Source organism: Paenibacillus haidiansis (genome assembly GCF_036553665.1).
In the GTDB taxonomy this organism is placed as follows: Bacteria; Bacillota; Bacilli; order Paenibacillales; family Paenibacillaceae; genus Fontibacillus; species Fontibacillus haidiansis.
Map to the genome: position 1 here is coordinate 57,672 of NZ_JAZHPZ010000010.1, position 57,671 is coordinate 115,342.

Genomic DNA, 57,671 nt, shown 5'->3' on the forward strand with positions numbered 1-57,671 from the left:
GACCTTCTTATCCTTATTATCTTTCTTCTTTGCAAAGATAAACGTAATCACCGAACTCAGGATAGTCTTCCCAATTTGAATCTACACTTCCGTAAGTTTCAACTTCTTTACTTTCTTCAGTTATAAAGTTGTCGTCTGCAAGCAAACTATACCCGTTTTCTTCAAATCTAAATATCTTTCGAGCAATTTCTTTATCACTCGTTCCTTCGTATTCCCAGAAGTACCCCCCTCTTAAAAAGAGTTTTGCAGTCTTAACTTCTTTGAAATCATAGCGCAGATACGGTCGGAGTACCTCATCCAAAAAAATCACCGATACCCATTCATTAGCTATATCAATAATATACAGTGGTTGTTCATCCTTACTTAGTACGGCGCTATAAGGTTCACGGTTAATATGGCACTTACGAGCAGTTTCTTCGTCTATCTCTTTCCAAGGACGCTTCTTGTTAAGCGACCATTTGGTACAATACGATAACGATAAATTCATCTAGTTATACTCCTTTCCTGTAACATCACGTATAGTAATTCCTTTTTCAGTAGCAGCGTCAAGAACTGACTGAGGGATAGGCTTATTCTGTACAGGCACTTCTAGTATTAACTCACCGTCAAGACGTTTACCTTTTAGCTTAGTAGGATTAAAGGGGCTATCTGATATTTCAGTGCCAGCCGAATACTTCTTCTTAAATTCATTAAGGTAACCTATACCTGTTTTTTCATTTATCTCGGATAATTGAGTATATTTACGGGAAACAATCTCTTTGCCAGGATTATACGAATCAACCCTATATTTTTTACCATCAATAATTACCTCTACTTCATTAGACTCATACCTTGGACGATTCGCCTTATTAAACTCTTCTCCTTCTTGAAATCTCTTTTTTAGCCATTCAGGAAGAGATTTCTTTTCTATTGGAGCTTGACCCGTCCCCTTATCAACTTCACTTACTCCCGCAGCCTCTTTCTGCTCCATAAGGGTCGTGCTTATTGTCGATACAAGTTCACTCGTTTGTTGAAGCTGAGATTGCGCTTTATTGGAATCGGGCGAAGCCTCGAGTACTTTCAACTGCTGCTTTAACTCTACAATTTTACGCGCTATCGATTCTTTTTGGGCCTTATCTTCTAATGTTCGCGATTGTTCTTCAAATTCCTTTATTTTCCTGGATAACTCTTCCGGCGTGCTTGCCATCATAACTACATTGCGGCTGCCCTGCTTCTCGATCCACAGCTTATGACTCTCACCCTTGATGTTGAACCGCACCATGAGCCCGGTGATAAAGTCCTTGGCCTTGTCCGCTCCGGCGAGGACAAGCTTCTTGCCCGATTGAAGCAGCTGTTTACCGATGGAGAGCAGGCGGACGTGGATGCCGCTCTTGACGGTGCCGAGGAAATCTCCACCTTCACCCTCGGCGGATTCTTTAGCGCCGCCTTTGCCGCCTTGGCCTGGGCCTTGGGCTTTGGCGCCTTCCTGGCCGGGACCCGCCGGGCTGCCACCGGACAGTTCCGTCAGCAGCTTGCTGCCGCTTCCCAGGAAGGAGCCGGTCTTCTGCTCGGCATCGTCAACCATACCGGTGGCACCGTCGGTCACCTGGTCGATCATGCCGCCGACCTGCTGCACCGGCTGCTCCAGCGGCTTCATGAGGCCTTGGACCGGGCCGGACGCGGCGATCTTGTCGAACAGCTTATCCGCAAAGGGGATATACTGGCGTACCAGCTCCACGATGGATTTGCCCGCGACCGCCTCGATGCCCTTGAACACGGCCTTGATGAGAGCTGACGGCGGGTGGGTGATGATGAAGTTCAGCACCATGTCCACCGCCTTGTTGGCAATGGTCTTCATGAGCAGGGCCGGCTGGCCGAGGATGGCCACCTTCTCTTTGATACTGCCGGCGGTTTCGGTCACCTTGGTCTTGATGCCCTTGAAGAAGCTGCCTGCGGCTTCCTTCAGCTTAGCCGTACCCTCGTTTAGGGCTTGGCCCGGGTTTTGGATGGCCTCCAGGGCCGTCATCACGCCCGCATAGATCATGCTGAACGGGTTGAACCACGGCTTCACGGAGATGTTCATGGCAGGCAGCACCTTATTGATGGCTCCCGCCACTTTGCCGAAGGCGCCTTGCAGTGTCTTAAACACGCCCATGAGGAGCTGGAACACCTTCATGAGACCTTTCTCTTCCCTGCCTCCCGCGTCTTCTTTCTTGCCGTCGTCGTCCTTGACTTCGGCTACGGGCAGCGGCTTCAACTCGCCGAAGAGGCCCTTCACCAGATAGCCGCCTACACCCGACGCGCTCAGGAACTGCTTCAGATCCTGGATCTTCAGGTTCCGCAGGGTATTGACGAAGCCCATGACGGCGGTCGCCTTGCGGAACAACTGGGGCAGGGTGGTGGCCAGCCACTTGACGATTTGCAGCAGCACGCTGCCGCCTCCCGTAGCAAAGGCCAGGGCGATTTCAGCAGCGATTTCTGCGGCTTCCAGGAGTTTGCCGAACATGGCCTTGAAGTCGCTGTTCAGGAAGGTCTTAATGCCGTTCAGCACTTTGTTATATAAAGTCTGTACGCCTGCCAGCAGCGTGTCGAAGGTCTTCGCCATGGCATTGAGTGCAACGGTGACGCCTTTCTTCAGCAGGTCCGCCGCTTTGTTGACGGCTTGGATGGCCTTGTTTACGGCCCGGTCGATCAGGCCGCAGATGCGCTTGGCGATCCCCGGAAACTTCGCGAACACTTTGTTCACCAGGCCCTTCAGCACTTTGCCGAGTCCCTGAATCGCCTTCACAATGAGCTGACGACCCTTTTCGATGAGGGAGACGACGACGGCCTTTGCTTTCTCGAAAATGGTTTTGACGGCTTTACGCAACTGGGTGAAGATGAAGTTGACGGCTTTCTTGAGGCCCTCGATGGCCTGGTTGGCTTTGTCCTTGATCCAACCCCAAGCCTTCTGCAAGCCGTTCCGTTCGTCCTTTTCGCCTTCCTTCTTCTTCTCATCCGCGTCTTTCTTCGCGGATTTGACTTCCTTCGCGGCGTCCTTTTCCGCTTCGGACAGGGTCTTCTTGACTTCGCCTTCCTTCTCTTTCTTAATGTTGTCGATGTCCCGGCGCTTCTCGGCCGAGGCGGCGCCAGCCTCCCGGTCGTACTCTGCCGTGGCGTCGTTGATCTCGCTCTTCCACTGGTCGCGGTACCCCTGCACTTCCGCTTTGGCTGCCGCCTGCTCATGCCGCTGCTTTTCCTTGGCTTCCGACTTCAGGCCCTCGATATGGGCCTGGGTCTCGCTCTTGGCGCTGGTCATGCCGGTATCGAAATGGGCCTTGCCCTTGTTATACTCGTCCTTCCGGCTTTCCATGAAGCCGTGCAGCATAGACTGCATGTCGGGGTTGATGCGGGAGGCGATCTCCGGAGCATAGCCCGGCGTCTTCTTCACCGAAATCGCCGGATGGGCCGCAGCCCGCAGGGCATGGGTCGCCTTCAAGACGGCGGAGTCGCGCTTCGGCGCGATGCGGTTCTCGCCGAAGTCCTGCTGGGTCTGGGCCAGTTCGGCCTTCTTGGCCCCTTGAACATGCCGGCCCGCTTCGCTTTGGAAGCCGGACAGCTGGGACGGGTCCGCTTCCCCGGTCAGGCTGATGCCAGGCGCATGGGAGGCGAATTCCCGCGCCTGGTCCATAATCTCATCCGGATCGTCTTCCTTCTCCGATCCGGAGGGGAAGCTGCCGGGCAAGCCGTGATTGGCGGCGCCGCCTTGTTTTTCGCTGTTGAAACGGGAGAGCTCTCCATGCTTCGGCTGGCGGTTCGCCACGGCCGCAGCGGCGGCGCTATGCTCCCCGTTTCCATGCCCGGCGGGAAGCCCGGTGGGCGCGGGGATGCGGGGCAGGACCGCCTCCGCCTGACGGCGCTGCTTCTCCAGCGCGCCCCCGGACACGGATACGGCGCTGGAGAAAGCATTGACCATCTCTGTTGGGCGGATGCTGCCAAGCTGCTCGAGTATAGCGCCGGGGTTCTCGCCCTTGATATGGATGGCCGGAGCCTTGACGGCTTCCTTCGGCGCAGCCGCGGCGGCAACGGCTGCGGCTTCAGGCGCAGCGGTATCGTGGCCGCCAGCCTCCTTCGCGGCGGATGCCCCCGCCTTGGCTTCGCCAGCCGCGTCGGCGCCGGGCGCAGCTTCCGCTTGGCGCGGTGCCTTCGCGCTCGCGGAAGGCGCCGCCTCCGTTGCGGCTGCAGCTTGCTCCGCATCGGCGTGCTGCGCCATGACTTTGCCGCCCGACGCCGGCTTCGGCGCAAGCGCTGCTTCCGCAGCTTTGCCTTCAACCGCGGCGTAGGACACCGGCGGCTCAACAGGCTGCGGCTCCTTGTCCGCCTGCGGTTTCGCACCAGCCCCCGTATGGGCACCAGCCGCCGCAGCTTGAGCCGCTTGATCCTGGCCGCGCTGCTCACTCGTCGCGCCTTTCACGTCACTAGCCTTATTGTCGCTGTCACGCTGATCCGCCTGCTTTTGCGGTTCTTCCTGCTGTATTAGTTCCTGCTCTTCAGTGTATTTCTGTCTCTCCTGTTCCTGTTTCACCGCCTGCCCCGCCAGCTCCGTCTTCCCCTGTTGTCCCTGTTCCCGAACAGGCTTTTCTTCTTTCTGCTGCGGATTTTCCTTATCCACGGCTTCCGCTTGAACGGTTCGTTCCACTTCCTTTAGTTGCAGTAGTTTCTCTTGGTTTTGGCGTTGCTTTCCTTCAACCAGCAGCTTCTGAACGCTGCGGTAACCCATGGTTTTCACCAACATGGCGTACTCGGCCCGGGTTACGGAATCCGGGTTAGCCAGTACGCGGTCTATGAGTCTCTTTAGCTCGGCGGCAGTCATGGCGGCAGGCTTTTTCTCGGCCTTGGCGGCCGAGGTTTGAGCAGCACGCTTACTGGCCGGAGCAGAGGTTACGGATGGTTTTTGCTCTGCGATCCTCGTTTGCATATGAAATTCACTTCCCTTTGATATGTCGTTACATAAATAAAGGTATTTTCAAAGGGGATTTCACAGCCGGATTGCCGGAAAAGAACAAAAAAAGGCCCATCATGATGAAAAAACATCACAATGAACCTGTCTCCCGCTATCCTCGAATTCTTCCGAAGATCCCGATCCGTTACATAGGCTACTCTAGTTTTCTTCAACCTGTCCCGATGCCTTCCGAAGCTCATTGGCCAATCGGTGGAGTTCTTCCCGGGCCTCCCGCTGCTCTACCGCTTCATAGGCCGCCTTCAAAAAGCCGATCACTTTATTCGCATCTTCCTTATTCAACATTCTCTCTTTCACCTCCTGTGTTTCTCCGGGCTTTAAAGGGTTTTGGACCTCAGGCCGGGATAGCGTGTCCCACCATCCTACATTCCCGCTCGCTATATCCAGGTCGACATTGACGTTATTCAGCAATTTGCCCAAACCCTTCGGCCCGTTATCATATTGATAAATATGGATCCCTTCCACCTTGCGTCCCCGGCTCCAGGCATAGGTCTGCCAAAACCCGGTACACGCCTGCGCCTTCATGGCCGCTTCCACGACCGCTGCACTTCCATATACGCCCGCCGTATATCCTTGAGCCGTTGCCGTTTCCCTGGCTGCCTTAATATATTCCAATACCTTGTCCATCTGGGATGCAGTCGCATCGAAATCCACGGCAAAATAAATCCGGCTTCCTTTCGGTTGTCCAACAACCGCAGCGGTTTCTATGGCGATTCGCCCGTCGTTCAATCCCGCGGTCCGCCCCCCTAAGGCACGGCTGGCCGTTGTTTCGAATACGGAGACTATCTTCAGACCTGCGGCACTGATATCCCCGGCCTCCTTTTTCGTAAGGCGTTTCCATCCCGACGGCACCAAATAGCGGCATACAAACTCAAAACCGTCCGCCCGAAACTGTTTTGCAGATATATGGGTCAATGGGGTCGCGCAATCAAATCCTTTCGCCATCCTGTCTTCCCTCTTTTCACGTAATATAATAAATCTCTGTTCGGTCCGTTACTTACCCATCATCTTTAGCAGCAGCCCCCCCGCGGCAATAAACAGACCGGCGCTGCTGATCATTGTTCCGATTAACCATCTCTGGCTTTCCACCAGCTTGGCCTTGAGTGCGGATATTTCATCCCGCTGTTCGTCCAGCCGTTGATGTGCCGCCTTGCTGCCTTGCATTGCCTCCTGGGCAATATCCCGCGCGGAATTCATCATGTCGAGCTTCGTTTCGACCCTGGTCAGCCGCTGCAAAATTTCGTTCATTTCATCAGGCATAAAGCACCCCCGGTGTGTTTTGTCCTCAGGCAGATGATTCATATGGTCCTATCAACTCCAAGATTAAAAAAGAGACTACAACCCGCCTGTAATCTCTTTTTTTATAGTGCATTCTTGCATGTTTTTCTTAGTAGGACCGGGCTGCAATCCGCGAAAGAGACCGCAGCCCGGACCACTCTTCATTCAGCTTTGTACACTTTTACAAAAGATTGATTTACGGCTCTGTTCCCGCAATCAGCGTTCCGCCGGAGTAAACCGTGATTTTGGAGTTGTTCGCATAATCCGTTGCCGATCCGTTGAAGGAATAGTCATTAGTCTGCTGGTAATAAGACAAGAGGCCCTTCCAGAACTTCAGTTGAACCTGTACCGATCCGCCGGGCTTCAGGGTTCCCGCCGTGCCGGAGAAGCTGAGTTCCACGTAATAATCACTGTTTGTATTGCCGGTTATCTTATGGAAGCTGGCCGAGATGCTGTTCTTGATATTCCTGTTGCCGGCGGAATCACTCACATTTCCATAGTCAATGCTATAAGATTGGTTTTTTTCTCCATCGATCGTGTAGTAATATCTGATCTTCAGATCGGATAAATTGATCGGTTTGGTACTGATGTTTTCAATTAAGATCCTTGGCTCAATCGTATTGGTATACGCGGTTCGAACGCCGTTATAAGCCTGCACCTTCACCCACTGGATCACCGTCACATTTTGAACCGCTGTGGAAATGTTGCCGTTCGCATCCGCAGCCGTCCAGGTTACGACCGTTTTACCCAATGGGAATCCGTCTGCCGGAGCATCATGGGTCACGGTTGTTCCGAAGATATCCGTAACCGTCGCTTGGCCAAGATCGACTTGGGTTTTCGTCCCCGTTCCCACTACGGTGATATCCGCAGGTGCTTTCAGAACAGGCGGCGTCGTATCCACTACCGTCACGGTTTGCACGCCGGTGCTGACATTTCCGCTCTCATCCGTCGCCTTCCAGGTGACCTGGGTCGTTCCCAACGGATAGTCTGCCGGTCCGTCATTGGTTACGATCACTGGGAAAATATCCGTGGCCGTGGCCTTACCGATGTCCACCACGGTTCTTACGGCTGTGGCTTCCACGGTTTTGTTGGCCGGCAGGGACAGGACAGGCTTCGTCGTATCCTCCACCGTCACCGTTTGTACTCCGGTGCTGACATTACCATGGGCATCCGTGGCCGTCCAAGTCACTTCGGTGGTTCCTACCGGATAATCGGCAGGCGCGTCACTGGTGATGGTCACCGGGAAAATATCCATAACCGTGGCTTCGCCGATCTCAACGATCGATTGAACCGCCGTTGCCTCTACCGTTACGTCCTTTGGAAGCGTAAGGATCGGCTTCGTCGTATCCTCCACCGTCACGGTTTGCACACCGGTGCTGACATTACCGTGGGTATCCGTGGCCGTCCAAGTCACCTCGGTGGTTCCTACCGGATAATCGGCTGGCGCGTCACTGGTGATTGTCACCGGGAAAATATCCGTCGCCGTGGCCTGTCCGATCTCGACGACCGATTGAACTGCCGTCGCCTCTACCGTTACGTCCTTTGGAAGCGTAAGGATCGGCTTCGTCGTGTCCTCCACCGTTACGGTTTGCACACCGGTGCTGACATTACCATGGGTATCCGTTGCCGTCCAAGTCACTTCGGTGGTTCCTACCGGATAATCGGCAGGTGCGTCACTGGTGATGGTCACCGGGAAAATATCCGTGGCCGTGGCTTGTCCGATCTCGACGATCGATTGGACCGCCGTTGCCTCTACTTTCACGTCTTTTGGAAGTGTAAGGATCGGCTTCGTCGTATCCTCTACGGTCACGGTCTGCACACCGGTGCTGATATTACCGTGGGTATCCGTTGCCGTCCAAGTCACTTCGGTGGTTCCCACCGGATAATCGGCTGGCGCGTCACTGATCACAGTCACCGGGAAAATATCCGTGGCCGTAGCTTGGCCGATCTCGACAATCGATTGGACCGCCGTTGCCTCTACCGTTACGTCCTTTGGAAGCGTAAGGATCGGCTTCGTCGTATCCACGACGGTGATCTTCTGTACTCCTGTACGCACATTGCCATTGGCATCCGTGGCCGTCCAGGTCACTACCGTCGTTCCCGCCGGATAGTCTTCCGGGGCATCGCTGGTTACAGTCACGGGATAAATATCCGTGGCCGTAGCTTGGCCGATCTCTACGGGGGTTCTTACCGCCGTTGCTTCCAATGTGATATCCGCCGGTACCTTCAGCTCCGGTTTCGTCGTGTCGATGATGGTTACCGTGACAATGCCAATCGTCGTATTCCCGCTGATATCCTGCGCGGTCCACTTGATTTTTGTCGTTCCTAACGGAAGATGGGTTGTGATATGTCCCTGTTCCGTAACAGGACCTTCAACGCCGGGTGCATCGCTGGAAAGGATGACCGGGAAAATATCCGTCACTCCAGGAATCTCCAGTTCCACAGGCGTATTCAAAGCTGTTGCTTCAATCATCAAATTCAAGGAACCTGTAAAATGCATCGCAGGCTTCGTCGTGTCGATGACCGTAATCCGCTGAATCTTGGTAATTTCGTTTCCGTTTTCGTCCTTCGCCTTCCATATCACTTCCGTCGTACCCAATGGATAATCCTCCGGGGCGTTGTTGGTAACAGTGATTGGGAAGATATCCGTAGCCGTCGCTGTGCCGATGGCAACCGGCGTTCTTACCGCCGTCGCTTCCACGGTCAGATCCGACGGAACCGTCAGCTCCGGTTTGGTCGTGTCCACAACGGTAATGTTTTGCGTTCCGGTGCTGACATTACCGTTCTCATCGGTCGCCGTCCAAGTGATTTGGGTCGTACCGATCGGATAATCCTCCGGGGCATCATGGATAATGTCGACTTGGAAAATATCACTCGCCGTCGCCTGTCCGATCTCTACCGGAGTTCTTACGGCCGTAGCCTCTACCGTCACATCGTCCGAAACCGCAAGAACCGGCTTCGTCGTATCTGCAACGGTAATGCTCTGTACCTTCGTCGTCACATTTCCGTTCGCATCCGTCGCTATCCAGGTTACCTTCGTCGTGCCGACCGGATAGGCCGCCGGGGCATCATTCGTTACGGTAACCGGGAAAATATCACTTGCCTCGGCAAGGCCAATGGTTACCGGCGTCGTTACCGCCGTGGCTTCCACGGACAGATCCCATGGAACCGTCAACTCCGGCCCAGTGGTATCCACTACCGTAACAGTCTGGACTTTGACCACTTCATTGCCGTTATTGTCCTTTGCCTTCCAGATTACTTTGGTTACGCCGATCGGATAATCCTCCGGAGCATCATTGGTAACCGTGGTCGGGAAAATATCCGTGGCCACCGCATCACCGATATTTACGATAGATCTGACTGCCGTCGCTTCCACCGTCATATCGGCGGGAATCGTCAGCTCCGGCTTCGTCGTATCCACTACGGTGATGTTTTGCACTTTAACGGACTCGTTGCCGTTCGCATCCGTAGCCTTCCAGGCCACCTTGGTGGTGCCGATGGGATAAGCTTCGGGAGCATCATTGGATACCGTCACGTCAAACAGATCCGTGGCCGTAGCGGTACCGATGGATACCGGCGACAACACCTCCGTCGCCTCCACCGTCATATCGCCGGGAATCGTAAGGACCGGCTGGGTCGTATCGACAATGGTTACCTTCTGAGATGCCGTCGATGTATTTCCGTTCTCATCGGTGAACGTCCAGGTGACAACGGTCGTACCGATAGGATAATCCTCAGGCGCATCATTGCTGATCTTGATGATTTTGTAAATATCTGTAACCGCAGGCTGCGTCAAAGTTACAGCGGTTCTATTCCCGGTGGCTTCCACCGTCACTTCCGCCGGCTCTTCATAGCCCGGTGCCGTCGTATCCACTACCGTGATGGTTTGCGCGCCGGTGCTGATATTTCCGTTAGCATCCGTCGCTTTCCAAGTAACCGTCGTCTTGCCCAAAGGATAAGCTTCCGGGGCGTTATTGGTAATGGTCACCGGGAAAATATCCGTGGCCGTACCTTGCCCGATATCATCGATTACCGTCGACACCGACGTGGCCTCTACCCGGATATCCTCCGGAACCGTAAGTACCGGTGCCGTCGTATCGGTTACGGTCACGTTTTGGGTACCGGACAGTTTATTTCCGTTCTCATCCGCAGCGGTCCACGTGACTTTCGTAGTGCCTACCGGATAATCCTCAGGCGCGTCGTTGGTGATGGTCACCTTGAACAGGTCCGTGGCCGTTGCCTGGCCGATGTTCACGGGCGTTCTTACGGCCGTAGCCTCCACGGTTACATCCGGCGGAAGGTGCAGGGCCGGCTGGGTGGTATCCACCACGGTTACCTTCTGTACCACAATGACTGTATTGCCGCTGGGATCCCAGATTTTCCAGGTTACCTTAGTAATGCCTATCGGAAAATCCTCAGGGGCATCGTTCGTCACCATTACCGGGAAAATATCCGTGAACCATGGTTCCCCGATATTCACCGGCGTCCGAATTCCCGTTGCCTCCACCTGAATATCCGCCGGAACCTTCACCACCGGCTTCGTCGTATCCACCACGGTGATGTTCTGGGTTCCCGTTACCCTATTGCCGTTCTCGTCGATGGCCGTCCAAGTGACTACCGTCGTTCCCAGCGGAAAGTCCGCAGGGGCATCGTTCGTCACCGTCACAGGGAAAATGTCGGATACCGCAGGTTGTCCGATATTCACCGGCGTTCTCACCGCCGTCGCCTCTACCGTCTTGTCTCCCGGTACTGTCAACAGCGGCTTCGTCGTGTCTGCAATCGTTATATTCTGATATTGCTTCACCACATTGCCGTTCTCATCCGTGGCCGTCCAAGTGACTACCGTTTTACCGATAGAAAAACTGTCCGGCGCGTTATGGGTTACCGTCACGGGGAAAATATCCGTGGCCGTCGGTTGCCCCAAATCTACAGCCGTTTTTATGCCCGTTGCTTCCATGACGATGTCCTTGGGTGCGATCAGTACCGGAAGGGTCTTGTCCGTTACGGTAATCTTCTGCTCCAGTGTCGTAACGTTGCCATTTTCGTCCTTCGCTGTCCACAGCACCTTCGTGATACCTACCGGATAATCCTCTGGCGCATTGTTCGTAATGATTACATCGAATAAATCCGTTGCCTTTGCTTGTCCGATGTCCAGCGCCGTTCTTATTGCCGTAGCCTCAACGGTAATATCCTCCGGGATCTCCAATACGGGCTTGGTGGTGTCCGCAATGGTAACCAACTGCTCGGCCAAGGCAACATTGCCGTTCTCATCCGTTGCCTTCCACACTACCTTGGTCGTTCCTACAGGATAATCCTGTGGCGCGTTATTCGTTACGGTAACTCCGAAGATATCCGACGCCGTCGCCGTTCCGATCTCAACCGGCGTTCTTCTGCCCGTGGCTTCCACAGTGATATCGGCAGGCGCTACCAGCAGCGGCTTCTTGGAGTCAACAACGGTCACATTCTGGTATGCCACAACTTCATTTCCGTTCGGATCCGTAGCCGTCCATTTTACCTTGGTTGTTCCCACCGGGAAATCCTCCGGCGCGTCATAGAACACGGTGACCGGGAAGATATCCGTAGCGACCGCTCCGCCCAGCGCAATAGGCGTTCTCAAGGCGGTAGCTTCCACCACGATGTCGCCCGGCACGGTAAGTACCGGCTTCGTCGTATCCTTTACCGTGATTTTTTGAACCTGTGTCGAAATATTCCCTACAGGGTCCTTAGCCGTCCATTTCACGGTCGTCGTCCCGATGGGAAAAGCGCCAGGCGCGTCGTTCGTCAATTGGACATCCTGGACACTTACGTCCTGCACCGTTGCCGTGCCGATATCCACGGGGGTGAGCACGGCCGTTGCTTCAACGGTTTTATCCGCCGGCGGCGTAATGACCGGATTCGTCTTATCGATCTTCACCTCGGTTGTCCGAACCGGGGATGTATTCCCCGCCGCATCAACGGCCCAGTAGGAAACGGGCATGATTCCCTCGGCGGCAGCGGAAAAGGTGGCAGTCGCACCGTTTACGACCTGCTCCGTGCCGTGCTCCCCGATCTTATAATGGATTTCCTTCACGCCCGAGCTGGCGTCGGCGGCCGTCAGCGTAACGGCAACATCCGAGTTGTTCCATCCATTGGCATTCTTATCGGGAACAAACTGGCTTGTCAGCGTCGGGACGGTTGTATCGATTTTCACCGCCAGCGTTTTGGCCGCTTCCGCATTTCCCGTTTTGTCAACGGCCCAATAGCTGACATTGGTGATTCCTTCCGTACCGATCTCAACGGCAGCCGAGCTTCCCGTCGTAATTACCGGTGCATCGTCCCCTAGCTTATAGTCGATGGACTGGACTCCGGACAATGTATCCGTCGCCTGAAACTGAAGGCTTACCGGGCTGCGGCTCCAAGCGCCTTGGGCCGGTGCTCCGGTGACCGTCGTTACCGGCGCCGATTTGTCGATGTTAATCGGACCGAAGGTAACGGTCGAATAATGGTTTTTGTCATCATCGCTGGTAGCTGCGCTGTCAATGGCTTTGCCCGTAGCAGTTTGTCCCGCTCCTTCCGTGGCAAACACCTGGTCCGGCGTACAGTACTTGATGGCAGACAGCGTATCCGTCGCCGTATAATGTACCGTCACCGAACGGTTCGTCCATGTGCCGGCGGTGTAGCCGGCCCCCGTGTCATCCTTCGCGCTTGCGGTTATCGTCGGAGGCGTCTTATCCGTCAGGTTAGAACCGAAGGTTCCGATTTCAACCTTGAAGGTGACGGGAGTCAAGCCCTGTACCGTTGCCTTCAAATCCAAGGTCTTAACGAGTGTAGGGGTCTGTGAATACACCTGATATCCTTCACCTAAATAGGCCGCGTTCGTATTGGCTGCCGAGGCATATCCGTTGGCGTCCGTCAGCACCGTAATCACGTTGCTGTTCAAGCCTCTCATGACAACGGTTATGGAATTGTCAAGGACGGCCTCGAAGGTGACGGGAACACCCGCCAAAGGGTTCCCGGCCAAATCTTTGACCACTACGACCTGCGGGGTCATATAGCCCCGTCCGCCCGGTATGACCGAGGTGGCTTGGGATAATTTCATTTGCTGCAGCAGCGGGGACACCGCACTAAGCGTCCCCGTTACGGGATCGCTTAACATCTCGTCATTCGGCGTTACTCCCGATGGGGTACGAATAATCGTGCCCAGAACTTCGTCGGTACCGATGGCGGCTTCCGTTGCCGCCGCAGGCTGGCTCGCCGAAGCATCGACCGACGTATCGGCGCCGATGGCGGAATCGTGAAGAATTTCACCCTTCCCGTTGGCAGGGCTCGCCGCATTTGCCTGACTCGATTCGGCAAGCCATCCGACCGGAAAGATCAGTTGTGCCAGCAAAACAAGACATACAAGTATGGCAACTCTTGGTTTGATCCGTTTCATTCTACACTCTCCTATCTTTTTTTGTGTTGACCTGATCGTAACTGTTTGCACTGCTTCTTCTCATGCAAAGACCTCCTTTCACTATCAAAGGTAAGTGAGGCATCCTTTTTACAACTCGTACCGCTTTACGATCTTTTCGTCCGGTTGACGTAATATTCGATTTTGCTATCCAACCATGCTTCCGAATCCGCAAATACCTCTGCGATGATTTCCATGGATGCTTGTCCGATCAAAGCCGCAGCTTTTTCCTTAGCCATCCGGAAGGACTCCGCTACTGCCGCCTCATTGAAGGTTCCTTTCTTTTTCATCGTATCGACAAAGGTTTGATTGACCGAAACCACGGCCGTTTCGATAGCGTTCTCCGCCATTCCCAATACCTTCTGCACCGATTTATGCTTTATTTTCTGCTCCATTTCTCGAATTTTGCTTTTGCATAAGGAGATTAGCAGCTTGGTAAGCACGCCTAAAATCGGAATCAGCATGAATTCGATGAACGTATGGATGATTTCACTCGATACGTACTCCTTCATAGAAACACCTCCCATAAGAAACACTCACCAATGACCAAATAATGGAAAACTCAACTCTAAAACACTAATTGCTAGATCTCATGTTCAATTGCGAGAAATAGATTTTGATTACAGATTCGATTCTATGCTTGCACCTTCACTCTGAAAAATATGGTAAATCAAAGCCTGTTTTCACAACTTCCAATAACAAAACTCGTTCCAAATACCCTGAAATTATCTTTTCAAGGGACTTGCTCCTTTTCTTGGTTGTGTAATCTATGGTTTTTTTTACTATCTATATATAGAGAGAAAATCTAGGTTGTGCAACAAGAAGTGATAGATGCTGATGCTTCGGTTATCACAATTGCCTAAGCAGCATGTGCAGTAGAAGGAGTACGTGGCGCGCTGCGGCTCAACCTGACGGGCGCCCCGCAAGAAAAACTAAACCCAGGGGAAGGAGTAATCGAATGAAATCAGCCAGGTGTATTGAGCGGTAACCTTGGTTCCCGCTTCATGTTCACTCCATCTCGGCATAAGTTTTCCTAGTGCAATAGATTCGATTCGTAGAAATTGCTTTGCCTTCATTCTCACAGTTCGTTGCCTTTAATCATTTAGAACTATTCACTTAATATGGAGGATTTCGATATGGAGAATCGGGATGAAACGGTAGAAACGTGCAGAAAGCTTTTGAAAAGGGCAGCATGGAGAATTCAATATAAGACTCGAATGCAGCAGGTCAGGGAATGCAATCCTTTTCTCGATTATCAGGTGTATGACAACAGCTTCGAAGCCCACGTGCTTTCCAAAATTTATGTCGACCAACTTCTTGAAGTCATTCCTTGGGAGAAGAGCAAGTACATCATTCAAAGAACCGTCATAGATGGAATTTCTGAGCAGGAGGTAGCAGACGAATTGAAAATAACACAACAGGGGGTCAGTAAATGGAAACGGAAGGGGTTAGAATTGTTGAAGCAAAGCCTCACTATTTCAGCCAAACCGTAAGTAGAGCCCAGAGCGGCGATAAAGAATCGATGGAGGAGATTTTAAACTTATTCGCGGGGGATATCGAGTATTTGTCCAAATTCATCATGCTGCCCAAAGAAGAAGCCATTCAGACTTTACGAATCGAGTTAATCAATATCGTCCATGAGAATTTATAAGTCCTTATTCTTACGTCATCTTAATTAAAAAACAATCCCCTCCAGTGGGCGGATTCGCTTCGCTGGAGGGGACTTCATATGCCGGCTGGGTCACACTTCCGGGATCTACGGTCCCTTTGCCGACGATCTATTGCCCATCTCTAATCATTCTCGGGTATCACACATCACAATGTATTACGCCGCAATTCATAAAAATACTGCACAATCGGATGCTTTAACTTTATCTTCTCGGACAGGTTTAAGATCCGCTTTTTCCCAACCCTTCTGTCAACCAAAGCTAGAACATTCAATAAGATATCATTACTCTCTATGCTTTCCTCAATTGAAGTAGATAAATACTTATTAGCTAGAGCGATAAAATTTGATTTACTTAATGAAGCCTGTGCTGACAAAAGCTCTTTTGCATGTTCTGTAATTTTTCTGCTTCTGGCTATTACTATTAAACGATCCTCCGGCACCGGTCCCTTTGTATCTTTTCTGACAGCTTCAATGTCGTCATTGGTGATGGGAATTTGAATATCCGGATCATTCTTGATTTCAAGCTCCGTTTGATACCATCGGATCGGGTTCGTTTTATCACTCATATTGAGTACGTTCTTTTTATCTATCGAAATATAACAAATCCCTGATTTATCAGGCAGATAACGGTACCCTGGCGCGCGGTATTCTACTCTTCCAATTAACGCAGGACTGAGAAAGCCATCCAGTTGTTGCTTCAATTTACTCCAAGACATGGTATCCCCCTCCATATAAAAAACAGAGGAAAGGCTTGCTGGCTCCGGGTTTGTCCCATCTCCATTCATCCGATCCTCCGTCTTTTCATGTCTTTTTCTATTTTAACTTGACGGCTTAATCCCCGTGTTCCTCTGCCCCATCCTGCTGCTTGCTTGCAAATTCATCCAGCAGCGCACGCACTTCATTTGTTGACTTTGCGTTCATTAAGGTATTTCTTAACTCACTGGCTCCTCGAAATCCGCGGACATAAATTTTAAAGAATCGGGGTAGAGGGCTGAACGAACGCGGCGGCCCCAGTGCTGAATAGTGGTCATGAAGATCCAGATGCAGCCGCAGCAAATCAAGCAATTCCTCGCTGCTATGCTCTTTCGGCTCCTTCTCAAAAGCAAACGGATTATGAAAAATACCGCGCCCGATCATAATCCCATCCACACCGTATTGCTCAGCGAGCTTTAGGCCGGTCTGACGGTCGGGAATATCCCCGTTAATCGTCAAAAGGGTATCCGGCGCCACCTCATCACGAAGCTTCTTGATCTCCGGAATCAGTTCCCAGTGAGCATCCACCTTGCTCATTTCCTCTCTTGTGCGCAAATGAATAGACAAATTAACAATGTCTTGCTTCAAAATATGGGTTAACCAGCCGCGCCATTCATCTACGTCACTAAAACCGAGTCTTGTTTTAACACTGACGGGCAGTCCCCCGGCTTTGGCAGCCTGGATGAGATCCGCTGCGATTTCAGGACGACAGATCAGGCCGCTCCCCTTCCCATTCTCCGCTACATTCGCTACAGGACACCCCATATTAATATCGATGCCTTTGAATCCTTCTTTCGCTAAACCGATGCTCATTTGACGGAAGTATTCCGGCTTGTCCCCCCAGATATGCGCTACCATGGGCTGTTCATCCTCTGTAAAAGTCAACCGCCCGCGCACACTATGGTTGCCCTCCGGGTGGCAATAGCTCTCTGTATTCGTAAACTCCGTAAAAAACACATCCGGTCTGGCCGCTTCACTTACAACATGGCGAAAAACAACATCCGTCACATCTTCCATGGGCGCCAGTATAAAAAAGGGCCGTGGTAAATCACGCCAAAAATTATCTGTCATATCAAAAACCTCTCTATAAATACCAGGACAGTTCTTTATCCCGAAGTAGTAAAATCAACCTGTCTATGCCTTATTAAGGGTAGACATCTAAACGAGTATATCATAGCTCCAGGAGAAGTACACCTACCCAATAACTTCAAAAAAAGGGACGCCCTTTTTTTAAGCATAAAACAGAAGACACGCAGGAGTTTCCCGCTGTCTTCTGTTCCATTATAAACTTCTTAACGTTTCAGCAGATAATTCATGATATTAACAAGTTCTTATGAGGTAGAAATCCGGAACCAATATAACGTCTTAGTTCTTACCGCCATAGCCCTTATATGTGGCATAAACTTCATTTGCATATTGATCTGCCAAAATAGGACGGCCATAAGAATCCGTAGCTCCCGGATACCAGTAATCTCCTCCGTTATAGTGCAATAAGCCGTTATATATATTGCCGAATTTGATAATCTTTTCATTTAAAATCAGTGCGCCCAAGTATACCTGATCTTGTTCACTGCCGTGATTATAAGCATAGCCAAACGTTGAGCTGAATTGTGATAAATAGGCATTACGCGTGTTCGGCTCTACCTGCATCAATCCGTCGCCGGCCGATGGACTGCCTGGCAAGCCTGCTCCAAAGCTGCTTTCCTTTTTGATAACAGCACATAGCAATAAAGCAAAATCCCCGCCTTTCCCGAATTTATTGTCCGCATTTACGGTATATGTCCATATGTTGCTTGGAACTTCGGAAGGCTTTGTTACTGAAGGCGTCGGCGAACCAATATAAATCTTAACCGACGACATTTTATCATTGACCGTGTTGCCAACCCAGGAAGAACTCGAAGTATAGGTCCATTTGGTTCCTCCAAAATTATCATTCTCATATACCTCAACAGTCCAACCGCTGGGAACCTTGAGCGAGGACATCCAGTCATTCGGAATTCCTTTGGCGTTCAACTGAGAAAGAGTATAATTGCCTACTCCAAGGGTTATGGCTGTTCCACCATAGTTTATATCTGCATAGAATGTCACTCCGTCTGTTATCGGCGGTGTAGTTCCGCCGCCGCCTTTCTCCCATAAAGCAGGAACATTGGATGGCTCCCAACCTACGAGGGAAGTATGCGCCTGACGACAAGTATAAGTACTTCCATTATATGTTACCGTATCATTTACTGCATATGCCGTATTCGGAGCCCATGCTCCTCTATCGGCTGCACTCACCGGTAAGACTACACTGAATATGGATAGGAATACTGCCAAAACTACCAAAAGTGATAGGGCTTTAAAAGAAGACTTTTTATTCGTCATTTCAAACCTCCTTTTATTTTTTTATCTGTGGTTCGCCTATGAGGCGAGCCACAGGTTTAACCGTACTATTTCAATGCATCAAAGTAAGCAATAGCCTGAAGCATGTTTTAACAATTCTTTAAGTTAGTTCCATAATTATGAGCCATCAAGAAAATTATTACAATTCTGACAAGCAGCCACATGAAAATAATTACGATGGGATACATTGATTGGTTTAAACCTTGAAGTGCACAGAAATCCCGACTTCAACTCGATATATAACAAATCAATCGTAAAATTAAAGAGGCTAAGTCTACAGGTCAATAAAGTCAACCTGAAAAACTTAGTCTCTCGATTTTGTATCGTTTATATCAACAAATGATGACCGTACTCATTTAGAAACGTATGATTAGCTTTTACGGAATGTCATCTATATTCCCACCTCAAAATCATTTGAAATTGCTAGAGCTAAGAAAACAGGATCAATTTGCCCGTTAGGTTTAATAACATTTAGGTCTCCACCTAGTATTATTCCTAGTTTCCCAACCGCTAAAGCTCTTGAGATGCTTCCGCAGATTCACCAGAAGATGGTACTATTACCTCACCTACGAAGCTAATTACGGAGTTCTTCTTCCTATCTACAAAAGGATTTACATTTCTATCAAAATTTCGTAATCAGTATATAGGCGCCCGTACAAAATAATAGGCGAGCCAACTTCCCTTAAGTCGTGTTTTGTATATCCGCTTCCTTTAGTATTTGGCGAGCACACTTAACTCATGCTGTTCCCACGCGAAAGCCTAAAAAAAGAGTCAAGGAATAATATCCTTGACCCTTAATCGTCAGCTCTTACACATTTATACCCAAGATTTTCAATTGTTCATTGATTTTAACCTCAAGATCAGCGATTTCTTGTTTGTCCTGCTCTAATAGCTTAATCACTTCATCCAGGTCGATGGTTTGCTCTTCTTCAGACGTATCCACGTAGCGAGGGATATTTAAGTTAAACTCGTTTTCTTTGATTTCTTCTAGTGATGCCACATGAGCGTATTTATCTACATCTACACGATTTCGGTACGTTTCAATAATCTTGTTGATGTTGTTATCCGTAAGTTTGTTTTGATTCTTGCCTTTTTCAAATTCTTTACTTGCATCGATAAACAAAATGTCTTTTGTTTTACGATTTTTCTTGAATACTAGAATCGTAGTCGGGATGCTTACGCCGTAAAACAAGTTAGCAGGTAGCCCTATAACTGTATCGAGGTAGTTCTTCTCAATGATGGTTTGGCGAATTGCGCCTTCTGCTGCACCACGGAACAAGACACCATGCGGTAATACAATCGCCATGGTTCCCGTATCATTTAGATGATACAAGCTGTGTAAAATGAAGGCATAATCTGCCTTGGTTTTAGGAGCGAGTTTACCGTATTCACTAAAACGCGGGTCTTTCAATTTAGTTTCGCTATTGTCCCAATGAGCAGAATAAGGAGGATTGGCAACCACAGCGTCAAAAGAGCGCGGGTGGTCGATTCCTTTTTCATCCGGTCCGTCAGGCCAATCGCTTTCAAGCGTGTCCGCATTAGACAGCGTCATGTTGTTAAATGAAACGCCATGCATCATCAGATTCATGCGAGCCAAGTTGTAGGTTGTCGTATTCTTTTCTTGACCAAAGAATTTAATCGCCCCTGGCTTATCTCCACCAGGCAGCTCCCCTTGAACGGTTAACAGCAAGGATCCAGATCCACAAGTCGGGTCATACACTGCAAAAGTCTTGTCCGATTCTTCCACACCATCCGTGACTATTTTAGCCAGAATTTTAGAAACCTCATGAGGTGTGTAAAACTCTCCACCTTTTTTACCTGCGCTTGCTGCAAATTGACCAATTAGATATTCATAGATCGCGCCAAGAATATCTTGGCCATCTTCACCTTTGTAATCAATACCATCAACCAGCTTTACGATCCGGTTCAGTGATTTCGCACGTTCATTTGTCGAAGAACCAAGACGAGAGTCTCCAAGGTTGATATCGTTAAACACGCCACGAAAATCATTTACGGCTTCTTTGTTTAATTCAGCGTTCTTATTGAAGTTGTCAAACATCGTTTGATAATCACTTGGGATCACCATACTGTTATCAATTTTGTCAACTAAGGATGCCCATGTATCAAGCGGCGCAATGGCATAACCTAAACTTGAGGATATATCCTCCAAGTAGTCCTTCAAATCGTCACCCTTCGCTTGATCTAAATAGGCCTGATTGATCGACTCGCCTTCGGCAACATCAAGAATATTATTTTCAACTAAATATCGTTCCTGATGCTCGGAAAGATAACGATAGAACATAAAGGCTAAAATGTAGTTCTTGTATTCTGCAGCATCCATGCTTCCACGAAGCTCGTTTGCCATCGCCCACAGTTTTGTTGTAATGGTTTGTAGTTTATTGCTCATAATGTTTGTTATCCCCCTAGATATACAATCGTCACATTTACTGCTCGTTTTTGAGGTTTTCCGTTTTATATAAGTTGTACCCCTCATAATGAAAGCTTGCGTCGATGCCTTTCATATAAAGTTCACGGTCATTGATCTTATCTGTAAGCGCTGCTTGCTTCAAAGAATCGGTAATCCCTAACTTGTTTTTTAAAGCCATAACTTAATCCTCCCGTCAAACAAACATTTGTTGTAACAGTGCTTTCTTCTGTTCTTGCAAGTGTTCCAGCTTACGCTGATGAAGGGTGATGAGTTGATCAATATCGGCGAACACCTTTCCGATTTGCGACTGTTCCTGCGCCGAAGTCGGATAGCATATGATTGTTTTGGCAAGATTCGTCCGGCTTATCGAGAGAACTTTGATTCCCTGCATGAGCGGTAGTAATTGTTGATGATATGATGGTGAGTTCATATAATATCCAAGATAATTGGGCTGCATTTTTACCTTCGGTCTGCAAGCTATAGTGTGTAATCCTGATACCACAGGAATGCCTGTAATTCCTGCTATTTCAGTAGCTTTGCCAACCGTTTCATCCTCGGCGGCATCGGCAATCAGCACATCACCGTCTTGGAGAAGTTGGCCCTGATAATCGGAAACCTCGGCTCCTGTTATGAACGGAATCACATCTTTGCCGCAATCAGTAACGGCACCATATTTAATGAGAATATCACCGTAATGGACACTCTTTATTTTGCCGTCGTCATAGTTCAAATCTGCTCTTGAAAGAGTGTTGTTCGGTATCGGGTCGAACACCGAATTAAACTTACGCTGTTCCCAAGCGTCAGTAAATCCAGGGAAACGAACTTCAGGAAAATCTTCGCCATCTTTTGGAAACATTTTTCGGAGCAAGCCAGCCTTCATGTTTTTCACGTTATTTAGCTTACGCTGATGAAGGGTGATGAGGCTGTCAAGATTTCTAAAACAACTACCTATCTTAGCTTGTTCGTCTTTATTTGATGGAAAATGTAATGTTAGATCTCCAAACTCAGAAAAACTAATTGATTTTCCATCCCTGATACCAAATGTAACAGTCTTAAGCGATTCAATAAATTTGAATGTTTTAAAAAGAGTTTTCCAAAATAAATTATCATGTTCGTTAGTTTCTTTAGGCTTGAAAATAGTATAAGCAGGACTAGTAATGCCTAACTTATCAGATAGTTCAAATCCTCCTTGAAACGAACGTAAACTAATTACGAAATCACCAGGGTGTATAACCTTATAATCTCTTAATGTAGAAGCATCATATTTAATATCAATTCCAACTTCATCTCTATAAACTACACCAAACTCTTGGGTCACGGATAAAACCGGTAGTTTTTCATGTCCTTTTTCAACTATCGGAGTAAATAAATCTTTAGCCTTACGTTGTTCCCAAGGAACAGTGAACCCAGGAAATCTTATTTTAGGTACATTTTCTTTCATATCGCTCATTTCTGCTCTCCTTGTATGCCCTTAATTTACTTTTTTTATGTTTTCCTTGTGTTAAATGCATTTTCTGCACTAACTACTTATCAATGGTTAGATTGGTAGTTTCCTAATTGAAATAACCCCATCCCGGCCTTGACCGTTACCTCTCCGCCAATTCATCCGCCAGTTTGTAAATTGCATCGCGCAAACCGTTTCGATACTTCATTTTAGGCAAGGATTGCACTCCTTCGTCAAGCGCAAGTGTCATGTAGTTAGAACTGGCTTGAGCGATGATGTCACGGATTTGACCGGTATCATCCAAATCTTGCATGCCATAGCGATGGCGGCTGAACAACTCACGCATCCCGGCACTTGTAATAATTTCCGTGATCCCCCACTTCACGCGGAAGTCAAGGAACATGCGATCCAAGCTAATATTGTTCGCTTGCTGGATGATCTGTTCACTGTCGTTTAGCCTTGCAGGATACTTGAAGTCAGAGCCTGCAGGTGGAAAATGACCTTTGATAATTGCGTCCGCTGCATTCATAATCTTGGCCGCATAGTTGCGGTCATCCAATCCATTCGCAAATTGGTTGATTTTCTCCTGCGTTTCTTTGGCTTCTTCCTTCTTACCTTCATGAACCTGGTTCAATAATTGTTCTACGAGTTCCGTAAGATAATCATAGTCCACTTTAACATCCTTCACGTGGGTCATCCGCAGTTCGATTTGGTAAAGAGGAATCTTCTTCTCTTTAGCAATATGTGACTTTAGTTCATTGGTTAAGACGGTGGTCAACATCACTTCTTGCTCGGAAGTCATCCCTAACTTCTCTAGCAACTCATCTGGATTGTCATAGTTAAATCCAACTTTTTCGCCATCCACTTCTTCAGGATCATATTGCTTTAATTTGGCCATGCCCCTGTTGTATTCACGAAGCAGATCAAGCATATCCTCCTTCTGTTTCTCAGAAGGCGGTAACTGTTGGAACTCCACCGTCATGCTGCTTAATTTTTCAACAATTTGTTTCACTTCGTTAAACACATCTTCAAACGGTTTGGCAATGATCCCGTCTTTTTCATTAGAATCACGTTGTTCATCACTAGACAAAACGGCAGAATCTTTATTGGCATACACAGCAAGCGCTTTATTCATCAATTTCTCGTTGTGCGCCGGCCAGCGGTAATTGACTATACGTCCCCAAGGTTTTTCTTGCATATCCGCAATTCGGTTCGTTCGTGAATAAGCCTGGATTAACAAGGCACCCTTCAAGGTTCGATCCACATAAAGTGTGTTCAGCTCAGGCGCATCAAATCCTGTTAATAATTGATCCACCACGATCACTAAATCGAGGAACTTACCATCGGAAGCAGATTTATTCAAGCGTGAAGTCACATCTTGCGTATAGCCAGAAACATCATCCATCCCGAAAGCTTTACCAAATTCAGCATTATAAGCTTGGATGGCCTCATACAAACCTTGATTTGTAGCAAGCATGCTATCATTATTCGATGAATTTTGACTGAATGTCACGGCCACTTTTAGAGTCTGTCCGCCGTTCTTCTTATTTTCTTCGTTGACACGTTGAAACTCATTAAAATACATCATCGCCATTGGCGTACTTGCTTTACCGCCGCCCACGTGCGTCGTAAACAAAGCATTATATTTACCTTCATTAGAACGGTTGCGCCAATGTTTGAAAATATCCTCCACGACCAGTTTGACATGATCCGGATTCTCATCGTAGAAGCTGGGTTCAACCGCATCATCCATATCTTCCTGGGAGAGATTTCCTATTTTCTGTTGAATTTGTTCATCCGTCCATTTAGGATAACGTTCACGATAGAACGCAGGAAGATAAACTTCCTTCATCTGTTGTTCGTCAATCGTTGTCTCAAAATCAACTTTGAAGCCTAACACATTCCGGTCCGCAATCGCCTCACGAATGGTATATGCATGTAATAACGGGCCAAAAATATCTTCCGTTCGAAGTCCGGTCGTTGTCTCATCAAACATTGGCGTCCCGGTATAACCAACCCAGGCCGATCTCTTAAAGGCTTTCTGAATATTTTTGAAAGAGTCGCCGCCCGTGGAACGATGTGCTTCATCCACGATAAACACGATATTCTTGTCTGGAGCTTGAAAAGATTTGCGTTTCACTAACGTATCCAGTTTTTGAACGGAAGTCACAATGATGCTGTTGTCTTTACTTTTTAGCTTACGACTCAAATCGCTTGTGTTATTGGTGTCTTGAACACTGCCAAATGTGTCTTCTGTCGCATCCGGGTCATAGGCTTGATAATTTTCATTGGTTTGTTTGGTCAAGGCAATTCGATCCACAACAAAGACAACCTTATCCACTTTAGGCATACGGCTTGCAAGCCAGGCCGTCTTGAAACTTGTAATCGTCTTACCTGATCCGGTTGTGTGCCATATGTAGCCGATTTTATTTATGCCGAATTCAAAATCGACACGTTTCAATCTCTCGATCACGTTTTGTGTCGCATACACCTGATAAGGACGCATTACTTTCAACGTGTTTTTATTTCTTGTTCCGTCCAAAATCATATAGTTGGTAGCCATTTGATGCGCCATGGGGATGGAAAGCATGGAATCCGCAAATTCCTTCCAGTTGCGCACAATGGTATTGTCACTTTTGCGCTGCCAGTTGAACGCGAAATCCTTATTAAATTTATCGGAAGTCGTATTTGCCATATACTTCACATTGTTTGGTGTGATAGCCACTAAAATCTGTAAGGTAGAGAAAATATCACGGTACTGATGTTCGTCCGCATATTGACGCATCTGATTGAGGGCTTCATCAACATTACGGGTATCACGTTTTTCTTCAATTTGAATAATTGGCAGACCGTTAATCAAAAGAGTTGTGTCAAACCGACAATCTTTTTTCCCGGTGATCACTGCTGGCCGTTTAATTTGATTGACCACTTGATAAACGGTATCTCCAGCACCAATTTGTTTTTGATCAAAAACAGTAAGGAATACATGTCGGCCATCGTCTAAGTCAATCTCAATTTGTGACACGCCATTTAAACCATACAAGAATTGCCCCGCTTCGTAAGGGGTTTTTAGGTCAGAGATAATCTTCTTAACCTGGTTGAATTCCACAACACTTAAAGGATGTTCAAGTGTGTTCTGATTGTGTTGTTCCAGAATTGCCTTGAAGTTATCCCAGAGCTGTTCCGTAGTCTTAATATGCGGTTCATATTTCCAGAGCTTGGTTTTCACTACATAATCCAAATTCGATTCTTTGACAACAAGACCTTCAAGCTGTTCTTGTTTTGTGATAGTGCCACTCGTAAGGTATTGAATTAATTCTGTTTCGAATTGATTCTCGGTCATTTTGTGCTTACCCTCCTTAGCTTCTCCAGAACTATAATCGTTTCTGAACTTGCCACTCTATTTCTTAATGCCTCCAACCGTAATTGGTTAAAATAAAGCTCCCCGAGCATCCGTTGTTTGTCTATAGTTGGCAAATCGGGCAACTCTAGTTCTTTCACTTGTTTTAGCGTGTACTTTAGAACTTGTGAACCCTGCAATCCCGTTTGAAACTGCTTCTTGATCAATGGATCCTCATTAAGCAAGAAAACAAGATATTTTGAATCAACTTTGATTCCAGCCACTAACTTGACGTAGTTTTGCGTGTATAGATACCCCTGATGTTTCACATTAACGATCGCAGATTTCCCCGATATCAAACTGAAAATAACATCACCTTGAGATAGCGTATTAACCTTATCAAAGGTTCGCACTTGTTTGCCGTCATTGTCCTTAGAATCCATACCAGCCAAGTCCGCTTCAAGATCGGGCTGTCCGTAATAGGAGTAAACCGGCGCTGTATCCTCAAATGCTTCTTTAATCCTGAATTGCGGCGAACCACTCACAAACTCAACCAAATCCTCTAATCGTTTCATATGAATTTGTGCCTTTCTAAAATTAATTTATTTCTTGATGTTTCCATTCTATATTTTTGAAACCGAAAAGGCAAGTGTGTTTTTTTAATTTTTTAAAATTACGTTTTATTTAATGGAGATACTCAATTCTATATATAAAAAAGTTGCCTACCCCGTAAGGAGCAAACAACTTTTTCCTGGCTACATATGACCTTCGAGGGAGCTGATTTCCCTTTCCCTACCCTTGCTTAACCTGAATCTAAATGCCCCATGTTTCAAATGCTTGATTCGTTAGGTAAGTTGCTCTATTCTAAATTGCATTTTTATCCCCCGCATCTGCTTCAAGATAAGTGGTGAAGGTTTAGATTCCTTCTGTATATTTTCTTAGTCCGCCTTTATCACCTTTTTTGAGAATACACGATTCAGTATTTCGCGGTCAGAGAATAGCTGGTTATAATTTTTCGTAGTCTCCCTCGTTACTAGGCGTCGCATTATATATGATTCTAGGTAATTATACAGATCGTTCCGTCACTGATATATTAGGCACGTTACATTCAAAAATCTGTTGCTCATCTTCATCAGAAGCAAGATCAATGCTGACAAACAAAATAGCATGGCATACTATATCGAAATCTATCTTTCTCGGATCTAGGTTGTCCACAAAGTATTGATACTCGAGGGAGATGCTGTCTTTACAGTTAATTGTCTGAATACTATTCAAATCCATAATCGTGTTATACGCCTCAATATCGTTGTGGTTATGCTTTAAGACATTGCTTTCAACTAGTCACGCAATGAATAACAACAATAGGGGACGAGAGTAACTAAACTCTCGTCCCCAATTCGTCCTCCAATAACTTCAACCATCATTCAAAATCCCTTACAAATCAAGGACGCTACACACTCCACATGTACCGTATGCGGGCAACGATCCCTTTATAATACATTCTGTTATAGTATCAAAAAAACCCGCCATTAAAGGTTTTCCCTAGAGCATTTATCGTCCACTACTGTTAAATCTAATCGATCCATTAACATCGAGTTTCACATCAATTTCACATCAAATATTTTTCAGTAGTATCCTCCATATCTATATAGGATTCCATCTATCCACTTTCCATGCCTTTTGCCAAGTAATTCATCCTCCTTTCGGATCAAAGGATCTAACCAGTCTGCCTTATGACTTGCCCACTGTATATAGTTTTTTAAATTTAAGGATTTCTCATCATCATAGGCTATGTTAGATTGCAGTGATAGGTCATTTACAAACTCTCTTATGACTTTAGCCTTTTTGTAATCTTGTGCCGCTTTTATTAACTCCTCAACTTTTGAAAGCTCTTTTTCTTTTAGAAGCTGAGCTTTATATTTTTCTTCTCTCTCTATCTCTCTCTTAATTTTTTCAGCTTCTCGCTGCTCCCTCAATCTCGCCTTCTCTTCAGCTTTAGCAAATATAGCCTTTATAATCTCACCTATATAATCTTCCACATTCTTCGACGGTGAATCACTCCATATTTTTTGGGTATAATATCCTTCTCTCAAAGTAAGTGCTAACTTTCCGGTAAATCTCCGTATGGCAAGGGATTTTTTGATTTATTTTTTGTCCTTATTTCTTTGATTCTAATACCTATTTGTTCTCTCCCAAAACGTAATAGGATATCCCTTTCCTTCGTAACAATCAGTGGAACGTTCCACTTTTCTACGGCTTTCAAAACAGTGTCTAACAACGTTATTGCTCTTTTAAATTGTTCGTGGGATACCTTCAAATACCAACTATCAAACGGCTTTCCCTTAGTTTTTATATCTAACAGTTTTTTTTACAAAAGCATAAGGTTTATTAAGCGTTTCAGGCACTAATAACTTTGAACAATAATCTTCAAACTCGGCTTTCCTCATATTAGAATAAATCTGTATATGTTCTTTATAGCTTTGACCAGATCGGTGTTCCATAACAATCCCTCCTTTTGAGTATATTCCATAACTTACCTTCGAAACCTTTATGGATATGATATATTATTTTCAGAAGGAGGATGAAAATTGAGAAATAACATCAGAACCCGACACAGACATAAAAACAAGGTAGCAAGTAATAAACACAATATGAACTCTCAGATTCGAAAGGTTAGGAATTTATCGAAATTTAATAGACAACCACAACTACCAACTATTGACGAAGGTGAGTATTTGGCCGCAAAGATTCTTGCACCAAAGATCGGCCCTTACTTACATGGATTATCGCTAGCAATAAATGTTGCAGGTCATGCTCTTGAGCTTCCACCTGCCCTGGATCATGCTACACTTAGGGATTCATTTTTGGTTTCTAATTCATTTTTGATTAAAATGATGAATGACTTACGGGTATTACAAATCATAGCTTCAAAAGGATATGCAATTCAGTCGGCTACAATTGCATCATCATTATATGAATCTTCTTTTATCCTTGGGTATTTAGGAGATGATGATCAAAAATCAAGAAAGTGGATCAATCACACAGATAGAGAATCGATTAATTCCATTATTCATGGGATAAAATCACTAACAAAAAATGCTATTAGAAAGCAAACCAGAATCAGTGGCATAGACATTGACTATAAAGAACTTGGAAATACAGAGTATAAGAAGTATCAAATATTATGTATGGCAAAACACAGTAACCCATTAATCCAAAAAGAACATGGTTTCGTTTATGAGCACGGAACTATATATGGAGAACCTGGCCCAGAAGCATCTGATGCCGCTGTGAAATTAATATGTTTTTCCTTAGAGAACTCGATTAGTTTTGTAATGACTGGCTTAGTTACATATGTTAATGAACATCTAACAGATTATGATACTAGGCATTTTGTAAGGTTATTTAATTATACTAAAGACTATTATAACAAGCTTAAAGAAGAGTCTATCAACAGATGGGGCTCTGAAAATATATAGTTTACCTATCCTCGCAAAATACAAACAAAGCCCACCAACCATATGAACTTTTAGCAAGAGTTCTTATAGGTTAGTGGGCTGAACTTAATGTTTCAATAAAGATTAAATTCAAACCATTATTTAACTTTTGTCAAATTCAAGTTCGAATTTAATGTCCTCTATTTCCAAACGTAGCAACCTGTTGTTACTTGAAAAAACAATGAACCCGCTTAATTCTACATTCTTATCAAGATAATCTTCTAATTCATTTTCTTCTAAAGGATTAACAAAGTAACATCTTATTTCATCATGTTTAATATCATCATATTCTAATGGTCTTACAATAAGGCTCTTATCATCAAGATCAATCCCTCTAACTTTCCCCTTACCAGTAATGAACTCCTTATTTGGGATAAGTCTTCTGGCTTGTTTGGTTAGTAATTTCCTGGTTTCTTTAGTAGTATCAATCCTTCTTTGTTTAACATTTAGATTTTCTATTTCAAAAGATATAGTGTCAATATTGGATTGCGCACTGGGAACGACCTGTTTTGCATAATGAATTATTTTCAATACCTCTTTTTCATTGTATTCTTTAGTCAACTCTTCGAATATTTCTTCATTTTCCGCTGAAGCAATGGCCGAAAGAAGTAAATTCATTGACTCAACTACAATTTCATTTTGCACTCCTGAAGCTTTTAATTCATCCCAAGGATCCTTATCGAAAGTGAACAAATCAATTTGTTGACTTTCTTCTCTCACAATAATATCGGGCTTTTTTAATCCAAGCTTGAGGCTTCCTTGAGCAGTGGATGCCAAGTCGAAGCTCCCCGAAAAATCCATAAAATCAGATTTCAAATCAATTTGTTTTGACTTTGCAATTAATTCCACTGCATGTTTGCTGGCATTATTCAATTTATTTAAGAAACTCCCTACTAAGCCAATCGGGCCTTTGCCATTATGAAATTGTTCCCCGTCAATACGAATCCAAAGATCGGCACTTTTGTCAGATGGAATGAAATTACAAGCAACTTCCTTGTGCAATAAAGCAGCGATTTGTGACTCTAACGACTCGACAAGATACTTTGCAGACGGCTCATAAAAGTTTAAAAGGTCAGCATTATTACCATATGTCGTCCTAATTCTTTCTAAATTAGCCTTCGCAAACTTCAAATCCTCCATAATTTCTGATAAGGAACTTGCGGTCATTTAAAATCACCTCCATCCAGATGTACCTTTAGGATACCCTTGCTACGGGGAATTATTACCCATTCAGGATCTCTTTCGGGGTCTCGATCTCTGAGTCTCCCATGATTACCGCCTTTTTGAAAAAAATTAGCCCATGCATTTAAATACTCTTCGTTCTCAGCAATTAAAAAATGAGATCCAAATAACGAACGAATAGCGTCGGCGTTATTGGGATTTGCAAAAAGATAAATCCCTTGTTTATCGTGATCATCTTTAATATCTGCCAAGGCTGTAATTACAGTTTCTGGAGGAATTAAGGCTGCAAAATCAACATCTCCAGGTTCTTCCCTTGCTGTTACAAAGCTTCCATCAATTAAAATCGTTTTAGGCTTTAACCCTAAACTAATGAGTCTGTCTAGAAGCTTTTTAAATAGCCCCCAAACATAAACTCTTTTTTTCGAAAATAAGAACCTATGTTCTATTTCCTCTATTGTACACTCATAAACTCCATCTGGTAAATGATAATTATCGAAAAACTCAGGAATATTTCTCAAATATAACAAGCCCTTCTTTAATTTATTGTCGTTATAAATAGGAATATTCTCCTATTCAGAATTTTCCAATAGTTCAAGAAGGATGTCAACACAAATAAAAAACCCCGTTGCCCACAATATGAAGTGCACCCCTTAGAATAGACGTATGAAAACAACCTTATCTATCAAAGCAAGTCTAATTAATTCGTCATTTGATTCGGATTTATTTCGTAACAACACAAACACTGAAAAGCCTTGATATATAAGGACTTTAATTGGAATTTCGTAAATTTGTTAGTTTCGTATACATATATCAAAGTAAAGAAGTGAATGAAATGGCGAATATCCAAAAGCGTGGTGAAAATTCATGGTTCTTTACTGTGTACACGGTAGAGGGCCGAACGGAAAGTATGGACGTAAAACTAAGACGATCACGGTCACTGATGAAGCATTGTTAAACAATTACAATGAACCTGCAAAACTATTTAGATGATGAATATTCCAAATTCCGTTAAGAAGTTGAAGCCGGTGAGTACATTACACCACAACGAATGACATTCAGCGCCTTTATTGAGGAATGGCGTACTAAGTACGCATCAAAGCACCTTGAACATAAAACACGCTACACCTATGAATCGCATTTAAAAAAGCGGATCATCCCAACTTTTGGACATATGAAGTTTGAGGATATAAAACCGATCCATATTGTGGACTTCCTTGAATCCCTCGCCCAGGACGGAAGTCGTGGAGACAACAAAAGCGGTAGTCTATCCTCTGGAACTGTTCAAATGAATCACAGAGTACTAAAGAATATTTTTTCACGTGCTGTTGAATTGAAGATTATTAAAAGCAATCCTGTCGCTTCTGTTCATAAACCCAAAGTAATAAGCAAAGAAATAATTCCATATGATGAAAATGAAGTCTCCCAACTTCTCCAGGCACTTGAAAGGGAACCGTTTCACTGGTGTATGATGATCACATTAGCTCTGACAACTGGAATGAGACGTGGTGAATTGTTAGGCCTTGAATGGAAGCATGTCAACTGGAAAGCCGGAGTTATAGATGTTACCCAAACACTGGTTCAAGCCCTCAAAGGTGAGATCATTGTTAAAGAACCGAAAACAAAAAACTCCAAGCGTAAGGTTGCACTTCCGGTTTCTGTACTTGAAGAATTGCGGGAATATAACGCCTATAGGGTTAAAGAGAGAGACAAGCTCGGGGATGCTTGGAACGGAAAGGATCAGGAAGGTCGAGAATGGAATTTTGTATTCTCACACGTTGATGGAACGCCATTTCATCATGAACGCCCATATCTGTGGTTTAGACAGTTCATAATGAAGAATGGGTTCCGGTATATCCGTTTTCATGATCTACGCCATACATCGGCAACATTGTTAATAAACCAAGGGGTTCATGCAAAGATCATTTCTGAACGTTTGGGACACGGAAACATTACAACCACCATGAACATATACGGTCATGCGCTCCGATCCGCAGACCAAGCAGCAGCCGATAAACTTGATTCCCTGTTTTCTAAACGCGAAGATAAGCATAGCAAAAAGACACTCGGTTGATTGCGCTGAGTGTCTTTTTTTGTGTCGAATTATAACCATTTATTGTAGATTCACATACAGTTTCACATCAATTTCACATCAATATGGAAATTTAACATCTGTTTCATTCAATATCCGATGCCTGTATCACACTATAAACCCTTGATATATAAGGGATTTACAATCTGTATCATTTACAAATAATCAAAGCAACGTTTTCTATATGTGTCGTATGCGGAAACATATCCACCGGTTGCACCTCCACCGTCCGGTACCCGCCGTCCTCCAACACGCGCAGGTCCCTTGCCAGCGTTGACGGGTTACAGCTCACATATACCACCCGTTCCGGCTTCATCTCGATAATCGTCTCCAGCAGGCGCTGGTCGCAGCCTTTGCGTGGTGGATCGACGACGATGACATCGGCTTCGACGCCCTGCTCTTTCCAGCGCGGGATCACGTCTTCGGAGGCTCCAACTTCGAAGCTGACGTGGCTCATGCCGTTCAGTTCGGCGTTGGCGCGGGCATCCTCGATCGCTTCTTTGACTATTTCCACGCCGTAGACCCGCTCGGCATGCTGCGCCAGGAACAGCGAGATCGTCCCGATGCCGCAATAGGCATCTATGACGGTTTCCTTCCCCGTCAATCCGGCATACTCAACGGCTTTGCCGTACAAGAGCTCGGTCTGCACCGGATTCACCTGGTAAAAAGACCGCGCCGAAATCGCAAACTTCACATCGCCGATGTAATCGTGGATCACCTCGCGTCCCCACAGGACGCGGGTAACATCGCCGAAGATGACATTCGTCTGCCGGGTATTTACGTTTTGGCAGATGCTGACGACGGCGGGCATCTCGTCGCGGATGGCGGCGATCCATTCTTCCTCGCGCGGAATCCGGTCGCCGTTCGTGACGAGCACGAGCATCATCTCGCCGGTACGGAAACCGACTTTGACGACGACATGGCGCAGCAGTCCCTGGCCGGTTTCCTCGTTGTAGGCGGTGATGCCGAGGCGGCGGGCGATCGCCTTGACGCGAGCGACGACATCGTCGTTATTCTCGTGCTGAATCAAGCACGTTTCCATATCGACGATGCGGTGGCTGCCGCGGGCGTAAAACCCGCCGACCAGCGCGCCGTCCGTGACGCCGACGGGCACCTGAGCCTTGTTGCGGTAGCGCCAAGGCTCGTCCATGCCCAGCGTCGGCAGCACGAGGACGCCGCCCGCGTCAGCCGCGCCGCCTGCGCCCTCGCGCACCTCGCCCGCCACGCGCAGCTTGCCGATGCGCTCCAGCGCATCGACCACATGCTGCCGCTTCCAGGCGAGCTGCCCGGCGTAGCTCAAGTGCTGCAGCTGGCAGCCGCCGCACTTGTCGTAAATGCCGCAGGGCGCGGCCACGCGCTCCGGGCTCGATTCCAGGATGTCAAGCAGCTTGGCGTAGCCGTACTGCTTCTTTGTCTTCAGCACCTTGACCCGGACCTTCTCGCCGGGCAGCGCGCCCTGCACGAACAAAGTGTAGCCGTCCGCGCGGCCGACGCCTTCCCCGTCATGGTTCATACCGGTGATGTCGATTACGACCTCGTCGTTCTTCGCCACCGGCAGCCCCGCGATCTGCCGCGTCTCATCCGCCGGTCTTCCTTGACCCGCCGCGCCCACGCCAGCACCGGCAGTTCGCCCGGATCGTGCCGACGAAGCCCGCGTGCCGCCAGGCTCCCGTTCCTTCCCCTTAAAACCGGTCCGATTCTCGCCCGCCTTTACTTTCCCCGCGTCCCGTCGGCTCTGCTGCTTTTTTTGTCCAAGCTGCTTTCTCATTTCCACTGCCCCATCTCTATCCCTGGATTCCGCGGCCTTACAGCGCCTTTACTCCCAGCTTAACCGGAACTCGCCGTCTTAACCGCCCAACTTCACCCGTGCAAAGTAACTTCTATCCGTACAAAACCCCCGCCGGCTTGGCAGGGGATCGCATATACTCGCCATGTTCTGTTCAACTAACTGGATTTCATACATCTAATTCACCGAGAAACATCGTCCGCCAACCAATTAACTGGAAAACATACATCTATTTTCTTAAAAAAAAGGACTTTTGCGCATTTCCCCATCAATTAGCTGTAGGTTCTACATTTAATGATCCCCGATTGGCCGATTGTCCAAAATTAACTGTAGGAAATCCAGTTATTTGGCGGCCTATCGTGCACTTATCAAGGCGTCCGGCCGCCCCGTCATTGGGACGCCCGAATCGCTCGGCACGCTCAACAGCCGCCGCTTCCGCTTACGCGAAAATCTTCAAATGCCGCGGCAGAATCTCGAACACGCCCGGCAGCTCGCCGCCTAGCTCGCCGTCGAGGTTGAGCTGAACGCTGCCCGGCGAGGTGACTTCCATCCGCTTCGTCTTGAAATAAATGACGTGCGGATCGTTCAAATGGTCGCCGCGCAGCGCCATCGTCACCAGGCGGATGAACTCCGCCAGATTGCATTTCTTCACGGCGAGCACGTCGAGCAGCCCGTCGTCGATTTGCGCGCCGGGGGCCAGCTTCTCGAAGCCGCCGACCGAGTTGCTGTTGGTGATCAGGAACATCATGAACTCGCCCTCCAGCATCTCTTGGCCTTCGGCATCGATGACGAGATGGGTCGGCGACAGGCTGACCATCTTCTCGATCCCTTTCATATAATAGGCCAACTGGCCGATCATTGTCTTAAGCCGGCTGGGCACTTCGTAGGTCAGTTCCGTCAAGGTGCCGCCGCCGGCGATATTGATAAAATAGCGGCCGTTCACTTTCCCGATATCGATCGGCCGGGTTTTATCCTCGATCACCAGGTCGCAGTACTCCTCCCAGCGTCTGGGGATCTTCATCGCGCGGGCGAAATCGTTGGTCGTGCCGAGCGGAAAAATCCCGAGCGGAGGCAAATACTCCGCCGCGGCTTGCCCGGCCATTCCGTTGACGACCTCGTTCAGCGTCCCGTCTCCTCCGGCCGCGATAATGATGTCATAGCCGCGGACGCAGGCCTCGGCCGCTTCGCGCATGGCGTCCCCTTCCCCGGTTGTGGCATGACAGGACGTTTCTATTCCCGCTTTGTCCAACCGGTCCAGGATGTCGGGCAGCAGCCGCCGCATTTCCTCCCGTCCCGATGTCGGATTATATATTAACCTAGCTCTCTTCATTCGCAAAACGCCACCTATTTTTAGGTTATTCCTTTCGGATATAACATTTATTCGCTCAATGTCTCCATTATATTCAATATTTGCCCCGACATCCAGCGGGCCAGAAGCGGATGGGGAAGCAGGGCTTCGCCCGAATAGCGGAAAGGCAGGCCGGCGAGCCTGGAGGGAATCACCGTTTTGGTGAAATAGCCCGCGCTCAGAAAGAGCGGGGCGATAATCACGTCATAGCCCTGCTCTCCGGCCCAGTAGCTCACCTTCCGCCGCACGCTGTCCGGGTTGAGCAGCGCATAATCGGCGCGGGCCAATCCGCTGAGCGCGCCCGTCCGGGCCGCCAGCGAGGAAATCCCCCGCTCCCAGCGCTGCAGGAAGCCGTCGTGGATGCTGCCGTGGCCGACCAGGAGCAGCACCTCCCGCTCCGGCTCGCGGGACAAGTCCTTGACCTTGTCCCAGATCATTTCGGCGACCAGCGGATCGTCGTCGATGGGATCACCAAAAAACACGCGTGCGGAAATACGGAGACGCTCCATATCGGTCTCCTTCTCCAGCGTGTTCTTAACACCCAGCGCGTATTCGATTTCATCGATATGCGTACTCCCGGAGGAGACGAATAAAGGGATGACGATCAGGTCGGTCACTCCCTGCGATTCGAGCCGGTCGATCCCGTCTTGAATAAGCCGGCCTTCCACCGTCTCCAGGAAAGAAGCCGCTAGCGGAAGGTCGGCCGGGAGCCCGGCCGCCGCTGCGGCGACGGCCTCGTCAACCAGAGTCACCCAATGGGGATCGGGAGACCCGTGGCTAATGACAAGCACGCCGGGCTTGGACGGTTTCCCGCCTTGGAACGCCAGCTTACCCCGCGTTCTTGACTTCCCCTGTCCCCTGGGACCGGATAAAGAAGAATTCATCCTAACGGCCCAGCCGGTCCAGCGTCATTTTGTAACCGTCGTTCCCGTAATTCAGGCAGCGCTTGACCCGGGAAATCGTCGCCGTGCTGGCCCCGGTCTCCGCCTCGATTTGGTTATACGTGTTGCCCTTGCCCAGCATTCTTGCGACCTCCAGGCGCTGGGAGAGCGATTGAATTTCATTGACCGTGCACAAATCGTCAAAAAAGATATAGCATTCCTCGATGTCTTTCAGGGTAAGAATCGCTTCGAATAATTGATCGATCGTCTTATCATTCAACTTCTTAAGCTGCACTAGATAATCATCCCCTACCATTACTTAACCACAATCCCATTGTACCCGAGCCGAGTCCCCCTTTTCAAGCATTAACGATTTCACGCATTACAGAAAGAGTGCCCAAATCCGGGGAAATGCCTATTTAACCGGGACATTCGTCTATACGCTTTTGCCCCTGGTCACATACAGTATTGTAAACAAACGCCCACAAAGCGGTTTTAACCGAGCCACCATATGACAAAAAAACAAAAAGGAAAGTGATACAATGCCACATTATCAACCCCCCCGGCGGAGCGCAACACCGCCATCCTATCCGGTCAGCAATTTTTATCCCGGGATTGACCCTTACGGGGCCGTCGATCCGCTGCTCAAGGCCGAGGCCTCGGCGCTCGTGCCGTACGCCCCGGCAGCCGGCGGCTCCTTGCCCGCAGCCGGTGCGGCTGCGGCCACGGAAACGGCGGCGGCGGGAGCGGCGAGCGGCTTCTCCCTGGCCAACATCGGCGGAATCATCGAGCGGCTGGGCGGCATTGAAGGGATTGTCGCCACCATGGGGAAAGTGCAAAAGGTGATGCAGACCGTTCAGCAGTTCGCCCCGATGGCCAAGATGTTCGCCGGGCTACTTCCCTTAGGCAAAAGCGCTAAGCTGAAGGGCGGGGGCGCCGGAGGAAGCCTCGACGAATACAAACCCCGGCGCCGCAGATCCCGCGGCAAAAAAAGCGGCAATCGCTCTTCGGGCAAGCGCAGCCGCAAGAAGACAGGCAGACGCCGCCGCTAATCCATCGGCGGCGTCTTGTTTCACTTGAACCAGCCCCGTTTTACGAAAACGAGAATCATCCAGATGCCGAGCAGCGCCATCAGCCCCAAAACGGCATAATAGCCGTATTGCCAGTTCAGCTCGGGCATGTTGATGAAATTCATCCCGTAAATGCCGGCGATCAAGGTCAGCGGCATGAAAACCGTGGTGATTACGGTGAGTGTTTTCATAATCCCGTTCATCCGGTTGGAATTCAGCGATATGTAGGAATCCCTTAAGTCGGCGGTCATTTCCCGGTCCGTCTCGATCATCTCGGAAAGCTTCAGCAAGTGATCGTGAATATCCGCAAAATAGGCCCTCGGCTCTCTCTCGCCCTGAATATGCTGGGAATTTAAAATCCGGTACATCAGATCCCGCATCGGCACGATCGTCCGGCGCAGCTTGAGCAGCCGCCCGCGCAGAGCGAACACCTGATTCATCAACAGTTCGACCGATTCGTGGCCGCCCCGCTTTTCCAGCTCATCCAGTTCATCCTCCACCGCATAGACGCAAGGGAAATAGCGATCGACCAGCGAATCGATGACCATATAGGCCACGGCAAAAGGACCGCGTGCCCAGGCTCTTCGTTTCTGCGCCCCGTTCACCAGCCCCTCCCAAACTTCGTCGACTCCTTCAAGTTTCTGGTGGTGGAAGGACACGAGAAACTTGTCACCGATAAACAGGTTGACTTCAGCCGCACCGAGGGTATCGGGGTCCAAGGCATGCAGCACAAGGAATTGATAACCTTCATAATAATCGATCTTGGGCCGCTGAAGAACATACAGACAATCCTCGATCGCGAGCGGATGGAATCGAAAGAAGGTATCCAGCTTCTCCGCTTCCTCCGGGGTGGGCATATTGAAATCGACCCAACACCAAGTGTATGTGGCGTCGGCGATTTTCTCCAGCGGAATGCCGGTATCCACCTTATGATCATGCGTAATCCCTATGACGCGTACCAAGCCGGGACCTCCTTTATCATTGCGGATATGAAGAAAAGCCAACCTCATCGGATTGGCTTTGGTTGCGTATGTTATTGATCTGCCTTCTTTCACTAGAACAGCAGCATGTATATTCCTCCGGCAAGCACGGCCACGATCGGAATCGTAATGACCCAGGTAATTACGATCTGTCCGGCAAGCGACCATTTCACCGCCGAGAACCGTTTGGCCGAGCCGACGCCGAGAATTGCCGAAGTGATCGCATGCGTGGTGCTGACCGGCAAATGAAGCAGCGTAGCCCCGAAAATAACGGTAGCCCCGGTTAAATCGGCCGCGAAACCGTTGATCGGCTCGATTTTAAAAATTTTCGTGCCCATCGTTTTAATGATCTTCCAACCGCCGATCGAGGTTCCGAGCGCCATGGCGGTCGCCGCGGAGAGCTTGACCCATAGCGGAACTTCCATATGATCCTGATATTTGGCGGTAACCAGGGCGAAAGTAATGATCCCCATCGCTTTCTGGGCGTCATTGGTACCATGCGTAAAGCTTTGCAGCGCCGCCGTAATGATCTGCATCGTCCGGAAGCCTTTATTGACCGTATGCGGACTGCGGTTGGCAAAAATCCATTTTAATATCATCATGATAATATATCCGACAACAAAAGCGATCAGCGGGGAAAAAACCAATCCCTCGATAATCGTAATAAACCCGCTCCAATTCAGCTTGTCCGATCCGGCGCCGACAAAGACAGCGCCGGCCAGCGCCCCGATCAGGGCATGCGACGACGACGACGGAATTCCGAACCACCACGTGATCAGATTCCAAATGATCGCCGCCAGCAGCGTCGCTATCAGTACTTCCAGCCCGTTGTCTAAAGTGGCGGGGTCCGCCACGCTGCCGCCGATCGTTTTCGCCACGCCGGTGAACAGGATAGCTCCCAGGAAGTTCATGATAGCCGCCATCATAATCGCGGTCCGCGGCTTCAATGCGCGGGTGGAGACCGAAGTTGCGATCGCATTGGCCGTATCGTGGAAACCGTTTATAAAATCAAAGCCGAGCGCCAATATGATAACGATGATTATAATCAGAGTATCCATAACTTTTCTTGCACAGACCTTGGTTTCTCTCTATATGAATCCGCGCAATTCCAACCTCCCGTAAATCGATTGTAAACCTGGTTATCTTATGAATTGCGCATAATAATGGATTCCAGCATATTTGCCACGTGTTCGCAGGCATCCGTCGTCGTTTCCAGACGCTCGTAAATTTCCTTCTTTTTGATCAATACGATCGGGTCCGTCACTTTCGCAAACAGCTCGTTGATGCAAATCCGCAGCAGTTCGTCGCCTTGATTCTCCAAATCGTTCAGACGAATCGTATGTTCGCGGATCGCGAGCAGTTTCTTTTGGGACAGCAAATGGATCGCTTTTTGAATTTCATAGGCTGAATTGCGCAAAATTTCCGCAAAATGGACGATATGCTCATCGGGCTCACTCAGATGGTACATGAAGAATCGGGACGTCGTCGCTTCCAAACCGTCCATGACATCGTCCAGCGTTGTCGTCAGGTTCATGATATCATCGCGTTCAATCGGAGTAATAAACGTCTTGTTCAATTCGACAATAATGGTATGCGTATAACTGTCGCAAGTAGACTCAAATTCCTTCATTTTCTTGGCGAATTGGTCCACATCTTTAAATTCCGACACCTGCTGGGCGAAGTAATCCGCCGAATGCACGATCGTATCCGCCATGTTCTCCAATGTTTGGAAAAAGATGTCCTTTTTCTTCCCTCGCATCTAGGTTCCCCTTTTCTCTAATTGTGTGAATTTTTACACTCCCAAAATACTTTTAACACACTTGAATATCTTAACACAACTAGTCAGTGTATAGCTAAAGTTGTTGCAAAGATTTCACGTTCATTTGCTTATATTTACCCTTCGTTTGCCAATTCTATCCCTAACCCGCCACAATAAGACAGACTTTCAACGACTTTCTTTTCAATTAATTGACAAATGGCTGTCGAAATCAGGCTGATTTGGTACGACATTGAAATAGGTCGTCCCCGGCACAAAGGGGATCTCCTCATTATCCTTCACGAATCGGATTACATCATCCGCTCGATGAATCCACTCGCCGCGGATCATTTTGCCGCCCTGGAACAGCACGGCTTGTCCCCCAAGTTCCAGATCAACGGCCAACCGGCCGACCTCATCCAGCACTTTATGGTCGGCGCCCAGAACGACGACATTGGCGGCGGTCAGCGTCTCACCGGTCTCCAGATCCGTATGCGGACTGCCGTTGATATATCTTTTGTACAGGTTCGTCTGCGTATCGTACTCATATTTCACTTTGTAGTTCTCAAGCTGAAACTTGATTTCAACCGAGCTTGCCGCCTCTCCCTCGATGATGTCGTTCGGTTCGCGGAACGTATAGGTCGGAACTTCCGTATCCTCGGTCGCGTAGCCCCGCTTGGCCGCGCCTTCCATCAGCTGCTCCACATTCGAATAGAGATTGTGCGGCGCTTTACGCGATTTGTCCCGCCAAAAGTAAGCGCCCGCGTTCGTGATTTCATCGAGATCCTCCTTATGCTGGCGCTGAAGCACGGCGTAGGCGTCATTGCTTGCCCCGGCATGAACCAGAACTCCGTGGTAGCTCTCCCCAAGCTCGATCATGTAAGGTCGGATGCTGCGGATCGGTCCGATTTTCGCTTCATCCGCGTTGCTATGGAAAATCGACACCAAACGGGTCACTCCGCCTTCGGCCAGCACCTCGTAAACGATATCGGCGCCGAACAGCCCGGATTGGGGCCGCGCCGCCGGCGCATTGTTGATCATCAAGGCCAGCGGGCGGCGGGTAAGCGGCTCTTCCAGCGGCATGCCCGTCAGCGGGGCCGAATATGGACTTGCGACCGCAACCGGTTCCTCGTTCGGAGGCTCCTCGGTTTCGGTCACGGCCGGAACCGCCGGTCCGTCCGCGGCATCCGATGAGTTTTTATTCTCTCCGCAACCCGGAATCAGCAGCAGACAAGCCGACAGCAACAGGAGAAAAAGGCCGGTTTTCGCTATGTTTAATTTCATAATTCCTCCATTTTTTTATGTAATACCTCCATTATACGACATGCATTGAGTAATGTGGCTGAGAAATGACTGAATTGAGTGCGAAGAGCGGCTTTTTCGAGCTAAGGAGGAATAACGATGATTGTCAATTGGTTGAGGAATAGCGTATCGCTTCATGGATACTTGCCTTGCCGTTGTGCGGATTTAGGTTGGCTATGAACGACTGGCCTGGGGATGGGGAAAATCAGCGGCGGATTCGACGCCGGAGGGGTTCTTGCGGGAGCGGTTCGGCCGGAACAGTTCCGGTTACTGACCGCCGAACCTCCAGCAATTCAAGCTTAAGCTGCCGAACTCATAGCTTTGGTACAGCTTGTCGGCCTTGCGGTCATGATCGGCCGCGCCCATGGCGTACAGGAGCGGCGCAAAATGCTCCGGGGCGTAGGATGGAACGGCCTCCCTGGCGTGGGGGGCTTTCTTGTCGAATTGAAAAAGCGTCCGCAAGTCCCAGCTTCCCAGCGTCTGTGCGATCCATTCGTCAAAAAGGACCGCCCAGGGCAATGGTTCCGTCGCCTGGCGGTCGAGTAGCCGCAAATTATGAACTAACCCGCCGCTGCCGATGATCAGCACATTTTCGTCGCGCAGCTTTGCGAGCATTTTGCCGATTGCGTATTGTTCGGACGGGGAGCGCTTGGAGTCCACGGACAGCTCCACCACCGGAATATCGGCAGCCGGGAAGAGGGCGCGCAAAATGACCCATGCCCCGTGATCCAGCCCTCTTCCGGAGACGGTTGTATAGGGCAGATTGTTCGCCGTGAACAGCGAACCGATCTTCGCGCCAAGCTTAGGATCTCCTGCAGCGGGATAACTGATCTTATACAAGTCTTCGGGAAATCCGTAAAAATCATGGGAGGTCTCATGAACTTCGTCGGCATTGATACACTGCACGGGAGCGTCCCAATGCGCCGAAAACAGCACGATCGCCTGCGGCCGTTTCAGCCCTTCCCGTCCCAAACGGTTGAGAAATTGCGTATATTCGTTATCCTCCATGGCCAGGGTGGGGGACCCGTGGGCCACAAACAATGCGGGTTGAGCCATCTTATCCTGCAACCTCCTCTCTACTTCAAACGGATTTATTTCCATTTTATCGCGAAAGGAAGTTATTTACCACTTATACGAAATAAGGGAAACGGATTGGGTTGGTCCGCCTCAGATCATCCAATGCTGCCAGTCGGTGTTCGCGGCTTCGAGGCCGCCGAGCCACTCCGTCGTCTTGCTGAGAAGCTGGTCGCGCGCGGCCCCGGAGGAATACGTATGGTCGGCCTGGAAAATAATCTCCTTGTCGCAGCGACCTTCCGGCCGCATCCAGAACACCTTCTGATACAGGAACGCATAATCGACGGGGATGGTATCGTCGGATGTGCCGTGCACGACCAGAACATTCCCGCTGAATTTAGCGGCCTCCTGAAACGGCTGATAAGTACCGAGGGAATCGAAAAAAGCCGGGGTCAGGCCGTATCCCAGGTAATCGGCGGCTCCCTGTTCGACCGCTTGGTCATACAATTTGCGTCCGGTGATCTTGACGATATCGTTAAACGGGTAGCCGACGGCGGACCATAGAATCAGGTTTTTGACCCGGCGGTCCCGGGCGGCCGTGAGCAGGGCGACCATGCCGCCAAGGCTGTGCCCGATCAGCGTAACCCGGGTAGGATCGATATCGCCGATTCCGAAGGAGTAATCCAGGACCGCCCGGGTTTGGGCGATCATCGAATCGACTCCTTCCCGGCCGTAATCGCCGCTGCTCTCCCCGCAGCCGATATAGTCGAACCGGACGACCAGATAACCCTGGCCGGCCAATTCGCGCGCGGTCTGCACGAACAGCCGATCAACCCCGATCCGGCTGCCTACGAATCCGTGGCATATAACAACGAGCGGAACGCGGTCCTTGCAGCGCCCTTCCTTCTTCAATTGAGCCGCATAATGGACGCTGGCCGCGATCTGCTCTTTGCCGTGCTGAATCGTAATATGCCGTTCCATTTGGAATTCCCCCTGTTTCCCATGCCTATAATATATTAATCCGATAAGTTTAATAAGAATAATTAAGCTTATCTTAGCATTCGGGCCGCAGGGTGTCAATCCTCGCTTTATTCATACGACTGGTTAAAATACCTCCAGGTGATTTCCTTTCCATCCCACTCTTTGATAAATTGTTGATCCACCGAGTCGTTCTCTTCCCCTACAAACAAGGCTTCGGAAGCGAATTCAACCATATCGTCCTCTCCGACCACTTCGTCCAGGCTTCCCCTGGAATGGCTGTTCAACAAAAATCGGCGGGTTAAGTCCGATTCGTATTTTTCCATATTTCCTCTGCCTCCTTATACCATTTGCAGTAGTTTCGACGGACAAGAAGGCTTTTTATACCCCGTTCAAGAAATTGACATCAATTCCGAAGACCCTTGCGAACGGCACGAACATTGCAGTATACTACCTGGAGAAAATCGGAAATTTCCCTTAAGGAAAAGTGTAAACATCGATAAACATCGAGATTTGTACAGCTTGGGAGGAGAGGAAGTCATTGTACATCCATGAGATGATTCAGGAAACGAAGGCATTGAGAGAGCAAATGGACCCGGCCAATGAAGCCTATTTTGGGGAAATGGTCATGTACATCCGCTCCGGCGCGAGTTCCCTGACCGAAGCGAAAGGGGAGGAAGTCCTGCTCGGCTTGGCCAAGCAAATCGTCAAGAACCAAAGCAAGGGCATCTCCGCCAAACAGCTTTTCGGGCCTGACGCCGCCGCATATTGCGAACAACTTGCGGACGACATTCATATGCGCAAACCGCGCAGCACCAAAGACAAAATCAAATATTATACGATGATTCCCTGGGTCGCGCTTACCTGGGTATTTTTCATCTACATGATTACCGGCTTCTTCAGCAAATGGTTCGGGGGGGAACTGGAGTATACGCTCATCAGCAGCTCGACATTGCTTCTGATCGCCGTGCTGTCCATTGTGTTGGTGGAGCTCGTTACGCGTTTTCTTGGACAAGGCTCCAAGAAGCAGGAGGAAGAATCCGCAGAGACCGCCGACGCCGCAGCACCGCATAAAATCAATCTCAAATCGATCGCGACATATGTTGTCGTTGTCGTTGTGGTGGTCGCGGTCGGACTGCTGCTGGGCCGCATCATGCCGTCCTTCACCGTTTCACCTTGGGACAGCCTGATTATATTTCTCATCGGCCTCGCCGGACAAATCTTCATTTTCGGCCGGCGTTCGAAATCGTAAACAGCACGTAGCCGTAATAGAACGGGGCCTGACCGTAAGCCGCTTTGCGACTCGGTCAGGCCCCGTCTTTTCATTTAGTTGGAATTAAATGAGCAAATTAAACAAATTCAGATCGCGGTTCAGTTCCGTATAATTGATTCCTTTGGCCGCCATCCGGGCGATCAGCGGTTCATAGTCCTCCTTGTTGCTGAGCTCGATGCCGACGAGCGCCGGCCCGTTCTCCTTGTTGTTCTTCTTGGTGTACTCGAACCGCGTGATATCGTCGTCCGGGCCGAGCACCTGTTCCAGGAACTCGCGGAGCGCGCCTGCCCGCTGCGGGAAATTGATCAGGAAGTAGTGCAGGAGTCCTTCGTAAATGAGCGAGCGCTCCTTCATTTCCTGCATCCGGTCGATATCGTTGTTGCCGCCGCTGATAATGCAGACGACCGTCTTGCCGCGGATCTGCTCGCGGTACATATCGAGCGCGGACACCGGCAGCGCCCCCGCCGGCTCGACGACGATCGCGCTGTCATTGTACAGCTCCAGAATCGTGGTGCAGGCCTTCCCCTCGGGAACCTTGACGATATCGTCGAGCAGGTCCTTGCAGATTTCATAATTGAGATCGCCGACACGCTTTACGGCCGCGCCGTCGACAAATTTGTCGATCGATTCCAGCGTCACGACCTTTTTCCGCTTGATCGCTTCGGTCATGGAAGCCGCGCCGGACGGCTCTGCCCCGATTACTTTCGTTTCCGGGCTGACCGTCTTCAAGTAGGTGCCGACGCCCGAAATCAAACCGCCGCCGCCGATCGTGACGAACACATAGTCGGCCGGCGCGTCAAGGCTCTCCATGATCTCCATGGCGATCGTTCCGTTGCCGGCGACGATTTTCGGATCGTCGAACGGATGGATAAATGTCATGCCGCCTTCGGTGCAGGCTTTAATCGCCTCTTCGTAAGCGTCGTCATACGTATCGCCCGTAAGGACCACTTCGACCGCCGAGCCGCCGAACCGCTTGACCTGCTTGACCTTCTGATTCGGGGTCGTGCTCGGCATATAGATCTTGCCCCGGATGCCGAGCGCATTGCAGGAAAAAGCCACCCCTTGCGCATGGTTCCCCGCGCTGGCGCACACGATTCCCTTAGCCAGGTCCGCTTGGCTCATGCTGCGGATCATATTGTAAGCCCCGCGAATCTTAAACGAGCGGACCACCTGCAAATCCTCCCGCTTCAAATACACCTTGCAATCGTATTTCGCCGATAACGTCGGATCCAATTGCAGCGGGGTACGTCTCACCACTTCTTTCAGGACATGATGCGCACGCACGATATCTTCCATTCCTACCGTATGGCGTTCCGTGTCATTCATCTCTATTGGTCTCCTTTACAATCTCTCTCATTCTTTTAAAGTTACACCGGAACCGGTCCAGGTTCAAGAGTTATCTTTATGAGAGCCCTTCCACAAAAAGTCATGGCAATGCCCTTTGAACAGCAGCATACGGGCCGTAGTTCAAAGGGCATCGATAGGAATATATTAGTCTTTTTTGGGCACGAGCTTCCGGTTGGTGCGCCCTGTGGCATGCTTCACATCCGCCAGCTCAGTCAATTTCCATTCCGTGGCGCCCAGCACAAGATCGGCAGGGAATTCTTCGCCTTTTTGCAAATAGTTTTCACGGCCAAGCTCGTCGGTATAGACGCCTTCCACTTCCACAATATCCCGGGACATCGGGAGCATGTCCTTTTTCTCTTTGCTCACTTAAAAATCGCCTCCTCCCTGGTAATATCTCCAGATCGGAGGCGATTATCCGCGGGTTGGCCCGGGTAACGCTTTCGCTTACGCCCGTTTTACGGGACGAGCTACCGCATATCCGTAGCCCTCAGGAAAATGGCGCTGGTAATCCTGTTTGTTTCCGTCATAATCCCAAACATATCCCAGCGATTCGGGATTAAAGTTCCACGCCAGCGCTTCCACCGCCTGCATGACGGGCCAGTTGTCCTTCATGTAATCATAGGCCGGATGATAGAACACCAGGTATTCCGATCGCGAGATCGAGCGCTGCTCCATCCCCTCCGGGATCATACCGGTATCCTCGGCCGGAACCGCAATACCGTATAAATAACCTTTGTGTCCGTTCTCGTAATACCAGCCGCCCAACTGCCCCAATTGCCCGGTTAGCGTACGCACGGACATGCTCTCCAGCGAGCCGCAAATATCGTCGCAATTATGACCGTTTTTCCAGAACGAATGATAACCGCTTGCTTGGGGATCCCAAATTCCGATAAATTGATGTTCCGGGATAACCTCTACCTTGATTTCGACATGCTGAATAGATGAAATGGCACTCATACGATCCTGCTCCTTCTTGGCATAGTGATAAGGAGAGTACACTTCCTGCCGTATGGCTAACGGAATGGGCCGCTTCGACTTGCGGTATGCGTTCGGGGTAATGCCGAACGCTTTGACGAACGCCCGTGTCAGCGCCTCCTGGGACGAGAACCCGTACTTGACGGCGATGTCCAATATCCGCTCGTTCGTGTCGCGGAGCTCCAGGGCGACACGGCTGATGCGGCGTATCCGGACATAATCCCGCAGCGTCATCCCGGTCAGCGTATGAAACCGCTTCGTACAGTAATAGGGCGAATAGCCGAGCTGCTCCGCCATTTCCAATAGGGAAGGCGAGACTTCGGGATGTTCATCGACCCAATCAATCATTCGTTGGACCATCTCGTTCCATTCGTACATACCGGCAGATCTCCTTTCATTTCCCAATCTAGCACGATCAAGGGTTAGCGCATTTGATCTCAGTTGCACTTCTAATTTTGAATGGGGGTCGTGAAGCTACCGCAAAAAAACCGCCCGATGTTTCGGACGGTTCTCACGCTGTTATATCGTGTAGTGTATTATACCAAAGCTTTTGCGGCAATATCTGTGCGATTATGCTTGCCTTCGAAGACAATCCGCTCCGCCGACGCGTAAGCCCGGCTTCTCGCCTCGGCGATATCGCGGCCAAGCCCGACGACGCCGAGCACACGGCCTCCGTTGGTGATCCACTCGCCGGCCGCGTTTTTGGCTGTACCTGCATGGAAGACGAGCCCGGCGTCCGCCGCCGTTTCATCCAGCCCATGGATCGGCAGCCCTTTCGGATAGGAAGCCGGATAACCGCCCGAAGCCAAAATGACGCAAACCGCGGCTTCGTCGCTCCATTCGATCTCCGCTTCGGCCAGCGTGCCGTTTACGGCCGCCAGGAAGATTTCCAGCAGATCGCTTTTCAGCCGCGGGAGAACGACCTGGGTTTCCGGATCGCCGAAACGGGCGTTGAATTCGATCGTCTTCGGCCTTCCGTCCGGCGTAATCATCAGTCCGGCAAACAGCACGCCCCGGAAGGGGCGTCCTTCCTGGACCATGGCTTTCGCCGTCGGCTTGATGATTGTCTCCACCGCTTCTTCGATAATGCTGTCCGCGATATGCGGAAGCGGCGAGTAGGTACCCATCCCCCCGGTATTCGGCCCCAAGTCGCCGTCGTACACCTGCTTGTGGTCTTGGGCCGCCGCCATCGGACGCACGGTTTCGCCGTCCACGAACGACAGGATCGACATTTCTTGTCCGGCCAGGAACTCCTCAATGACGACCTGGCTGCCGGATTCGCCGAACACCTTGTCGACCATGATCTGCTTTAATGCGGATTCCGCCTCTTCCAGCGTAAAGGCGACGGTAACGCCTTTGCCGGCGGCCAATCCGTCCGCTTTGATAACGATCGGTACAGACCGGGTATGCAAATAAGCGAGCGCGGATTCGTAATCGGTGAATTTCTCGTAGGCGGCCGTCGGAATATTGTTTTTTTTCAGCAGATCCTTCATAAACGTTTTGCTGCCCTCGATCAGCGCCGCGTTTTGGCGCGGTCCGAATACCGGTATGTTTTTGGCTTCGAATGCATCGACAATACCCTCTACAAGCGGGTCATCCGGGCCGACAACGACAAGGCCGACGTTTTTCTCTTTCGCGAACTCGGTCAGACGGTCGAATTCATGAACCTGAATCGCTGCGAGCTCCGCAATTTCTCCGATTCCCGCGTTGCCTGGAGCACAGTAAATCTTCCCCGCCTTCGGGCTTTTGGCCAAAGCCCAGCAGATCGCATGCTCGCGTCCGCCGCCGCCGATCACTAAAATATCCATGTACACTGCCCCTCCTTTTGATTGTCAAAATATCAGATTACATTCCGCTCTCCGCACATGTTGTACATATTACAACAATTTCCCCTTGCGAAGCTGCATCTCGAGCCTAAGGCTGCAAATTATACAAATATGTGAATCCGAAAAAAGAAAAACTAGATCAAACCGATTCAAAAATGCTGTAAAAGGTACAACTTTGGTGCTTGGGCTCGGCTTTTTCGGGAAAAAGGTTGTAAAAACTGCATCAATTGCTCACTTCGATCCTGCAGCGTACCTATGAAAAAGGCAGGCCGCCGCAGCGGTCTGCCGTCTTAAGCCGGGCTTAGTGTTTGAAATGGCGGACGCCCGTGAATACCATGGCGATGCCGTGTTCGTTCGCCACTTTGATCGACTCCTCGTCACGGACCGAGCCGCCGGGTTGGATCACCGCCGTAATTCCCGCTTTTGCGGCTTCTTCGAGCGTATCGCCCATCGGGAAGAACGCATCGGAGGCGAGCACGCTGCCTTTCGCCTTGTCTCCGGCCTGCTCGATGGCGATCTTCGCCGAGCCGACGCGGTTCATTTGTCCGGCGCCGACGCCGACCGTCATATCGTCCTTCGCCAGCACGATGGCATTGGATTTCACATGCTTAACTACTTTCCAGCCGAACAGCAGCTGCTTCAGCTCCTCCTCGGTCGGTTTGCGGTCGGTGACCACCGTCAGATCGCTTTCGCTTAAGGAATGAACATCGCTTTCCTGTACGATCATTCCGCCGTCGATCGAAGTAACGACAAACTGGCTGCTCCGGCTCCCCGCTGCTTGCAAATTGCCAAGCTTCAACAGGCGGATGTTTTTCTTTTTCGTTAAAATTTCCAACGCTTCCGGCGTGAATCCCGGCGCCAAAATAATCTCCAGGAAAATCTCCTTCAGAAGCATCGCCGTATCCTCGTCAATGATCCGGTTGGCCGCCACGATGCCGCCGAAAATCGAGACCGGATCGGCATCATAGGCTTTCCGGTAAGCTTCGTAAATGCTTGCGCCGACACCGACGCCGCACGGGTTCATGTGCTTGACGGCGACAACGGCCGGCTCCTCGAATTCCTTCACGATTTGCAGCGCCGCGTTCGCGTCGTTGATATTGTTGTACGACAGCTCTTTGCCGTGCAATTGCTCCGCTGTCGTGAGCGTGTCCGCCGCGGCCAGCGGCTTGCGGTAAAACGCCGCTTTCTGATGCGGATTTTCGCCATAACGAAGGTCCTGGATTTTCTCGTAAGTTACCGTGTAGCGTTCAGGCAGCGGGTCTCCCGTCACCTTCGACAAATAATCGGAAATCAGCGCGTCGTAAGCCGCGGTATGACGGAATACTTTAGCCGCCAGCCGCTTGCGGGTTGTAAGTGTCGTGTCCCCGCCGGCGCGAACTTCTTCAATGACCGCGCCATAATCGGCCGCATCGACAACGACGCTGACAAAAGCATGGTTTTTGGCCGCCGAACGCAGCATGGTCGGTCCGCCGATGTCGATGTTCTCGATCGCGTCCTCATAGGTAACGTCCGGTTTGGCGATCGTCTCCTGGAACGGATAAAGGTTGACGACGACGAGGTCGATATAATCGAGACCGAGCTCCTTCATCTGCGCCTGATGCTCCGCACTGTCGCGAACGGCCAGCAAACCGCTGTGCACGGCAGGGTGGAGCGTTTTTACGCGCCCGTCCAAAATTTCCGGAAAGCCCGTGACTTCGGAAATTCCGATCACCGGGACCCCTTCCTTCGACAAAAGGTTTTTCGTTCCCCCTGTCGAAATAATCTCCACACCCAACTGTGACAACTCGCGGCAAAATTCAACGATGCCTGTTTTATCCGATACACTGACCAGCGCTCTTTTGATACCCACGTTTGGCTCCTCCTTTATTGATGGCGAATTTATCCCGATATTTCTCGGGAAATATCGAAACCGGAAGGAATATCCGGTTATTTAATGTTGAAAGATCCTACTGCAGAACCGTTACTTTTCTGCCGTCCACGATGACTCGCCCCTCGGCAAACCACGACACCACCTGCGGGTACAGCTTTTTCTCCGCCGCATGGATACGCTCCTCCAAGGCGTCGAGGCTGTCATCCGCCAGCAGCGGAACCGCCTCCTGAGCCACGACCGGGCCGGTATCCATGCCCCCGTCTACGAGATGCACGGTCACTCCCGTTACTTTAACGCCGTAATCCCAGGCTTGCCCGATCGCGTTTTTGCCCGGAAAAGCGGGCAGCAGCGACGGATGAATATTAATCATTCTGCCCATGTAACGATCAACTAGGACAGCGGTCAGCAGGCGCATATATCCGGCAAGCACAATGAGATCTACCTCTCGCCGTTCCAGTTCCGCGGCAATCTCCGCTTCGTAATCCTCCCGCCGCTCATAATCCTTGGGATTGAACAAAAAAGTGTCCACACCGGCTTGCCGCGCCCGCTCCGCGACCGGGGCCAGCGGCTTGTCGCAGACGAGCAAGACGATTTCCGCAGATCCCAGCCCAGCTGCGCGGGAAGCGTCCAGCAGCGCTTGGAAATTGCTCCCCTGGCCGGAAGCGAACACCGCGATCCGGTACGAGCACGACATTACACTTCCGCTCCCTTAAAAGTAACGATCCCTTCGCCGGGAGTAACCCGGCCGATGACGTACGGCGTTTCGCCGGACGCGCGGAGGGCGGATAAGGCGGTTTCCGCATCGCGCTCGGCGACGACGGCGACAAGGCCGATACCCATGTTGAAGGTGGTAAACATGTCGCGGTTGCCGACCTGTCCCTTTTGCTGAAGCAGCGAAAAAATCGGCAAGATCGGCCACGAGCCGTAGTCGATTTCGACATTCACGCCTTCCGGCAGCACGCGCGGAAGATTCTCGATAAAGCCGCCGCCGGTAATGTGAGCCATCCCTTTGACCTCGACTTGCGCAAGCAGGTCAAGCACCGGCTTCACATACAGCTTGGTCGGTGTCAGCAGCACGTCGCCCAGCGCGGCGCCGTCAAGCTCCGCCAGGCGGTCCTGCAGGCCGTAGTCGGCTTCTTCCAGCAGCAGCTTACGCACCAGCGAGAAGCCGTTGCTGTGCACGCCGCTCGACGCCAGGCCGATCACCGTATCGCCGGCGGCGATGGTGCCGCCGTTCACGATTTTGCGCTTGTCGACTACGCCGACAGTAAAGCCGGCGATGTCGTATTCGCCGTCGGCATACATGCCCGGCATTTCCGCTGTCTCGCCGCCGATCAAGGCGCAGCCCGATTCCCGGCAGCCGTTGGCGATGCCGGCGACGATCGCCTCGATTTTCTCCGGCACGACTTTGTCGCAAGCCAAATAATCGAGGAAGAAGAGCGGCTCTGCGCCCTGAACGACGATGTCGTTTACGCACATCGCCACCGCGTCGATCCCGATCGTGTCGTGTTTGTCCATCGCGAACGCGATTTTCAGCTTGGTACCGACGCCGTCCGTTCCCGACACAAGCACCGGCTCCTCGTATTTGTCTTTGTTCAGTCCGAACAAAGCCCCGAAGCCGCCCAAATCCGTCATCACTTCCGGACGAAACGTCCGTTTGACGTGCTTCTTCATCCGCTCTACCGCTTCATTACCTGCCGCGATATCCACCCCGGCGTTTTTGTAAGCTTCAGACACGTAAGGACACTCTCCTTAACATAAAGTTATTTGTCGAACAATCGGTGATCATTAGCATAAGTCAGATGCAGCTTGTATCTGTTACTTGATCAGCAACTTAAAACCCGTATCTTGTTGTATTTGTGGCTCCGCAACTAATATCCGTAACTTGTATCTGTAACTTGTATCCCTAACTTGTATCTGTAACTTGCTTCAGTAACTTACTTCAGTAACTTACTTCAGTAACTTACTTCGGTAACAGTGTCTCTGTCACTTGTACTTGCAAATGGCCATCTATGACTTGTACCCTTAACTTTATCCGCCACCACTCGTATCGCAACTCTGCAATTTGAGCTAACAAGGTAGGCCACCAGGGACTATATTTGCCAGTTGTCTCCATAATGACGCGGACCAGATAACTAATAAACCTTAACTCTATTACCAGACGCGTGTTCGCACACCAAACTGCGAATAAATAACTGGAAAACCTACAGTTATTTGAGCAATCTCGCACACTTCGGTCAAAATAACTGGAAAATCTACAGTTAATTTTGCGAAAACAGCCGCAGTTCAAACAAATGGTCCAAATTAACTGGAGGAAATCCAGTTAATCCTATAAAATCCGAGACTGAGGCAAAATTAGCTGGAGGAAATCCAGTTAATATCGAGGAGGCACTGCCAACCGGATCTGAGATGAGTCAGCACATCCGGCCAGTGGCCTGCCTGCCTACCAGCCTGCCAGCTTGCCCGCTTGCCAGCTTGCCCGCTTATCAATCGCGCCAATTATTTAACCCCATGAAGCAACTAAATCAGCAGGTGCAGCCGAACTTCTCCTCGCCGTCAAAATCGGTCCGGGTCGGATAATCGTTGTCGAAGCAGGCCATGCACAGGCCACCCTTGTAGTCGTCCTGGTTGTCGCCCGCGACCGCGCGGATCAAGCCTTCCGGCGTCAAGAACTGAAGCGAATCCGCGTTGATCTCCCGGCGGATTTCTTCAACCGACTTCGCGGACGCGATCAACTCGCCGCGGTCCGGCGTATCGATCCCGTAGAAGCACGGGTTCTTGAACGGCGGCGAGGTGATGCGCACATGCACCTCGGCCGCCCCCGCTTCGCGCAGCAGGTTGACGATGCGCCGCGACGTCGTGCCGCGGACGATCGAGTCGTCGATCATGACGACGCGCTTGCCCTCCACCACGCGGCGGACGGCGCTCAGCTTCATCTTCACGCCCCGCTCGCGCAGCTCTTGGCTCGGCTGGATGAACGTCCGGCCGGTGTATTTGTTTTTGATCAGACCGAGCTCATACGGGATGCCGGTCTGCTCCGCGTAGCCGATGGCGGCGGAGATGCTGGAGTCGGGCACGCCGGTCACCACGTCGGCGTCGACGAACGACTCCTGCGCCATCACCTGCCCCATCCGCTTGCGCGCGGAATGCTGGTTCGAGCCGTTGAGATCGCTGTCGGGGCGCGAGAAGTAGATATACTCCATCGCGCACAGCGCCTTGCGCCCCGGATCGGCGAAGCGGTCTTCGCGCAGACCGTTCTCGTCCAGTACCAGCAGTTCGCCCGGCCGGATGTCGCGGATCGTCTCCGCGCCGACCACCTCGAACGCGCACGTCTCGGACGAGAACAAGTACGCGTCGCCGAGCCGCCCCATCGTCAGCGGGCGCAGCCCGTTCGGGTCGCTGGCGACGAGCAGCTTGTCGTTCGTCAGCAGCAGGAAGGCGAAGCCTCCGACAAGCTGACGCAGCGCGTCCTTGGCCGCTTCGACGAAATCCTTCGGCGACCGCGCGATTAAATGCGCGATCACCTCCGTGTCGCTCGTCGTCTGGAAGATCGAGCCGCTTTGTTCCAGCTCGCGGCGGATTTTCGGCGCATTTACGATGTTGCCGTTCGTCGCCACCGCCAGGTCCCCGTCGCGGTATTTGAACACGAGCGGCTGCGCATTCGCGAGCCCGCTGTCGCCGCTCGTCGAATAGCGCACATGGCCGATCGAGCGATCACCGACAAGCGAGGCCAGCTTGTCACGGTCAAACACCTCTTTGACCAGCCCCATCCCGCGATGGTAGCTGAACGACTTGCCGTCCGTCACGCAGATTCCCGCGCTTTCCTCTCCCCGGTGCTGCAGGGCGTGCAGTCCGTAATAGGACAGCGAGGGCGCATCGGAATGTCCGAACACCCCGAACACGCCGCATTCCTCTTTGAGCTTGTCGAAAATATCGCTCCTACCCATGCCCTCATTGTAATAATCGCCCGTCCAAAGGTCCTGCCGATTCTTCCGCATTACTTCATCAGACATGGAATGGTGTCCTCCCAGACCGCCTTAAGTCCTTCTACCGGTCTGTTCAGGGCGGGGGCTCCGCCTACAGTGATGACCAAGTCGCTGCCGGCCACCTGTCCGATCCGCTCCACAGGCACGCCGTGAGAGGCGATGTATTCCTGCAGCTCCTCCGCTTGATCCGGGGAAGCCGAGAGCAGAATCCGGGACTGCGATTCACTGAACAGAGCCACATCGGGACGCAGCGGGGAATTGAAATCAACCTTCGCGCCCAAACCGCCGCTGATGCACGATTCCGCCAGCGCCACGGCCAGGCCGCCTTCCGCCAGATCGTGCGCGGAGCGGACGAGGCCGCTTTGAATCGCGCCGAGCACGGTGTCGAGCAGCCGCTTCTCCACCGCCAGATCGAGCCGCGGCGGCCGACCTTCCGTCACGCCATGCACGACCGCCTGGAATTCGCTGCCGCCAAGCTCGCCGAACGTTTCGCCGAGCAGGAAGATCACGTCCCCTTCGGCCTTGAATCCCTGGGTCGTAATATGATCCGTATCATGCACCAGGCCGACCATGCCGACGACCGGCGTCGGGTAGATGGCCCCCTTGGCGTTCTCATTGTACAGGCTGACATTGCCGCCGATGACCGGCGCGTCCAGGACGCGGCAAGCTTCGGCCATGCCGTCGACCGCCTGCTCCATCTGCCAGAAAATTTCCGGCTTCTCCGGACTGCCGAAGTTCAAATTGTCCGTGATCGCCAGCGGTTCCGCGCCCGAGCACACGATATTGCGCGCCGCTTCACTGACCGCGATCTTTCCGCCGACCTCGGGGTCCAGATAAACGAACCGGCCGTTACAGTCGGTCGTCATTGCCAGACCCTTGCGAGTACCGCGGATCGTCACGACCGCCGCGTCCGAACCCGGACGAACCGCCGTGCTGGTGCGGACCATGTAGTCGTACTGGTTGTAGACCCAGGCTTTGCTCGCCACCGACGGCGAACCCAGCACTTGTTCCAGCGCCACGCCCAGATCGCTCACTTGCTCATAACGCAAAGTATCAACACCCGCATTTTGCTCGTAATAAGCAGGTACCGCGGACGGCTTGTCATAAATCGGGCATTCGTCAACGAGCGCGGTCACCGGCATATCGCCGACAATCTCGCCGTGATGGAACAGCTTCAAACGCCCGTCGTCCGTCACCTTGCCGACTTTGGCGCAAATCACGCCCCAGCGTTCAAAAATCTCCCTCGCCTGCGCCTCATCCTTCGGCTCGACGACGAACAGCATCCGCTCCTGGGATTCCGACAGCATCATTTCATAAGCCGTCATGCCTTCTTCACGCTGCGGCACCTTGTCGAGATACAGCTCCAGGCCGTTGCCCGCCTTGCTCGCCATCTCCGCGCTGGAGCAGGTGAGTCCGGCTGCACCCATGTCCTGGATTCCGAGCACGATGCCCGTGTCGATCAGTTCCAGGCAGGCTTCCATGACCAGCTTCTCCATGAACGGATCGCCGACCTGCACCGCCGTCCGCTTCGCTTCCGACTCTTCCGTCAGCTCTTCCGAAGCGAACGTCGCGCCGTGAATGCCGTCGCGGCCCGTAGGAGGACCTACGTAGAACACCGGATTGCCGACGCCTTTGGCCACGCCGCGCTGGATTTTGTCGTGATCGATCAGTCCGACGCACATCGCATTGACGAGCGGATTGCCGTCATAGCTTTCGTCGAACACGACCTCGCCGCCCACCGTCGGAATGCCGATGCAGTTGCCGTAGCCGGCGATGCCCGAGACGACGTGCTCGAACAAATATTTCACACGCTCATTATCCAAATTGCCGAACCGCAAAGAGTTCAGCAGCGCCACCGGTCTTGCACCCATGGAAAAAATATCGCGGATAATCCCGCCCACGCCCGTCGCCGCGCCCTGGTAAGGCTCCACAGCCGAAGGGTGATTGTGGCTTTCGATTTTGAATACGACCGCCTGGTTGTCGCCGATATCGACGATCCCCGCACCTTCCCCGGGGCCCATCAACACGCGCGGACCGCTCGTCGGAAAACGGCGCAGCAGCGGCTTGGAATTTTTATAAGCACAATGCTCGGACCACATGACGCTGAATACGCCAATCTCCGTGTAATTCGGTTTGCGACCGAGGAATCCGCAGATCAGCTCGTATTCGCTGTCGGAAACGCCCATCTGTTTGTAAATTTTCTGCTCCGCGATTTGCTCCGCGTTCGGTTCCTTAACGGACACTTGCTGACTCATGCCGATCCCTCCATGCCTTTAGTATCGAAGTAAACATTTTTTTGCCGTCTTCGGAGCCGAGCAGTGCGTCTACAGCCCGCTCCGGATGGGGCATCATCCCTACGACATTGCCGCGCCGGTTGGAAATGCCGGCGATATCGTCCACCGAGCCGTTCGGATTATTGACATATCGGAAAATGATCTGATTATTCTTTTTAAGTTCAGCCAAAGTGGCTTCATCACAATAATAATTGCCTTCGCCGTGGGCGATCGGAATCGTGATCTCTTCTCCCGCCGCGTACTGCGCCGTAAACGGATTTTCGTTGTTTTCGACGCGGAGCACGGTGTCGTGGCAGCGGAATTTCAGCGACATGTTGCGCCGCAGTGTTCCCGGCAGCAGTCCGGCCTCGGTCAAAATCTGGAATCCGTTGCAGATGCCGAGAATATATTTGCCCTCTTCGGCAGCCTTCGCCACTTCCGCCATCACCGGAGCGAACCGGGAAATGGCGCCGCAGCGGAGGTAGTCTCCATAAGAGAACCCGCCCGGCACGAGAATGCAGTCATAGGCGGAGA

At 50.3% G+C, this 57,671-nt stretch carries 45 protein-coding genes (1 of these 45 only partly in view); 6 read left to right on the top strand and 39 right to left on the bottom strand.

Annotated elements, in window-relative coordinates; translation table 11 throughout:
• Nucleotides 1–16: 16 nt before the first annotated feature.
• The 6 genes from V3851_RS18235 to V3851_RS18260 form a co-directional block, all read right to left on the bottom strand.
• On the bottom strand, nt 17–487 hold the full coding sequence (locus tag V3851_RS18235) for a hypothetical protein (protein WP_331847990.1): 471 nt from the start codon (nt 485–487) through the stop codon (nt 17–19).
• Nucleotides 488–4,936, bottom strand: a complete 4,449-nt coding sequence (locus V3851_RS18240; protein ID WP_331847991.1) for a phage tail family protein — start codon at nt 4,934–4,936, stop codon at nt 488–490.
• A gap of 183 nt (nt 4,937–5,119) precedes the next feature.
• Nucleotides 5,120–5,923, bottom strand: coding sequence for a DUF1906 domain-containing protein (locus tag V3851_RS18245; RefSeq protein WP_331847992.1), 804 nt, complete (start codon nt 5,921–5,923; stop codon nt 5,120–5,122).
• Between the two features lie 48 nt (nt 5,924–5,971).
• The gene (locus tag V3851_RS18250; protein WP_331847993.1) at nt 5,972–6,238 is read right to left on the bottom strand and encodes a hypothetical protein; all 267 of its coding nucleotides are present in this window, start codon (nt 6,236–6,238) and stop codon (nt 5,972–5,974) included.
• Nucleotides 6,239–6,452: 214 nt separating this feature from the next.
• Nucleotides 6,453–13,670 (bottom strand): HYR domain-containing protein, encoded by a 7,218-nt coding sequence (locus V3851_RS18255; RefSeq protein ID WP_331847994.1) that lies wholly within the window; start codon nt 13,668–13,670, stop codon nt 6,453–6,455.
• Between the two features lie 125 nt (nt 13,671–13,795).
• On the bottom strand, nt 13,796–14,200 hold the full coding sequence (locus V3851_RS18260; RefSeq protein WP_331847995.1) for a hypothetical protein: 405 nt from the start codon (nt 14,198–14,200) through the stop codon (nt 13,796–13,798).
• Nucleotides 14,201–14,824: 624 nt separating this feature from the next.
• On the opposite strand from V3851_RS18260, the gene V3851_RS18265 reads away from it, so the two are divergent.
• Together V3851_RS18265 and V3851_RS18270 are read left to right on the top strand one after the other, a co-directional pair.
• Nucleotides 14,825–15,181 carry a sigma-70 RNA polymerase sigma factor region 4 domain-containing protein gene (locus tag V3851_RS18265; RefSeq protein ID WP_331847996.1) on the top strand — a complete coding sequence of 119 codons (357 nt, stop codon included), beginning with the start codon at nt 14,825–14,827 and terminating at the stop codon, nt 15,179–15,181.
• A 29-nt stretch (nt 15,182–15,210) separates the two neighbouring features.
• Nucleotides 15,211–15,339 carry a hypothetical protein gene (locus V3851_RS18270; RefSeq protein WP_331847997.1) on the top strand — a complete coding sequence of 43 codons (129 nt, stop codon included), beginning with the start codon at nt 15,211–15,213 and terminating at the stop codon, nt 15,337–15,339.
• A 164-nt stretch (nt 15,340–15,503) separates the two neighbouring features.
• On the opposite strand, the gene V3851_RS18275 is transcribed toward V3851_RS18270, so the two are convergent.
• The 10 genes from V3851_RS18275 to V3851_RS18320 form a co-directional block, all read right to left on the bottom strand.
• The gene (locus V3851_RS18275) at nt 15,504–16,073 is read right to left on the bottom strand and encodes an SF0329 family protein (RefSeq protein WP_331848095.1); all 570 of its coding nucleotides are present in this window, start codon (nt 16,071–16,073) and stop codon (nt 15,504–15,506) included.
• Nucleotides 16,074–16,188: 115 nt separating this feature from the next.
• Nucleotides 16,189–17,181, bottom strand: a complete 993-nt coding sequence (locus tag V3851_RS18280) for a tRNA dihydrouridine synthase (RefSeq protein ID WP_331847998.1) — start codon at nt 17,179–17,181, stop codon at nt 16,189–16,191.
• Nucleotides 17,182–17,475: 294 nt separating this feature from the next.
• Nucleotides 17,476–18,474 (bottom strand): carbohydrate-binding protein, encoded by a 999-nt coding sequence (locus V3851_RS18285; protein ID WP_331847999.1) that lies wholly within the window; start codon nt 18,472–18,474, stop codon nt 17,476–17,478.
• Between the two features lie 826 nt (nt 18,475–19,300).
• Entirely contained in the window at nt 19,301–20,899 is a 1,599-nt protein-coding gene (locus V3851_RS18290) for a type I restriction-modification system subunit M (RefSeq protein WP_331848000.1), read from the bottom strand.
• A gap of 37 nt (nt 20,900–20,936) precedes the next feature.
• Entirely contained in the window at nt 20,937–21,098 is a 162-nt protein-coding gene (locus V3851_RS18295) for a hypothetical protein (protein WP_462686688.1), read from the bottom strand.
• A gap of 15 nt (nt 21,099–21,113) precedes the next feature.
• Nucleotides 21,114–22,370 carry a restriction endonuclease subunit S gene (locus V3851_RS18300; protein WP_331848001.1) on the bottom strand — a complete coding sequence of 419 codons (1,257 nt, stop codon included), beginning with the start codon at nt 22,368–22,370 and terminating at the stop codon, nt 21,114–21,116.
• Between the two features lie 136 nt (nt 22,371–22,506).
• The gene (locus tag V3851_RS18305) at nt 22,507–25,707 is read right to left on the bottom strand and encodes a type I restriction endonuclease subunit R (RefSeq protein ID WP_331848002.1); all 3,201 of its coding nucleotides are present in this window, start codon (nt 25,705–25,707) and stop codon (nt 22,507–22,509) included.
• A complete protein-coding gene (locus V3851_RS18310; protein WP_331848003.1) occupies nt 25,704–26,279 on the bottom strand; it encodes a restriction endonuclease subunit S domain-containing protein in 576 nt (191 codons plus the stop codon). Before V3851_RS18310 ends, V3851_RS18305 begins: the two co-directional genes overlap by 4 nt.
• A gap of 1,050 nt (nt 26,280–27,329) precedes the next feature.
• Nucleotides 27,330–27,797 (bottom strand): hypothetical protein, encoded by a 468-nt coding sequence (locus V3851_RS18315; protein WP_331848004.1) that lies wholly within the window; start codon nt 27,795–27,797, stop codon nt 27,330–27,332.
• 249 nt (nt 27,798–28,046) lie between these two features.
• Nucleotides 28,047–28,205: a hypothetical protein gene (locus V3851_RS18320; protein ID WP_331848005.1), complete on the bottom strand. Its 159-nt coding sequence runs from the start codon at nt 28,203–28,205 to the stop codon at nt 28,047–28,049.
• Between the two features lie 87 nt (nt 28,206–28,292).
• Here V3851_RS18320 and V3851_RS18325 point away from each other — a divergent pair, with 87 nt between their 5' ends.
• Nucleotides 28,293–29,183, top strand: a complete 891-nt coding sequence (locus tag V3851_RS18325; RefSeq protein WP_331848006.1) for a hypothetical protein — start codon at nt 28,293–28,295, stop codon at nt 29,181–29,183.
• Nucleotides 29,184–29,303: 120 nt separating this feature from the next.
• Here the strand turns inward: V3851_RS18325 and V3851_RS18330 are convergent, their stop codons facing one another.
• Both V3851_RS18330 and V3851_RS18335 read right to left on the bottom strand, forming a co-directional pair.
• Complete coding sequence (locus tag V3851_RS18330) at nt 29,304–30,368, bottom strand: hypothetical protein (protein ID WP_331848007.1); 1,065 nt, start codon at nt 30,366–30,368, stop codon at nt 29,304–29,306.
• Entirely contained in the window at nt 30,365–30,901 is a 537-nt protein-coding gene (locus V3851_RS18335; RefSeq protein ID WP_331848008.1) for a DUF6932 family protein, read from the bottom strand. Before V3851_RS18335 ends, V3851_RS18330 begins: the two co-directional genes overlap by 4 nt.
• Before the next feature lie 530 nt (nt 30,902–31,431).
• On the opposite strand from V3851_RS18335, the gene V3851_RS18340 reads away from it, so the two are divergent.
• Nucleotides 31,432–32,454 (top strand): tyrosine-type recombinase/integrase, encoded by a 1,023-nt coding sequence (locus V3851_RS18340; RefSeq protein ID WP_331848009.1) that lies wholly within the window; start codon nt 31,432–31,434, stop codon nt 32,452–32,454.
• A 169-nt stretch (nt 32,455–32,623) separates the two neighbouring features.
• On the opposite strand, the gene rlmD is transcribed toward V3851_RS18340, so the two are convergent.
• From rlmD to V3851_RS18360, 4 genes are all read right to left on the bottom strand, one after another.
• Nucleotides 32,624–34,240 (bottom strand): 23S rRNA (uracil(1939)-C(5))-methyltransferase RlmD, encoded by a 1,617-nt coding sequence (gene rlmD / locus V3851_RS18345; RefSeq protein ID WP_331848010.1) that lies wholly within the window; start codon nt 34,238–34,240, stop codon nt 32,624–32,626.
• 457 nt (nt 34,241–34,697) lie between these two features.
• Nucleotides 34,698–35,588 carry a diacylglycerol kinase gene (locus V3851_RS18350; RefSeq protein ID WP_331848011.1) on the bottom strand — a complete coding sequence of 297 codons (891 nt, stop codon included), beginning with the start codon at nt 35,586–35,588 and terminating at the stop codon, nt 34,698–34,700.
• A gap of 47 nt (nt 35,589–35,635) precedes the next feature.
• Complete coding sequence (locus tag V3851_RS18355) at nt 35,636–36,490, bottom strand: sirohydrochlorin chelatase (RefSeq protein WP_331848012.1); 855 nt, start codon at nt 36,488–36,490, stop codon at nt 35,636–35,638.
• A 1-nt stretch (nt 36,491) separates the two neighbouring features.
• Nucleotides 36,492–36,782 (bottom strand): YerC/YecD family TrpR-related protein, encoded by a 291-nt coding sequence (locus tag V3851_RS18360; protein WP_331848013.1) that lies wholly within the window; start codon nt 36,780–36,782, stop codon nt 36,492–36,494.
• 247 nt (nt 36,783–37,029) lie between these two features.
• On the opposite strand from V3851_RS18360, the gene V3851_RS18365 reads away from it, so the two are divergent.
• Complete coding sequence (locus tag V3851_RS18365; protein WP_331848014.1) at nt 37,030–37,539, top strand: hypothetical protein; 510 nt, start codon at nt 37,030–37,032, stop codon at nt 37,537–37,539.
• 20 nt (nt 37,540–37,559) lie between these two features.
• On the opposite strand, the gene corA is transcribed toward V3851_RS18365, so the two are convergent.
• From corA to V3851_RS18400, 7 genes are all read right to left on the bottom strand, one after another.
• Nucleotides 37,560–38,519: a magnesium/cobalt transporter CorA gene (gene corA, locus V3851_RS18370; protein WP_331848015.1), complete on the bottom strand. Its 960-nt coding sequence runs from the start codon at nt 38,517–38,519 to the stop codon at nt 37,560–37,562.
• Between the two features lie 92 nt (nt 38,520–38,611).
• Nucleotides 38,612–39,595 carry an inorganic phosphate transporter gene (locus tag V3851_RS18375; protein WP_331848016.1) on the bottom strand — a complete coding sequence of 328 codons (984 nt, stop codon included), beginning with the start codon at nt 39,593–39,595 and terminating at the stop codon, nt 38,612–38,614.
• 86 nt (nt 39,596–39,681) lie between these two features.
• Nucleotides 39,682–40,296 (bottom strand): DUF47 domain-containing protein, encoded by a 615-nt coding sequence (locus tag V3851_RS18380; RefSeq protein ID WP_331848017.1) that lies wholly within the window; start codon nt 40,294–40,296, stop codon nt 39,682–39,684.
• Nucleotides 40,297–40,497: 201 nt separating this feature from the next.
• Nucleotides 40,498–41,577, bottom strand: a complete 1,080-nt coding sequence (locus V3851_RS18385) for a DUF3048 domain-containing protein (RefSeq protein WP_331848018.1) — start codon at nt 41,575–41,577, stop codon at nt 40,498–40,500.
• 285 nt (nt 41,578–41,862) lie between these two features.
• Complete coding sequence (locus tag V3851_RS18390) at nt 41,863–42,651, bottom strand: dioxygenase family protein (RefSeq protein WP_331848019.1); 789 nt, start codon at nt 42,649–42,651, stop codon at nt 41,863–41,865.
• Nucleotides 42,652–42,762: 111 nt separating this feature from the next.
• Nucleotides 42,763–43,590, bottom strand: a complete 828-nt coding sequence (locus tag V3851_RS18395; RefSeq protein ID WP_331848020.1) for an alpha/beta hydrolase family protein — start codon at nt 43,588–43,590, stop codon at nt 42,763–42,765.
• Nucleotides 43,591–43,697: 107 nt separating this feature from the next.
• Nucleotides 43,698–43,913 (bottom strand): hypothetical protein, encoded by a 216-nt coding sequence (locus V3851_RS18400; protein ID WP_331848021.1) that lies wholly within the window; start codon nt 43,911–43,913, stop codon nt 43,698–43,700.
• 215 nt (nt 43,914–44,128) lie between these two features.
• Here V3851_RS18400 and V3851_RS18405 point away from each other — a divergent pair, with 215 nt between their 5' ends.
• The gene (locus tag V3851_RS18405) at nt 44,129–44,839 is read left to right on the top strand and encodes a DUF1129 family protein (protein ID WP_331848022.1); all 711 of its coding nucleotides are present in this window, start codon (nt 44,129–44,131) and stop codon (nt 44,837–44,839) included.
• 84 nt (nt 44,840–44,923) lie between these two features.
• On the opposite strand, the gene ilvA is transcribed toward V3851_RS18405, so the two are convergent.
• The 10 genes from ilvA to purQ all read right to left on the bottom strand — a co-directional run.
• Nucleotides 44,924–46,186, bottom strand: coding sequence for a threonine ammonia-lyase IlvA (ilvA, locus tag V3851_RS18410; RefSeq protein ID WP_331848023.1), 1,263 nt, complete (start codon nt 46,184–46,186; stop codon nt 44,924–44,926).
• A 165-nt stretch (nt 46,187–46,351) separates the two neighbouring features.
• Nucleotides 46,352–46,573 (bottom strand): hypothetical protein, encoded by a 222-nt coding sequence (locus tag V3851_RS18415; protein ID WP_331848024.1) that lies wholly within the window; start codon nt 46,571–46,573, stop codon nt 46,352–46,354.
• Nucleotides 46,574–46,651: 78 nt separating this feature from the next.
• Nucleotides 46,652–47,560 (bottom strand): helix-turn-helix transcriptional regulator, encoded by a 909-nt coding sequence (locus V3851_RS18420; RefSeq protein WP_331848025.1) that lies wholly within the window; start codon nt 47,558–47,560, stop codon nt 46,652–46,654.
• Between the two features lie 158 nt (nt 47,561–47,718).
• Nucleotides 47,719–48,990, bottom strand: a complete 1,272-nt coding sequence (gene purD, locus V3851_RS18425) for a phosphoribosylamine--glycine ligase (protein ID WP_331848026.1) — start codon at nt 48,988–48,990, stop codon at nt 47,719–47,721.
• 319 nt (nt 48,991–49,309) lie between these two features.
• Complete coding sequence (gene purH / locus V3851_RS18430) at nt 49,310–50,857, bottom strand: bifunctional phosphoribosylaminoimidazolecarboxamide formyltransferase/IMP cyclohydrolase (RefSeq protein WP_331848027.1); 1,548 nt, start codon at nt 50,855–50,857, stop codon at nt 49,310–49,312.
• 97 nt (nt 50,858–50,954) lie between these two features.
• Complete coding sequence (gene purN, locus V3851_RS18435) at nt 50,955–51,572, bottom strand: phosphoribosylglycinamide formyltransferase (protein ID WP_331848028.1); 618 nt, start codon at nt 51,570–51,572, stop codon at nt 50,955–50,957.
• Nucleotides 51,572–52,615: a phosphoribosylformylglycinamidine cyclo-ligase gene (gene purM / locus V3851_RS18440; protein ID WP_331848029.1), complete on the bottom strand. Its 1,044-nt coding sequence runs from the start codon at nt 52,613–52,615 to the stop codon at nt 51,572–51,574. The genes purN and purM overlap by 1 nt, the downstream gene beginning before the upstream one ends.
• Nucleotides 52,616–53,403: 788 nt before the next feature.
• Entirely contained in the window at nt 53,404–54,891 is a 1,488-nt protein-coding gene (gene purF, locus V3851_RS18445) for an amidophosphoribosyltransferase (protein WP_331848030.1), read from the bottom strand.
• Nucleotides 54,876–57,119, bottom strand: a complete 2,244-nt coding sequence (purL, locus tag V3851_RS18450; RefSeq protein ID WP_331848031.1) for a phosphoribosylformylglycinamidine synthase subunit PurL — start codon at nt 57,117–57,119, stop codon at nt 54,876–54,878. The genes purF and purL overlap by 16 nt, the downstream gene beginning before the upstream one ends.
• On the bottom strand, nt 57,097–57,671 hold the 3' portion of the coding sequence (gene purQ, locus V3851_RS18455) for a phosphoribosylformylglycinamidine synthase subunit PurQ (RefSeq protein ID WP_331848032.1). The gene runs 115 nt beyond the window's last position; only the last 575 of its 690 coding nucleotides appear in the window; its start codon lies off the right edge, out of view; its stop codon occupies nt 57,097–57,099. The genes purL and purQ overlap by 23 nt, the downstream gene beginning before the upstream one ends.

Coding starts and splice junctions, on each gene's coding strand:
- V3851_RS18235 (WP_331847990.1), bottom strand. CDS start 487: ATGAATTTATCGTTATCGTATTGTACCAAATGGTCGCTTAACAAGAAG.
- V3851_RS18240 (WP_331847991.1), bottom strand. CDS start 4,936: ATGCAAACGAGGATCGCAGAGCAAAAACCATCCGTAACCTCTGCTCCG.
- V3851_RS18245 (WP_331847992.1), bottom strand. CDS start 5,923: ATGGCGAAAGGATTTGATTGCGCGACCCCATTGACCCATATATCTGCA.
- V3851_RS18250 (WP_331847993.1), bottom strand. CDS start 6,238: ATGCCTGATGAAATGAACGAAATTTTGCAGCGGCTGACCAGGGTCGAA.
- V3851_RS18255 (WP_331847994.1), bottom strand. CDS start 13,670: ATGAAACGGATCAAACCAAGAGTTGCCATACTTGTATGTCTTGTTTTG.
- V3851_RS18260 (WP_331847995.1), bottom strand. CDS start 14,200: ATGAAGGAGTACGTATCGAGTGAAATCATCCATACGTTCATCGAATTC.
- V3851_RS18265 (WP_331847996.1), top strand. CDS start 14,825: ATGGAGAATCGGGATGAAACGGTAGAAACGTGCAGAAAGCTTTTGAAA.
- V3851_RS18270 (WP_331847997.1), top strand. CDS start 15,211: ATGGAGGAGATTTTAAACTTATTCGCGGGGGATATCGAGTATTTGTCC.
- V3851_RS18275 (WP_331848095.1), bottom strand. CDS start 16,073: ATGTCTTGGAGTAAATTGAAGCAACAACTGGATGGCTTTCTCAGTCCT.
- V3851_RS18280 (WP_331847998.1), bottom strand. CDS start 17,181: ATGACAGATAATTTTTGGCGTGATTTACCACGGCCCTTTTTTATACTG.
- V3851_RS18285 (WP_331847999.1), bottom strand. CDS start 18,474: ATGACGAATAAAAAGTCTTCTTTTAAAGCCCTATCACTTTTGGTAGTT.
- V3851_RS18290 (WP_331848000.1), bottom strand. CDS start 20,899: ATGAGCAATAAACTACAAACCATTACAACAAAACTGTGGGCGATGGCA.
- V3851_RS18295 (WP_462686688.1), bottom strand. CDS start 21,098: ATGGCTTTAAAAAACAAGTTAGGGATTACCGATTCTTTGAAGCAAGCA.
- V3851_RS18300 (WP_331848001.1), bottom strand. CDS start 22,370: ATGAGCGATATGAAAGAAAATGTACCTAAAATAAGATTTCCTGGGTTC.
- V3851_RS18305 (WP_331848002.1), bottom strand. CDS start 25,707: ATGACCGAGAATCAATTCGAAACAGAATTAATTCAATACCTTACGAGT.
- V3851_RS18310 (WP_331848003.1), bottom strand. CDS start 26,279: ATGAAACGATTAGAGGATTTGGTTGAGTTTGTGAGTGGTTCGCCGCAA.
- V3851_RS18320 (WP_331848005.1), bottom strand. CDS start 28,205: ATGGAACACCGATCTGGTCAAAGCTATAAAGAACATATACAGATTTAT.
- V3851_RS18330 (WP_331848007.1), bottom strand. CDS start 30,368: ATGACCGCAAGTTCCTTATCAGAAATTATGGAGGATTTGAAGTTTGCG.
- V3851_RS18340 (WP_331848009.1), top strand. CDS start 31,432: ATGACATTCAGCGCCTTTATTGAGGAATGGCGTACTAAGTACGCATCA.
- rlmD (WP_331848010.1), bottom strand. CDS start 34,240: ATGAGAAAGCAGCTTGGACAAAAAAAGCAGCAGAGCCGACGGGACGCG.
- V3851_RS18350 (WP_331848011.1), bottom strand. CDS start 35,588: ATGAAGAGAGCTAGGTTAATATATAATCCGACATCGGGACGGGAGGAA.
- V3851_RS18355 (WP_331848012.1), bottom strand. CDS start 36,490: ATGAATTCTTCTTTATCCGGTCCCAGGGGACAGGGGAAGTCAAGAACG.
- V3851_RS18365 (WP_331848014.1), top strand. CDS start 37,030: ATGCCACATTATCAACCCCCCCGGCGGAGCGCAACACCGCCATCCTAT.
- V3851_RS18375 (WP_331848016.1), bottom strand. CDS start 39,595: ATGGATACTCTGATTATAATCATCGTTATCATATTGGCGCTCGGCTTT.
- V3851_RS18380 (WP_331848017.1), bottom strand. CDS start 40,296: ATGCGAGGGAAGAAAAAGGACATCTTTTTCCAAACATTGGAGAACATG.
- V3851_RS18385 (WP_331848018.1), bottom strand. CDS start 41,577: ATGAAATTAAACATAGCGAAAACCGGCCTTTTTCTCCTGTTGCTGTCG.
- V3851_RS18390 (WP_331848019.1), bottom strand. CDS start 42,651: ATGGCTCAACCCGCATTGTTTGTGGCCCACGGGTCCCCCACCCTGGCC.
- V3851_RS18395 (WP_331848020.1), bottom strand. CDS start 43,590: ATGGAACGGCATATTACGATTCAGCACGGCAAAGAGCAGATCGCGGCC.
- V3851_RS18400 (WP_331848021.1), bottom strand. CDS start 43,913: ATGGAAAAATACGAATCGGACTTAACCCGCCGATTTTTGTTGAACAGC.
- ilvA (WP_331848023.1), bottom strand. CDS start 46,186: ATGAATGACACGGAACGCCATACGGTAGGAATGGAAGATATCGTGCGT.
- V3851_RS18420 (WP_331848025.1), bottom strand. CDS start 47,560: ATGTACGAATGGAACGAGATGGTCCAACGAATGATTGATTGGGTCGAT.
- purD (WP_331848026.1), bottom strand. CDS start 48,990: ATGGATATTTTAGTGATCGGCGGCGGCGGACGCGAGCATGCGATCTGC.
- purN (WP_331848028.1), bottom strand. CDS start 51,572: ATGTCGTGCTCGTACCGGATCGCGGTGTTCGCTTCCGGCCAGGGGAGC.
- purF (WP_331848030.1), bottom strand. CDS start 54,891: ATGTCTGATGAAGTAATGCGGAAGAATCGGCAGGACCTTTGGACGGGC.
- purL (WP_331848031.1), bottom strand. CDS start 57,119: ATGAGTCAGCAAGTGTCCGTTAAGGAACCGAACGCGGAGCAAATCGCG.